Below are 54812 nucleotides of genomic sequence, written 5' to 3' on the forward strand. Positions count from 1 at the left end.
GCCGTTCAAACTGCGCGTCGCTTAACCAGAACTCCGAAGCCATGTCCGTCCTCCTGCTTCAAACCGCAGGGAATCACACTTCGGCCCAGCGGGGAATCCCGTTTATGGGTCCAGATCCTAGAGCAGGTTGCGCGCTTCCGTGGTCACGCTGATGGTGTCGGCATCGTATTCACTCAGGCAGCCTAATGGTTCTGCCTTGTTTCCTCGTGAAAATGCCGCGCCAGACGCGCCATGCTTCGAGACATGATCATCAACTGGTCGCCGCCCAGCGCCTTCGCGATAGTTCTACAAGCCTTCCACGTATACGTGGCCCATCCAGAGGCACTGTAGAGCCGCTTGAACTGAACTTGGCGAGCCGCAGCTTGCCCTTGATCTTTCCTGCAGCTTTTCCCGAACGAGGCGGCCATCCGCCGCCTGGTCGGCGCGATCCTGATGGAGCAGACCGAGGAGTGGGCAGTGCAACGCTCCTGATACATGACACTGGAAACGTTCGCGCCGGTCTGCGACGATCCCATCGTCAGCCTGCCTGCCGCGCAGACGGACTGATCAGCTCGGCCCGCCGACACCAGTCAGGCCAGCCAAGAGCTACACCACCTCATGGGACATGACCACGGCTGCGGTGTAGCGGTGACCCTTAACCCTGGTTTCGACCGGGAACGGAGCTATATGGCCCAAGCCAACAAGACACGGGTCACGCGGCTGTTTCAGAACTCTCTAAACCGAGCACTGAAGGAGATCGGCCAGACCGGGCTTGAATACGCCTTCCTGTTCGAGTTTTCTCCGCAAGGTCGTCTTCATCTGCACGGTGTTTTTCCAGGCACAGGGGTAGATAGCAGGTAAGCGTCCGGCCTGAGCGCCCTGCCGCGTGGTGAGAGAGGCGGGTAGTGTCCACCAACGATAGTGGACACTATGGTGATGGCGTGGCGCGTCGGACGAAGCGACTTTGGACGGATGAGGAGAAGCGGTCGATCTGTTTCCAGACGACGGCGCCGGGCGTTTCCGTGGTTCAGGTGGCGCGGCGCTACGCGGTGAACGCGAACCTGATCTTCAAGTGGCTGCGCGATCCCCGTTATGCGCCGGACCCCGCCTTGGTTGCGCCCCCAGCAGAGGAGGCGCGCTTTCTGCCGGTAGAGATTGTCGCGGAGACCAGGTCTGCCCCGGCGGCACCTGCCGCCGAGAACCACATCGAGATCGACCTGGCGGGCGGTCACCGGATGCGGATCAGCGGCAGCTATGATCCTGAGGCGCTGGCGCGACTGATCCGGGGCCTGACAGCGTGATTCCGGTTCCGGCCAACACGCGGGTCTGGCTGGCGGCCGGGGTCACCGACATGCGCAAGGGCTTTGCGGCGCTCGCGGCACAGGCCGAGGCGGTGCTGAAGCAGGACCCGTTCGCCGGGCATCTGTTCGTGTTCCGTGGCCGTCGGGGTGACCTGGTGAAGGTCATCTGGTGGGATGGCCAAGGGGCCTGCATGTTCATGAAGCGCCTGGAGAAGGGCCCCTTTGTCTGGCCCTCGGCCAAGGAGGGCAAGGTGGCTTTGTCGCCTGCGCAACTGTCGATGCTGCTGGAAGGCATCGACTGGCGGGCCCCAGAACGGACGTGGCGGCCTCTGGCTGCGGGATAATCGCCTGCCCCTCGCGAGAAGGATTCCCACAAGGAATACAGTGGAATAAACTTCCTTCATGCTCGACCAGACCCTGACCCTGCCGGAAGACCCCGAGGAGTTGCGCAGCTTCACAGCGCGGCTCCTGGCCGAGGTGAAGGCGCAGGCGATCCTGATCGAGAAGCTGCGCCACCAGCTGGCGGGGCACCGGGCGCACCGGTTCGGGGCGTCGTCCGAGACCGCCGAACAGCTGCAACTGGCCCTCGAGACCAGCGAGATCGCCGCCGCCGCGATGACCGCACGGATGAAGCTGCCCGACATCGAGGAGAAGGACAAACCCAAGCGCCGCCCGATCCCGGACCACATCCCCCGGATGGAGGTCGAACTGACGCCCGGCTCGGACGCCTGTGCCGACTGCGGCGGGCACCTGCGCCGGATCGGCGAAGACGTCACCGAGGAACTCGAGTATGTCCCCGGCCGCTTCATCGTGAACCGGATCGTCCGACCCCGGCTGACCTGCGCCTGCTGCGAACGCTTCGTCCAGGCGCCGCTGCCGACGCGCCCTATCGAGCGCGGCCGCCCAGGGCCGGGTATGCTGGCCCATGTCCTGGTCAGCAAATTTGCCGATCACCTGCCGCTCTACCGCCAGAGCCAGATCTTCGACCGCGAAGGTCTCAACCTCGACAGATCGACCCTGGCCGATTGGGTGGGCAAATCCACCGCCCTGCTGGAACCCCTCGCAGATGCCATCGGCCGCCATGTCCTGTCGGCCGAGGCGATCTTCGCCGACGACACGCCCGTGAGCATCCTTGCCCCCGGCACCGGCAAGACCCAGACGGCACGGCTCTGGACCTATGCCCGCGACGAACGACCGTGGGGCGGGATCGCACCACCGGCCGCCTGGTATAGGTTCTCCGGCGACCGCAAGGGCCAGCACCCCAAGGACCATCTGGCCCGCTACCGCGGATGGATGCACGCCGACGGCTATGCCGGGTTCGAGGATCTCTATCGGAGCGGAGCGATCCGCGAGGTCGCCTGCATGGCCCATGTCAGGCGCAAGTTCGTCGACATCCACCGAGCGCAGGGCTCCCCGATCGCCGAAGAGGCCATCGGCCGGATCGCGCAATTCTACGCCGTCGAGAAGGAAGCCCGAGGGTCGCCACCGGATGTCCGGGTCGAACTTCGCAAGGCACATGCGGCCCCGATCTTCGACGATCTGGCGCGATGGCTGGCCCTGCAACTCACCACGATCTCTGGCAAATCCCCGCTCGCGGCCGCCATCCGCTATGCCCTGACCCGCATGGAGCGCCTGCGTCCCTACCTCGACCACGGCATTCTTGAGCTGGATAACAACGCCGCCGAACGCGGCATGCGCGCCATCGCCCTTGGGCGCAAGAACTTCCTCTTCGTCGGCTCGGAGGCGGGCGGCAAGGCCGCTGCCATCGCCTACACCCTGATCGAGACAGGCAAGCTCAACGCCATCGATCCACACGCCTGGCTCGCCGACACACTCGCCCGCATACCAGACTACAAGATCACAAAGGTCGACGACCTGCTGCCCTGGCAATGGAAAGGGTAGCAGTCAGGCCGGACGCTTACACCTGCTGCCCTGGCAATGGAAAGGGTAGCAGTCAGGCCGGACGCTTACGATAGCAGCGCTCTTATGGCGATCAAGACTGCCCTTCGTGAATCCCAATGACATCGGTGCGCCGTTTGATTTCGCCGTTCAGACGCTCGATCGGATTCGTCGAGTGCAACTTCGCCCGGTGCTGCGGGGGAAAAGTCATGTAGGCGAGGACATCCTCCTCGGCCCCGTCCATGAGGGTGGCGAGCTTCGGCAGCTTGCTCCGCATCTGATCGGCCACGAGCCGCCAATGCGTCCGGGCCGCCCCATGGTCGGGCTGTGCGAAGGCGGTGGCAATGAAGGCCGACACGACCCTGCGGCTGCTCTTGCCGGCATGAGCCAGGGCATTCCTCTGAAAATGCACGCGGCAGCGCTGCTAGGTCGTGGACAGCACGCGGGCGGTGGCGGCCTTGATGCCCTCGTGCGCGTCGCTGATCACCAGCTTCACGCCGGCCAGGCCGCGGCGCACGAGGCCGCGCAGGAAGTCGGTCCAGAACGTCTCTGCTTCAGATGGGCCGATCGCCATGCCGAGCACCTCGCGGCGGCCATCGGTGTTCACGCCGACCGCGATGGTGACGGCAACGGACACGATACGGCCGCCCTGGCGGACCTTGAGGTAGGTGGCGTCGATCCAGAGATAGGGCCACTCGCCCTCGATGGGCCGGGTCAGGAACGCATCGACCCGCTCGTCGATCTCTTCGCACAACCGACTGACCTGGCTCTTGGAGATGCCGGTGCCATGGCCTGCACGAGATCGTCCATCGCGCGCGTCGAGACGCCGTGGACATAGGCTTCCTGGATGTCCGCCGTCAGCGCCTTTTCTACGGCCCGGCGGGGCTCCAAAAAGGACGGGAAGTAACTGGCCGTGCGCAGCTTGGGGATGCGCAGTTCCACGTTCCCGGCACGGGTCTGCCAGTCGCGGTCCCGGTAACCGTTGCGCTGCGCCCGGCGCTCTTCGTTGCGTAGTTCGCAACAGTGATCCGCCAAACGTTGCGTTACTCGGCTGTTCTGCTGCGTCCGGTTGCGCAAGATCCGTCAGTGTCGGTCTGCAAGGAAGCCGTTTCTAGAATCGCCTATACGCCATTGTGGAGGATGAAGGCTCCGGAATGCTCAGGGGTCCCGATGCACCCCCGTCGACCTGATTGATTTTATCTAGGACTTCGGCTCTTTCCGTTGATGTTCGCCGCTGGTCCCAAGCGCATTGCTGATCATGGCTAGGTAGATTTGTCTTATCAGCAACAAGAGAGACGATCATGCCATACCCCTATGCAAACAGCCCAGCTGCAATCTTCATTCGCCGCCAGACTGAACTTCTTGCTCACAAGAAAAGTCAGAGAGAAATCGCCCACGAGGCGGGATTCATGAATCCGAACCTGATCTCCATGTTCAAAACTGGAGCATCGAAGATACCGCTCGACCGCGTGCCGAGCTTGGCCCGTTCCCTGGAGGTCGATCCTGCCTTCTTGATGCAACTCGCCTTAGAACAGGCGGTGGGAAAAACGGCCTCTGTGGCGCTGCTGGAGGTTTTCGGGACGCCGACCACGGTGAATGAACGCGCATGGCTTTTGGAAATCCGTGACGCGTCAGACCACACGGATCCGAAGTTGACCGCCCGGTCGCGAACAGTGTTGCGATCCATCTTCAGTCGCTAAACGGAGAGAATTTCTTGAGAGCGCGTCCGCCTCGTTCCAAAAGGGGATCTCGACCGACGTAGGTCTGCCTGGGTTCCCCAAAATGGGGCAGGAACATGGATTTCCCCTTTCGTCAGTCACGTGTCCGTCGCGGGACCGATCGAAAGGCACTTATTCCCCATGCCGCGATCGGCCAGTTTCCTTACCAATCAAAGGTCATCGCGCCTCCGGAGCCGGGCCTGACGGTGCAGCAGTTGTCTCCGGCTGTCGTTATGCATCGTGAGAAAGCTGTCAGTAGTCCGGCTGCCGAAAAATCCTCCCCCGAGGGCGCTTCAGCTCTTCGGGATCTCGCGGAACGTTCGCAGCACAGGCGTGATCTTACATGTTTCACGGGATGATGGGCACTCAATCCAGCTGATCATGGGCGGCAATTCCACAGGATCGTGGCAGGTTTGGCCGACAGTGTGAAGCTACGGTTCCTCTGACAGCCGACAGACTCAGCGATCAGGCAGACAGCACGCCGAACAGCAGGGACGCGCATGGCGCTGGCATGGGTGACACTGACGCCCAACGCGACAGGCTGGACCCCGAACAGCCCAAAGGCTGCGGGGTCGGTCAGAGTGATAGACCTCTGTTCGACAGAGTGGCCTTTGCCGAAAGCACGGCTAAGGCGCGACAGGATGGACACAAGGATACTCGCAACAGATCAACCGTGTTTTTTGTATCACAGGCGTTGTTTAGATGCAACATTTTACGCGAGTTTGTAGTCGGGCAAAGCATCTATAACGGGGATGCGAGCCTTTACCGACACATCGCCGTAATCGTCCGATGCTGTCTTGCTGGCATGACCTTGGATTGCGTCAACGATGCGGTCAGACAGTCCAAGTTCGCGCGCCTGGGTCTTGAACCGATGCCGCCAGCCGTGCGACGGTTGGATCCCTGCCGGGACAAGCTCCGCCTCTTGCAACCATTGCGTCACCCGCCCGGCGGTCGCACGGGCAGCCGCGAGATAGCGCGCCTGAGTCTTGGCTACGTGGAACAACGGGCCAGGCTTCGCGGCCTTCACAAAGTCAATGAAGCCCAGGACAATCACCTGCTGATGCAGCGGCACGTCGCGATAGCCGCCCGCCTTCACGCTGCCAGCGTCGGGCGTGACGCGGATCACCCACCTATTGCCTTCCTGCCGCAAGTCCTCTTTCCGAAGTTGCGCCATCTCGGCCACGCGCGCCCCGGTGAAGGCGCAAAGGATCGGCAGCCAACGCTTCGCCGCCGTGATATGGGCGCTTTCTCGGTTAGCGGGATTGTCTGTCTGCTTGGGCTGATAGTTGGTCGAAGCCTTTAAAACCTCCACGGCCTCGCGCGTCGTGTAGCCGCGTTCACGGGTGCGCTGTTTCTTCGCGACCTCTTGCCTGACCGCCTCGGCTTCGTTCGTGGGCAGCCGGTCGTTTTCGAAGGCCCATCGCAGCATGGCACGGACGCTGGCGAGATATTTGTCGGCAATCGTCTTGGTTGATCGGCCCTCGGCCAACAGCTTGTCGCGCCAGTCCAGCAGGTTGCGCTTGGTGATCCGCCGGGCGTCAGCATGACCAAGAAACTTAATCAAATGCAGGATTGCGGTTTCCCAGGCCCCTGCCCCGTCCTTGTGCTTTCCCAAAGCCTGCCGGGCGGCAATGTAGTCCTTGAACAGAGTCTTGATCGGAACCGGATCGGCGGGCACGTCAGGGTGCGAGGCTGCCGGTGCCTTTACTATAGGGTCGGACGGTTGGCCGCCATAGTCGCCCCGGTCGCGCTCCAGGGTCCGCTCCAGGGCTTCAATTTCGGCCCGCATGATCTGACGGGCCAGCACCTTCCGTTCCGCCGATCCTGGCGGCGCGGTCCAGCTGTTCCGCGCCAGAAGGTCGTCTATCGCGTCTTCGACAAGGTGGGTTCGGTCGGCAGTCAGATCGCCGCGCAGAGCGTCCAGCTTCACCTGCCGAGCGTTCTGGTCGAAGTCACGGGCACCGCGTTTCAGAAGCCAGTCGAGAGACTGACTTAAAATTTCAATCGGATGGATGGGGATACCGTTCTGCTGGCACCGGCGGACAACCTCATCTTTCTCTGCCTCGATCTCGACATCCGTAGGGTAAGCCGCCCGTGTAGTGTCATCGCTCGCCAGCATAGACTGATAATGCGACCAGACCGCCCGGCCATAGTCCACGGTCGTGATCGGGCTGCGCAGATCGTCCAGCCGGGCCCCTGCGGCCTTGGCCCCTGCGGCGTCGATCTGGCGCTGTAGGGTCGCCACGGCAGCAGGAAGCGCTTTCATGGCTGCCCGGCGTTCACCACCAAGCGGCACTACTAGTTCGGTCTTGCCGATGACCGCGCGCAAGTGCGCCGGAACCGCGACTCGGGCATAGAACCGCCCGCCCTTGACCTTCAAATTCTTGACCTGACCAGCCATCCGCAGACCTTATTCTGGCACCAACTCAGGCACCAAAAGAGGCACTAACCCCAGAAAAGCAAGGGTTTTCTTTCGTTTCAATGGGATGATATGGTGCTGCGAGAGAGGATTGAACTCTCGACCTCACCCTTACCAAGGGTGTGCTCTACCACTGAGCTACCGCAGCATCGTGAGGGGGCGTTTAGACAAAGCGGCAGGTTCGCGCAAGGGGGAACGAGGGAAAAATCCCGGCCCCCGCCTCCGGCGTCGCTGCGTTTGCTGGACTGTCGCCGCGCCGGACGATAACAGGTGGCGGATGAGCGAGCGCCCGGACGATACACAGAAACGGACCACCCGCGAAGACCGGCTGCGCGCGGCCCTGCGCGCTAACCTGCAGCGCCGCAAGGCGCAGGTGCGCGCGCGGGCAGCCGACGCAAAGGACGGGCCAGAGGACGGCGACACAGGCAAGGACGACAGCTAGATGGACCAGATCATCGTGCGCGGGAACGGCCCGCTGAGCGGCGAAATCCCCATTGCGGGGGCCAAGAACGCCTGCCTGACGCTGATGCCCGCGACGCTGCTGACCGACCAGCCGCTGACGCTCACCAATGCGCCGCGTCTGTCCGACATCCGCACCATGACCGCCCTGCTGCAATCCCTGGGGGCCGAGGTCGCCAGCCTGCAGGACGGCCAGGTTCTGGCCCTGTCCAGCCATGCGCTGACCAGCCACCGCGCCGACTACGACATCGTGCGCAAGATGCGGGCCTCCATCCTGGTGCTGGGACCGATGCTGGCGCGCGATGGCCGGGCCGAGGTATCGCTGCCCGGCGGCTGCGCGATCGGTGCCCGCCCGGTGGATTTGCATCTCAGGGCGCTGGAGGCGATGGGGGCGGAACTGGACCTGCGCGACGGCTATGTGCACGCCAGGGCACCGTCGGGCGGATTGAAGGGGGCGGTGGTCGATTTCCCGCTGGTCTCGGTCGGCGCCACGGAAAACGCGCTGATGGCCGCGACCCTGGCACGCGGCACCACCGTCTTGCAGAACGCAGCCCGCGAACCCGAGATCGTCGATCTGGCCCGCTGCCTGCGCGCCATGGGCGCCCGGATCGAGGGCGAGGGCACCAGCACCATCACCATCGAGGGTACCGACAGCCTTCACGGCGCCACCCACCCCGTCGTGACCGACCGGATCGAGCTTGGCACCTATATGCTGGCGCCTGCCATCTGCGGCGGCGAGGTGGAATGCCTGGGCGGCCGGATCGACCTTCTGTCGGCCTTTTGCGAAAAACTGGACGAGGCGGGGATCAGTGTCAGCGAAACCCCGCGCGGTCTCAAGGTCGGCCGGCGGAACGGCATCCGCGCGGTCAATGTCACGACCAAGCCTTTTCCCGGCTTTCCGACCGACCTCCAGGCACAGTTCATGGCGCTGATGTGCGTGGCCGAGGGCACCAGCGTGCTGGAGGAAACGATCTTCGAGAACCGCTTCATGCACGCCCCCGAACTGACCCGCATGGGCGCGCGGATCGAGGTTCATGGCGGCCATGCGACCGTCACCGGCGTGGACGGACTGCGCGGCGCCCCGGTGATGGCGACCGACCTGCGCGCATCCGTCAGCCTGATCCTGGCCGGTCTGGCCGCCGAGGGACAGACAACCGTCAGCCGTGTCTATCACCTTGACCGGGGCTACGAACACGTGGTGCGCAAGCTGCGCGGCGTGGGCGCCCATATCGAACGCGTCAAAGAGGAGTAAGCGATGTCCCCCGACGCCCGTTTTGCCGATGCCGATCCCTTGCCCTTGGCCCTGATGGCCGAGGACGAGCAGGACCTGCGCGTCCTGTCGTCCCTGTTGCAGGATGCCGTGCTGCCCGCCTCGGAAATGTCATACGATCCCCGCGGCCGGTCGCTGGCCCTGCTGGTGAACCGGTTTCGCTGGGAGGATGCGGAACAGGCAGCGGCCGAAGGACGGGATTACGAGCGGGTCCGGTCAGTCCTGCTGATCCGGGACGTGATGCGCGTCCTGTCCGACGGCATCAGCCGCGAGGCGGACACGGTTCTGGAATTGCTGGCGATCCGGTGGCAGGCCGGGACGGACGGCACCGGGCGGCTGCTGCTGGAATTCGCCGGTGACGGCACGCTGGCAGCTGAGGTCGAATGCATCAACATCGACCTGCGTGACGTGACCCGTCCTTATCGCGCGGTTTCCGGCAAGGCCCCGTCCCATCCCGACTAGGCGCGGACCGTCATGCGTGGCTTGAGGCCGCGCAGAGCAGTCGCTAACAAGAGGTGCCGGGGGATTGGTCCCGGCCGCAGGAACCCAGAATGCCGGTCACGCTGAACACCTCCGACCCCGATTTCGAGGCCCGCTTTGTCAGGATGCTGGCCGGCAAGCGCGAGGACGCGACCGAGGTGAACGATGCCGTCGCCATGATCATCGCCGATGTGCGGGCGCGGGGCGATGCGGCACTGTGCGAGATGACCCGCCGCTTCGACCGGCTGGACCTGACACCGGACCGCCTGCGCTTTTCCCCCGACGAGATCGCGGCTCAGGTCGCCAAGGTCGGCCACGAGGATCGTGCCGCCTTGGAACTGGCGGCCGAACGCATTCGCGCCTATCACGCCCATCAGATGCCCGAGGATGCCGAATGGACCGACCGGCAGGGCGCGACACTGGGCTGGCGATGGACGCCCGTGTCGGCGGCGGGGCTCTATGTCCCGGGGGGACAGGCGTCCTATCCCTCGTCGGTCCTGATGAATGCCATCCCCGCGCGCGTGGCGGGGGTCGAACGGCTGGTGATCTGCGTGCCGACCCCCGGTGGCGTGGCGAACCCGATGGTGCTTCTGGCCGCACAGCTTTCGGGCGTGGACGAAATCTATCGCATCGGCGGGGCACAGGCGATTGCGGCCATGGCCTATGGGACCGAAACCATCGTCGCGGTGGACAAGATCACCGGGCCGGGCAATGCCTATGTAGCGGCGGCCAAGCGTCAGGTCTTTGGCCGCGTGGGCATCGACATGATCGCCGGCCCGTCCGAAGTCCTGATCATCGCCGCGGGCGACCAGCATCCTGACTGGCTGGCGCTGGATCTGCTGGCACAGGCCGAACACGACGCCGACGCGCAGTCGATCCTGATCACCACCGATCCGGGCCTTGGCCATGCGGTCGCCGGCGTGGTGGACCGCATCCTGCCCACGCTGTCCCGGGCACGGATCGCTGGCGCAAGCTGGCGCGACCACGGCACCATCATCATCGTCCGCGACCTGGACGAGGCTGCCGCCCTCTCCAACCGCATCGCCCCCGAACATCTGGAACTGTGCGTGGACGATCCCGAATCCCTGGCCGCGCAATGCGTCCATGCAGGGGCGATCTTTCTGGGCCCCTATACGCCCGAAGCGGTGGGCGATTATGCCAGCGGTCCGAACCACGTGCTGCCGACGGCGCGGTCGGCGCGGTTTTCATCGGGTCTGTCGGTGATGGATTTCCTCAAGCGGACAACCATCGCGCGTCTGTCTCCCGGCGCGCTGGCGGCCATCGGGCCGGCCGCAATGCGTCTGGCCGCCGCCGAGGGCCTTCAGGCCCATGGCGAATCGATCCGCCAGCGCCTGATCCGCCTGAACGAAAGACCCGCGCCATGAGCCGGATCATCCAGATCGAGATCGACGATTCCCACGCCCCGCCGGCCACCCCCGAGATGGAGCAGGAACGCCGCATCGCGATCTTCGATCTGATCGAGGACAACAGCTTTGTCATCCCCGGTCGCGATGGCCAGGCGGGACCGCAAGGCCCGTTCCGACTGGTGTTGTGCATCCGCGAACGCCGGCTGGTGTTCGACCTGTCGGCGCCGCAGGGCGGGCGGCTGGCGGAATTTCATCTGTCGATGGGACCGTTCCGGCAGGTTACAAAGGATTACTTCCAGATCTGCCAAAGCTATTTCGACGCGGTCAAGCGTCTTCCCCCGGCCCAGATCGAGGCGATCGACATGGCCCGACGGGGCATCCACAACGAAGGCGCGCGAACCTTGCAGGAACGGCTGGAGGGCAAGGCCGACCTGGACATCGACACCGCCCGGCGCCTGTTTACCCTGATCTGCACCCTGATACCCCAGGGGTGACGATGGCCCGGAACGCGATCCCGACATCGGTCCTGTTCTGTTGCGATCACAACTCTATCCGTTCGCCCATCGCCGAAGGCATGATGAAAAAATTCTATGGCCGCGCCGCTTATGTGCAGTCCGCCGGCGTCAGGAACGACATGGAGATCGACGGCTTTGCCATCGCCGTCTGCAACGAGATCGGAATCGAGATCGCCAACCACCGCAGCCGCAGCTTTGACGAGATGAAGAACTGGGGCGACGACCTGGGCGCTTTCGACCTGATCGTCGCCTTGTCACCGGCCAGCCAGCGCCAGGCCCTGGAACTGACGCGGGTGTTTCATCTGGACGTGGAATATTGGCCCATCATGGACCCGGCGGGCCTGGCCGAGGGACGCGATGCCAAACTGGCCGCCTATCGCCAGACCCGCGACCAGATCAGAACCCGCATGATCGAACGCTTTGGCCCGCCAAAAGGCGACGGCTAGAAAGCAATGCCGCCCCGCAAAGGGTGTTCTGGAAAGACGCAAGAAAAAACCGCGCCGCCCTTCAGGGGTGGCGCGGCAGTTTGACGATGCCGACGGGGTAGGTTCAGCAGCGCCAGTGCGATGGCACGTCCCACACGGGGCGGGCGATTTCCTGACTTACCTGTTCGGAGGACAACCCCACGTCGCGCAGGTGATGCGGCTGCAAGGCCGCCAATGCCCTGCGGGAACGCCAGACAGCGTGCATGGCAACGATCCGTCCCCATACAGGGGGACGGAACGTCCGGAACTGCCGAAACGTCACGGCGGCTGAAACATCCTTTCTGGCCACGGATCATCCTCGCTGATGATAAAGATCGTTTAATTTGATACTTTAGGCAGGCTTCATTTTTCTTGTTGATGGATACCCGAATATGCATCATTCGAGAAACGAATGTTTTTGATCCGATCCATCAGGGGGATTGAGCCATGCGAAATCTTGACGTTGCGACGCTGAGGTCGCTTCAGGGCATTGCGGAATACGGGGCCGTCACCCGCGCGGCCGAGGCGCTGAACATGACGCAAAGTGCCCTGTCCATGCAGATGAAACGGCTTGAGGATCTGTTCGGCGAGCCCATGCTGCGCAAGCAGGGGCGCGGGGTGGTGCTCAGCGACTTTGCCGTGGAACTGCTGCTCGAGGCGCGCAAGCTGGTGGCGATGAACGACGCGATCGTGTCGCGGTTCACCGGAGAGCGGCCCGAGGGCCGTCTGCGGGTGGGCCTGACCAGCGACTGGCTGTTCAACCGCGTGGCCCAGGCGGTGCGGGCTTTCAGCCAGGCCAATCCCCGGATCGAACTGATCATCAACGACGGCCGCAGCAAGGATCTGCGCCAGCAGATGAAACGCGGCGAACACGACGTCATCCTGACCACCGAATTCGAGGCGCCGCCGGGGGCGATCCACCTGTCCAAGATCGATCTGGCCTGGTTCGGCGCCATCAATGGCCAGGCGTGGCGGCAACGTCCGCTGCCCTTGGCCAACTCGCTCCATTGCGCCTATCACCCGGTGGGGCTTGCGGCGCTGGACCGGGCGGGGATCGAATGGTTCCAGGCGGTCGCCGATGGCGGCAGCGACACCTGGCGGGTGACGGCGGCCGCGGATTTGGGGGTCACCATCCTGCCGCGGGGAATCGCCCAGGCGGGATTGGAGCCCGTGGATCACGGAGGCGCCCTGCCGCCCCTGCCGCCGACATGGCTGAACGTCTATGTCGCGGACGGCCCCGCACGGCGCGAGGCTGCGGATTTCGCGGGCTATCTGCGCCGGGCGGTGGACGACGTCGCCATGGCCGCGTGACCATGCCCGGCAGGTCGGACGGGATCGGACATGCACCCATCCTTTGGCGACAAAAGGCGGGGCTTCCGGTCGGAACCCCTCTCCTGTCCATGGCCCTGTCGGCTTGATCCCACCGCCGAACTGCGCCACACAGACCCGGTTCGCAGGAGAGTGCCATGACCCGGATCGACGACACCTTTCAGCGCCTTCAGGCCCAGGGGCGCAAGGCCTTCGTGACCTATATCATGGCGTCCGACCCCGACGAGGATACGACCCTGCAAATCATGCTGGGCCTGCCCGATGCCGGGGTGGACATCATCGAACTGGGAATGCCTTTCACCGATCCCATGGCCGACGGGCCGACGATTCAGTCGGCCGGACAGCGCGCCCTTGCCGCGGGGGGCAGCGTCACCCGCACGCTGGCGATCCTGCGCGAGTTTCGCAGGGCCGATAACACCACGCCCGTCGTGCTGATGGGCTATTACAACCCGATCTATGCCCGTCCGGGCGGCGTCGAGGGGTTTCTGGCCGAGGCGAAGGACGCCGGCGTGGACGGCCTGATCGTCGTGGACCTGCCGCCCGAGGAGGATGACGAATTGTGCATCCCGGCCAATCGCGCAGGGCTGAACTTCATCCGTCTGGCCACGCCGACGACCGATGACCGCCGCCTGCCGGTCGTTGTAAAGAACACCTCGGGCTTCGTTTACTATGTCAGTGTCACCGGCATCACCGGCGGTCCCGCCGCGAACGCGGCCGAGGTCGCGCCCGAGGTCGCGCGCATCCGCGCTGCCTCGGGCCTGCCGGTGGTGGTTGGCTTCGGCATCTCCACCCCCGATGCCGCCCACCAGATCGCCAGCGTGGCCGATGGCTGCGTGGTGGGCAGCGCCATCGTCAAGAAGATCGGCGAAGGACGGCCCGTCCCCGAGGTGCTGGACTTCGTGCGGGACCTGGCGGCCGGGGCGCATCGCGGTTGATGCGGATACCGGGCTTTGACCACATCGCAATCGGCGCCCGGTCGCTGGACGAAGGCGCGGAATGGCTGGCCGACCGGCTGGGCGTCGGCCCCGAGCCGGGCGGCAGGCATCCGCTGATGGGAACGCACAACATGCTGCTGTCGCTGGGGCCGGCCGAGTATCTGGAACTGATCGCCATCGACCCCGCCGCCCCCGCCCCCGACCGCCCGCGCTGGTTCGGGCTGGACCGTTTGGACGGGCCGCCCCGGCTTGCGGGTTGGGTGATGCGGCAGTCGCCGCTGATGGCACCGGCCGGCAGCGGGATCAGCGCGGCCAGCCGGGGGGATCTGTCCTGGCGCATCACCATTCCGGACAGCGGCCAGATGCCAGACGACGGTGCCCGACCCATGCGCATCGACTGGGGGGAGGGCACCCATCCGGCCGACCGCCTGCCCGATCGCGGCCTGCGTCTGGCAAGGTTGATGCTGCCGCTGGACCGGATGCCGCTTGCAGACCCGCGCATCCAGTCGGGCGGGGCATTTTCGGCCGTCATCGCAACCCCGCAGGGCGAGGTCGTCCTGTGATCCGCGACGCCGTGCCCGGCGACGCTGCCGCCATCGCCGCGATCTGGAACCCGCTTATTCGCGACACGGCGATCACCTTCTGGCCCACCGAACGCAGCGAGGCCGAGATCGGCGCCCTGATCGCCGACCGGCAGGCCCAGGGCCACCCCTTTGTCGTCATCGAGGACCAGGGCGGTGTGGCAGGCTTTGCGACTTATGCCCAGTTCCGGTCCGGCGGCGGCTATGCGCGCAGCATGGAACATACCATCTACCTTGCGCCCCTGGCGCAAGGCAGGGGCATGGGACGGACGCTTCTTGCCTGGCTGGAGGATCATGCCCGACAGCGCGGGCACCGGCTGATGATCGGCGGGATCACGGCATCCAACGAAGGATCGCTGCGCTTTCATGTCCGCGCCGGCTATGCCGAATGGGGACGCATCCCCTGTGCAGGCTGGAAATTCGGACGATTTCATGACCTTGTGCTGATGGGCAAGGACCTGGGCAACTGATCGCCCCGGTCTGCGACAGCCTGCCCCTACACTTTGTCCCGGTCAGCGGCTAGACTGACGGCATGGACATGCGCGTGACCGATGCCCCCTGCCCCTGCCTGCCGAAGCCCCGCAGCTTCTGGCAGCGGATCGGGGACAGGCTGGCGGTCTTTCTGGGGCATCCGCGCGCGTCGGTGCCGCCCGAACGCTCGGTCGCGTTCACCATCGCCGTGATTGCCCTAGGCGCCAAGCTGGCCAAGGCCGACGGGGCCGTTGCCCGGTCCGAGGTTGCGGCCTTCCGCCGGGTCTTCATCATCCCCCGGTCCGAGGAGCGCAATGCCGCCCGGGTCTTTGACCTGGCCCGTCAGGACGTGGCGGGCTTCGACGCCTGGGCGCGGCGGATCGCGGCGATGTTCGCCCCCGGCGATCCGGTGCTGGCCGATGTGATCGAAGGGCTGTGCATCATTGCGGTGGCCGACGGCGGAATGCACGAAAACGAAATTCTGTTCATCGACGAGGTCGGCCGGATCTTCGGGCTGCCGGCCAAACAGGTCGCGTCGATCCGGCTGCGCCACGACCGCCAGACCGGATGCCCGCCCTGCGACGTACTGGGCATTCCCATCGATACCCCCCTGCCCGAGGCGCGCAAGCGGTTCCGCGCCCTGATCCTGGAGGCCCATCCCGACCGCGCCATCGCCCGTGGCCTGCCCCCCGAGGCCGTGCGCCTGGCCGAGGCGCGCACCCGCCGCCTGAACGAGGCATGGGAGGCGTTCAAGGGCATGCGCCGGGGAACCCTTGCGACCCCCGCCGAATAGGGCGCGGCCCTTGTGGCGCAGGGTGGCTGCGACTAGGTTCGGCCTGACCCAGAAACGGACACCGTGATGCCCCCTGACGCCGCGCCCGCCTATCAGGTGCTTGCCCGCAAATACCGGCCCGAGACTTTCGCCGATCTGGTCGGGCAGGACGCAATGGTGCGCACGCTGAAGAACGCCTTTGCCGCCGACCGCATCGCACAGGCCTTCGTCATGACGGGCATCCGCGGCACAGGCAAGACGACCACCGCACGCATCATCGCCAAGGGCATGAACTGCATCGGACCCGACGGACAGGGCGGGCCCACCACCGAACCCTGCGGCACCTGCGAACATTGCGTGGCAATCAGCGAAGGGCGCCATGTCGATGTGATGGAGATGGACGCGGCATCGCGGACCGGCGTGAACGACATCCGCGAAATCATCGATTCCGTCCACTATCGCGCGGCCTCGGCCCGCTACAAGATCTATATCATCGACGAAGTCCACATGCTGTCGATCAACGCCTTCAACGCGCTGCTCAAGACGCTCGAGGAACCGCCCCCGCATGTGAAGTTCATCTTTGCCACCACCGAAATCCGCAAGGTGCCGGTCACCGTCCTGTCGCGCTGCCAGCGGTTCGACCTGCGCCGGATCGAGCCCGAGGTGATGATCGCCCTGCTGCGCCGCATCGCCGCCGCCGAAAGCGCGCAGATCACGGACGACGCCCTGGCGCTGATCACGCGTGCCGCCGAGGGATCGGCCCGCGATGCGACCAGCCTGCTGGACCAGGCGATCAGCCATGGCGCGGGTGAAACCACTGCCGAACAGGTCCGCGCCATGCTGGGCCTGGCCGACCGGGGCCGCGTCATCGACCTGTTCGAGATGATCCTGCGGGGCGATGCCGCCAGCGCGCTGGTCGAATTGCAGGCCCAGTACGCCGATGGCGCCGATCCGGTGGCCGTGCTGCGCGATCTGGCCGAGATCACGCACTGGATCTCGGTTGTGAAGATCACGCCCGACGCGGGCGAGGATCCCACCATCGCGCCCGACGAACGGGTGCGCGGCAAGGAACTGGCCGACCGCATCGCCATGCGGGTTCTGACGCGTCTGTGGCAGATGCTTTTGAAGGCCCTGGACGAGGTTTCGACGGCACCCAATGCCATGATGGCGGCGGAAATGGCGATCATCCGCCTGACTCATGTGGCCGACCTGCCCGACCCCGAGGCACTGATCCGCAAGATCCAGCAGGCCCAGGCGGCGGGTGATTTCGCGCGCTCGGCCGCGCCCGCCGCCCCGGCGCAGGCCCCGCGCGCGGCCCGGCCCGCCCCGGTGATGGCACAGCGTTCGGGCGCCGCGACCGCGCTGGCGGTCAGCCCCGATGCCTTCACGGCCTGGCCCGATTTCGCCTCGGTTCTGGACCTGATCCGGCGCATGGGCGACATGCTGCTGCTGATGCAGGTGGAAAAGCATGTGGGCCTGGTCCGCTACGGCCCCGGCCGGATCGAATTCCAGCCGCGCGGCGATGCGCCGGCCGACCTTGCGCAGCATCTGGCCGAACGGCTGCGCGGCTGGACCGGCGGGCAACGCTGGACGGTCACGGTCACGAACGAGGGCGGCGCGCCCTCGATCGCCGAACAGAACGCCGCCGAGGAGCTCGGCCGCCGCGAACGAGCGCTGCAACTGCCCATTGTGCGCGAGGTGATGGCAGCCTTTCCCGGCGCCACCCTGCGCGCCGTGCGTGACGCCCCTCCGGAACCCGCGGCCGAGGAGGAAACAGTGGCCGATGGCGCAGCAAACCCCCATGACCTGACGCAGGGTCCGGTGGCCGAGGTCGAGGAATGGAACCCCTTTGAGGACGAGGATTAGGCGATGATCAAGGGTTTGGGCAGCTTTGGCGACATGGCCAAGATGATGAAGGTGGCAAAGGACATGCAGGACCGGATGCAGCAGATGCAGGCCGATCTGGACACGATCACCGTGACGGGCGAATCCGGCGCGGGTCTGGTCAAGGCCACCTGCACCGCCAAGGGTGAGTTGACCGCGCTCGAGATCGACCCCTCGATCTTCGTGCCGTCGGAAAAGGAGGTGGTCGAGGATCTGATCCTGGCCGCCATCAAGGACGCGCAGCGCAAGGCGCAGGACCGGATGCAGTCCGAAATGGCGCGCATCACCGAAAGCATGGGCCTGCCCGCCGACATGAAGCTGCCGTTCTAGGCCATGGCCGACGGCAGCGACGACATCCAGGCGCTTGTCGGGCTGATGGCGCGGCTGCCGGGGCTGGGGCCACGGTCCGCCCGGCGCATCGTGCTGCACCTGATCCGCAAGCGCACGGGGCAGATGTCGCAACTGGCCGGACTGCTGGACCGGGTGGCTGTCAATTCCCGCGAATGCGTGACCTGCGGCAATGTCACCGACCGTGACGAATGCGCGATCTGCACCGATCCCGCCCGCGCCACGGGGGAAATCTGCGTGGTCCAGGACGTGGCCGACCTGTGGGCCCTTGAACGCGGCCGTGCCTTTGGGGGGCGCTATCACGTCCTGGGCGGAACGCTGTCGGCATTGGACGAGGTCGGACCCGACGATCTGGGCATCCCCGCCCTGATCGACCGGGTGGATCGGGAAAAGATCCGCGAGGTCATCCTGGCGCTGAACGCCACTGTGGATGGCCAGACCACCGCGCATTACATCGCCGACGCCTTGGCCGATTCCGGTATCACCGTTACGGGGCTTGCGCAGGGGGTGCCGATCGGCGGGGAACTGGATTACCTCGATGACGGCACGATCAGCGCCGCACTGAGGGCGCGGCGGCGGCTCTAGGCAGCCACAAGATCCCCGGCCAGCGCCTTTTCGATCAGCGCGCGGGTTTCATTGATCCCGTAAAGCGCGATGAACCCGCCGAAACGCGGCCCCTGATCGGCGCCCAGCAGCACCTGATACAGTGCCGCGAACCAGTCGCGCAGCGGTTCGAACCCGTGGTCCTTGCCGACCGAGAAGACCATCGACTGCAACGCCTCGGGGTCCGCGGGCTGGTCCCAGGCGGCCAGACGACCGGCCAGATCCTCCATCGCACGGCGCTCTCTCTCGGAAGGCGGGCGGAACTGGCGGGCGGGCGCCACGAAGTCGGTGAAATACCGCACCGCAAACCCTGCCGCCTGATCCAGCCCCGGATGGGTTTCGGGCGACGCCTCGGGGGCATATCGACGGATGAAGCCCCACAGCCCGTTCTTGTCCTTGGCCCCGGCGACGGATGCCAGGTTCAGCAGCATCTGGAACGGCACCACCATGTCGCTGGCCGGCACGTCGCCGCCATGGATGTGCCAGACGGGGTTGGCAAGTCGCTGGTCAGGGGTCTGGTCGGGAAAAGCGCGCAACTGCTGGTGATATTCGTCCACCGCCTTGGGGATCACGTCGAAATGCATCCGCTTGGCGGTCTTGGGCTTCTGATACATGAAATAGGACAGGCTTTCGGTCGCCGCATAGGTCAGCCATTCGTCGATGGACAGCCCGTTGCCCTTGGATTTGCTGATCTTCTGTCCGTGCTGGTCCAAAAACAGCTCATAGGTGAAATGCTCGGGCTTGCGGCCGCCCAGGATCTCGCAGATGGCGTCATAGATCGGGGTATTGGTGCTGTGATCCTTGCCGTACATCTCGAAATCGACATCCAGTGCCGCCCAGCGGGCACCGAAGTCGGGCTTCCATTGCAGCTTGACCTGCCCGCCCGTGACCGGCAGCGTGGTTTCCACCCCCTCCTCGTCGTCGAAGGTGACGGTGCCGTTCCTGGCGTCGACATGCTTGATGGGCACATACAGCACCTTGCCGGTCTTGGGGCTGATCGGCAGAAAGCAGCTATAGGTCTGCTGGCGCTCCTCGCGCAGGGATGCCAGCATCACCTCCATGATCGCCTCATAGCGTTCGGCGGCCAGCCGCAGCGTGTCGTCGAACTGCCCGGACCTGTAGAACTCGGTCGCGCTGATGAATTCGTATTCGAAGCCGAAGGTATCCAGGAAACGCCGCAGCATGGCGTTGTTGTGATGCCCGAAACTGTCGTATTCGCCGAACGGATCGGGGACCGTGGTCAGCGGTTCCTGCAAATGCTGGCGCAGCATGTCCTGCTGGGGGACATTGTCCGGCACCTTGCGCATCCCGTCCATGTCGTCGGAAAAGCAGAACAGCCGGGTGGGAATGTCGCTGATGATCTCGAAGGCGCGGCGGACCATCGTCGTGCGGGCCACCTCTCCGAAGGTGCCGATATGGGGCAGCCCCGATGGGCCATAGCCCGTCTGGAACAGGACATAGCCCTTGTCCGGGTCCTTCTTTTCATATCGTTTCAGCACCCGGCGCGCCTCCTCGAACGGCCAGGCCTTCGACTGCATCGCGGCGTCGCGCAGGGGGGTCATCGCACACTTCTCCTGTTCCAAGACCACGACGCCTTATTGAAAGCAGCCTCTATCGTCAATAATTTGCGCCCGGACCGACCGCCAAAGGATGCGCCATGACCCTGGATTTACCCTCGTTCTCGCCCTGCGATGCCCTGGTGGCGGTGATGGTGGCCGTCACGGCCTCGGACCAGACCTACCGGACCTCCGAACTGGTGGCGATCCAGCGCAGCGTGGACCATTATCCCGTCTTTGCCGATTATGATGCCGACCGCATCCGCGCCGTCAGCCAGACCGTCATCACCCTGTTCGAGGAAGAAGAAGGGCTGGACGCCCTGTTCGGCCTGATCCGCGACGCACTGCCCGCAAAACTGTTCGAGACCGCCTATGCCCTGGCCTGCGACGTGGGCGCGGCGGACGGGCGCCTGTACGATGGCGAAATCGCCATGCTTGCCGAAATCCGCCACCAGTTGAACATTCCCCGCCTGCACGCCGCCGCCATCGAACTGTCGGCGCAGGTGCGCCACCGGGTCCTGTAGTCAGGACCAGACGGTCAGGATGTCGTCCTGAAGCTGCTTGGCATCGCGCGTCCAGGACAGAACGCCTGCCGGCAATTCCTGGCCCGCGGTGGCGGCCTGCCGCGGCATGTCGCTGCACAGGACCGCAAAGGCCGATTGCGTGCCGTCGGGGCGTTGCAGATAGCCCGCCAGGTTCGACACGAAGTTCAGCGTTCCGGTCTTGGCGCGGACTGTTGCCGTCCGCAAGGGATCGCCGCCCGGCAGATCATCGCCCAGCGGATCGGTTTTCAGCAGATCCGGCAGCCCCGCCTCCAGGCCCGGTCCCGCCAGCAGCCGCGCCATGCCCTGCGCCGTCACCCGGCTGTCGGAGGACAGACCGGAATGGTCGGCCAGCGTGAAATCCTGGCCCTGCCCCTGTGCCGCCAGCCATGCCTGCATCGCGCGGGCCGAGGCCGCCGGGCCGGGCGCGCCGCTGGCGTGCAGGCCCACCACCTCGGCCGTGAGATTGGTCGAGAAATTCAGCATCCCGCGCAGGATCTCGACCAGCGGCGGGCTGGCATGGCTGGCCACCACCTCGCCCTGCGGCAGGTTCTGGATCACTTCGGGCGCCGGCAGGACCAGTCCCCTGGCGCGGCACAGGGTCTGGAACACGTCGCCCGCATAAAGCTCGGGCTTGCGGACGGGCAGCCAGCGGCTGCCGGGGCGGCTCAGGGCGCTGCGGGCGATTGTCCAGCGTTCGCCGGGGTGCTGGTCCTGCCAGGCGAACAGATCGGGCGGATCGCCCGGCGCCGCCGTGACCGTGTATGCGCGCGGCGAATGTTCGGCCGCCCGCGCCTCCAGCGTCATCTCGACCGCGCCGTTCTGGGACCGCCAGCCCAGATGCACGCGATTGAAGTTCAGGATCATCCCGGACAGCGCCGGATTATAGGCCAGATGATCGGCCTGCGGAGGCGCGATTTCCGGGATCTGCGGCAGGGCACCGCCCCAGACGGCAAAGCGCGCGGGCGCGGATTGACCGGTTGCCGCCAGATCGGCCGCCAGCCGCGCGAGATCGTCGGTGGACAGCAACGGATCGCCGCCCCCGGCCAGGATCAGGGTGCCGCCGGACCGGACAATCCTGGTGGCAAAGGTGCGGGTCGGCCCCAGACGCGCCAGGGCATATAAAGCCGTCACAGCCTTCAGGATGCTTGCGGGCATCATCGGGGCCGCGGCCAGCGCGGCATCGGCCAACCCGTCTTCGGGCCGGTCCACCTGCGCATAGGCGACGATTCCCGGCAGGCCGCTGGTGGCGACGACGGAACCGGCGCTGAACGCGGGTTTCGGGGGCGGACGGCCCCAGACAGGCGCCACGGGCAATGCCGCCAGCCCTGCCAGAAGGCTGCGGCGGAGCATCAGCGCGGGCCCGTCGCATGTCGCAGCACGGTCGAGGACTGGCGCGACATCCGCAGATTGACCAGAACCCAGGCGGGCGGCGCGCGCAGGGCAAGCGTTTCCGCCTGTGCCAGCGACAGCCGCGCCCGCGCCATGACCTGTGCCGCAGGTGACCGGCGCGCGGCAGTCCGGGAACCAGGCCGGGCCAGAACCCCGATGGGCACCATGGCGGCAATGTCCTGCCAGCGATCCCAGCGATGGAACTGCACCAGATTGTCCGACCCCATCAGCCAGACGAATCGCACGCCGGGATAGATCCGCTTCAAAGCGGCCACCGTGTCCGCCGTCATCCGGGTCCCCAGGTCCTGTTCGATTCCGGTAACGACCACGCGCGGGTCGGTCAGCATCCGACGTGCATGGGCAACCCGTTCGGCCACCGGCGCGGGTCCGTGTTCCTTCAGCGGATTGCCGGGGGACACGAGCCACCAGACACGGTCCAGATGGAACACCCGCATCGCGGCCTCGGTGATATTCACATGCCCCTGATGGGCGGGGTCGAAGGAGCCGCCCAGCAGACCGATGCGCATTCCCGGCCGCGCGACGGGCAGACCCGCCCGGATCACAGCGTGATGGCCGAGATAAGCCTGCCGTAATCGGCCTGGCTCTCATGCGTGGCGCGGCGATAGCTGAAGAAGCGATGGAGGTCGGAATAGGTGCAATGGCCCGACCATTCGGCCTCGACCCCCGCGTCCCGCAGGCGCGCCAGACCGAAAGACGGCAGGTCGAACATCGGACGCCCGTTCGGCCCGCCGCTGAAAAAGCGGCCGTAGCCGGGATCTTCGGCCAGAAACCTGTCCATGAAATCGGGACCGACCTCATAAGCGCGCTGGCTGATGGTGGGTCCGATCACGGCGCGCACGCGGTCGGCGCCCAAACCGCGCATGGCCTCGACCGTGGCGCCGATGATCCCTTCCAGCGCCCCGCGCCAGCCTGCGTGGCAGGCCCCGATGACGCCGGCCCGGGCGTCAGCCAGCAGGATGGGCTGGCAATCGGCGGTCAGCACGGCAAGCGCCACCCCGCGCCGGGCGGTGACGATGCCGTCCGCCTCGGTCGCGGCGACGACGGGCAGGCGGTGATCGTCGGTCAGCGTCACCACATCGGCCGAATGGACCTGCTTGACGGTCGCCAATGCATCGGCGGACACGCCCATCGCCGTGGCAACGCGGGCGCGGTTCACGACCACCATCTCGGCCTGATCGGTGGACCTGCGGCCACAGTTCAATCCCGAAAACAGCCCGGACGACGCACCGCCCTTTCGGGTGAAAAAGCCGTGTTTCACGTCGCGCAGCAGGGGATGGGTCAGAATCTCAAGCGTGGTCTGCATGAAGCCTCAGCGCATCAAAACCGGGCACCGGGGTCGCCCCCCGCGGCCATACGGCCATTGCCTTGAACAGGTGGCCCATTTCATCGGGGTGGGTCAAGCGGCGAAGCGCGGCCCCGGCCCCCGCATCCCCCCCGGCGGCCAACCGCTCTGCCCGCTGCGCCGCGCCCAGCGATAACAGCCAGTCCCCCTGCGGGACGGGACGCGAAGCGACGGCGCCCGCCCGGATCGCTGCGGCAGCCAAGGGCGCAAAATCGACATGGGCGGTCAGGTCGGCCTCGCCCGGATGGACCAGGGGATCTTCGGGCCGGTGGCCGCGCAGGGCCTGGAATGTATCGCCGTAACCGTTCCAGCCGCCGTAATCGACGATGATCGCGGCACCGCCATGGGCGGCGATCCGGCGGGCAATTGCCTCGACGATGGCGGGGGCCGCAGGGCATTCCTCGACCACGTCGCCGGGCCGGCCGTCGCGCGGCAGCGGCACCACGGGACCAAGCCCGAGACACAGTCCGGCATCCGACAGCCCCACCATACGTTCAGCCCAGCCCTTGTCGATCCGCTGATACTGCCGGATCGGCAGGGCATCGAAGAATTCGTTGGCGATCAGGAACAAAGGCCGTTCCGGCAGGTCATCGACCCCCGACAGATGAGCAACCGGCCCCAACCTGTCGCGCTGAACCTGACGCAGCACGGGCGAGACCTCGATCAGCGTCACCTGTGCGGCATCCGTCATGCCCGGCACCTTGCCCATCGCCCGCAGCATGTCGGCCATCAGCGTGCCCCGGCCCGGTCCCGGCTCGGCCAGGGTAAAGGGCGCGGGGCGGTTCTGGTCGATCCAGGCCTGCGCCAACGCAAGGCCGCAAAGCTCGCCGAACATTTGATGGATTTCCGGGGCCGTGGTGAAATCGCCCCGCAGTCCGAACGGATCGCGCGCGGTGTAATATCCATGCTGCGGATGCAGAAGGCATAGTTCCATGTAATCGGCCAGCGTCATCGGCCCTGTCGCGCGGATCCGGGCTGCAATGATCGCGGCCAGCGCCGTCATGCAGGCGCCGGTGCCGCCGGCCGGTGCTGGGCGCGCAGGATCAGAGCCAGGCCCACCACCACCATGGGCAGCGACAGAAGCTGGCCCATGGTCAATCCGATTACCGGGCCGCCAAGGACATGGCCCAGCGGGTTGTCGGGCGTGATGAACTGGGCATCGGCCTCTCGGAACAGTTCAACGAACATGCGGGCAAGACCATAGCCCGCCAGAAACACGCCAAAGGCAAGGCCGGGCCGCCGCAGCCCCCCCGCCCGGACCAGCAGCAGCAGGACCAGGCCCAGCAAAATCCCCTCAAGCCCGGCCTCGTAAAGCTGGCTGGGATGGCGGGCGCAGGGTCCGACGACGCCGGGGCAGGCCTGCGCGGCCTCGCCGGGGAAGACGACGCCCCAGGGCAGGTTCGTAGGGCGGCCCCACAACTCGGCGTTGATGAAATTGGCGATGCGTCCGAAAAACAGTCCGATGGGCGCCACCACCGCCAGAGCATCGGCCAGCCGCAGCGGCGGGATGTCGTTGGCACGGCAAAAGCCCCAGACCGCAACGATGACCCCTGCAAAGCCGCCGTGAAAGCTCATGCCGCCCTGCCAGACCTTTATGATCTCGGCCGGGTTGGCAAGGTAGAAGCCGGGCTCGTAAAACAGCACGAAGCCCAGCCGCCCGCCCAGGATCACCCCCAGGATCACCCAGGTCAGCAGGTCGTCCACGCGATCGGCGGCCATCGGCGCCCGGTCGCCCCACAGCCGGTCGCGCCGCATCATCGCGGCAACGATCCGCCAGCCGATCAGCAGTCCTGCCAGATAAGCCAGGGCATACCAGCGCAGCGACAAGGAAAACCCGCCCAGATCAATGGTGAAAATCTCGGGGGCGATGTCGGGAAAAGGGATCATGGGGCCTCGGGCTTTTGTGCGGCGCAAGCTAGCGGTCGGTGACGCCGTGTCAACATCGCGCCCGGATCGCCCCCTCGCGGGGCCAAGACGGGTCCGCACATTGAACCAGGACGCCGCCCCGCCCATATAGGGCCAAAGCAACCATCCTGGGGCAAACGGAAATGACGACGCAAAACAAGTTCTTCGATGACATCTCGAAGCTGATGACCAATGCGATGGGCGTGGCCCAAGGCGCCAAGTCCGAAGCCGAGAATGCCATGAAGGGCTGGGTCGATCGCTGGCTGGCGGATCGCGATTTCGTGACCCGAGAGGAGTTCGAGGCCGTGCGTGAAATGGCCATCAAGGCCCGCACCGAGAATGCCGAACTCAAGGCCCGGTTGGACGCGATCGAGGCGGGGCGCCAGAACTGAGCGTCAGGGCCGCACCCGATCGCGCAGCGCGCCCGCCCGGTCATACAGCAGAACCTCGCCCGCCTCGGTGACGACCACGATCCAGTCGCGCGCAAAGGTCACGGCGGCCGGCTGGGCGCCAGCGGGCAGGGCGATGCCCTCGGGCAGGTCGGGCAGCATCGGCTGGCTCAGCCGCATCCACAGCAACGCCACGATGGCAATCATGCCAAGGCCCATGACGGCTGCCAGCCCCATGACCAGCCAACGCAGCATCCGCAGTTCCGGCACCGCTTTCGCCGCCGATTTCCAGTTGGTATCGTCCTTGTCCATGCCGACCCTTGTTGTGACCATTCCCGACGATGCGCCCCAGCGGCTTGATAAGGCGCTTGCCCTTGCCGTGCCAGAGGATGCGGCCCTGTCGCGGTCGCACCTGGCGCGGCTGATCGCGGATGGCGCGGTCAGCGGCCCCGACGGGGTGGTGCGGGACGGCAGGGCACGGGTTCTGGCCGGACAGGACTATACCATTGCGGTCCCCCAGCCCGAAACCGTCGAGGCACGCCCGGAAGCCATTCCCCTGGTCATCGCCCACGAGGACGACGACCTGATCGTCATCGACAAGCCCGCCGGGATGGTCGTCCATCCCGCGCCCGGATCGCCCCGTGGCACCTTGGTCAACGCGCTGCTGGCCCATTGCGGCGACAGTCTGTCGGGGATCGGCGGCGAACGGCGGCCCGGCATCGTCCACCGGATCGACAAGGACACCTCGGGCCTGTTGGTCGTGGCCAAGTCGGACCGCGCCCATCACGGCCTTGCCCGTCAGTTCGAGGCGCATACGGCCCAGCGCCGCTATCTGGCCCTGGCCCACGGCGTGATCGACGGGGCTGACCCCCGCCTGCGCGGCACCCCGGGCGTCAGCCTCGAGGATGGCGCCGTTCTGAAGATTGCATCGGGCCTGGCCCGCCACGCCACCGACCGGCAGCGGCAAGCAGTCTATTTCGACAAGGGACGCCATGCGGTGACTCGGGCCCGAATGCTGGAACAGTTTGGCCGTCCGCCGGCCGTCATGCTGGTCGAATGCCGGCTGGAAACGGGTCGGACCCACCAGATCCGCGTCCACATGGCCCATGCGGGACTGGGCCTGATCGGCGATCCGGTCTATGGAGGCGCCCGGCGCGCCTCGGTCCGCGCCTTGGGAGCGGCGGCGGAGGCCGTTGCAGCCTTTCCCCGGCAGGCGCTTCACGCCGCGCATCTGGGCTTTGACCATCCCGTTACCGGCAGGCCGCTGGCCTTTGACAGCCCTCTGCCCCCGGACATGCAGGCCCTGCTGGACCGGCTGAGAGCCGTGCCATGACGGGAACGTGATCCGGCAGGCTTTTCCTGCCCGGCGTTTCCCGTCAGGATAAGATACGATCCCCGCAACGGGACTGTTTGCCGCAGGGGTTCTGCGGAACCTTGCAAAGGCAGCGACGTTTTCCGACCATTTGCGAAAGGCCACGATCATGGCAAGCTATGGAAACCTTCCCGCGCCCAGTCCCGAACAGGGCCTGAACCGCTATTTGCAAGAAATCCGCAAGTTCCCCCTGCTGGAACCGGAAGAAGAATACATGCTGGCCAAGGCATGGGCCGATCACCAAGACAGCGAGGCTGCGCACCGGCTGGTGACCAGCCACCTGCGCCTGGCGGCCAAGATCGCCATGGGCTATCGCGGCTATGGCCTGCCGCAGGCCGAAGTGATCTCCGAGGCGAATGTGGGGCTGATGCAGGCCGTCAAGCGGTTCGACCCGGAAAGGGGATTCCGGCTGGCGACCTATGCCATGTGGTGGATCCGCGCCTCGATCCAGGAATACATCCTGCGGTCATGGTCTTTGGTCAAGATGGGCACCACTAGCGCCCAGAAAAAGCTGTTCTTCAATCTGCGCAAGGCTAAATCCAAGATCGGTGCCCTAGAAGAAGGCGACCTTCGCCCTGAAAACGTCGCCCAGATCGCCAATGACCTGAACGTGACCCAGCAAGAAGTGATCGAAATGAACCGCCGCTTGTCGGGGGGCGATGCATCGCTGAATGCCACGGTGGGTTCGGGCGAGGGCGAGTCGAGTTCGCAGTGGCAGGACTGGCTGGAGGACGAGGATGCCAACCAGGCCGAAGCCTTTGCCGAGTCGGAGGAGCTGGACACTCGGCGCCGGATGCTGATGCAGGCCATGGACGTGCTGAACGACCGCGAACGGGACATCCTGATGGAACGGCGCCTGCGCGACGATCCCCTCACGCTCGAGGATCTGTCGGCGCGTTATGACGTGTCGCGCGAACGCATCCGCCAGATCGAGGTTCGGGCCTTTGAAAAACTTCAGGACCGGATGCGAGTCCTGGCCCGCGACAAGGGAATGCGCGTTCCCGAAGGCGTCGCCTGAGCCTGCAAGACGGCTGCGATACGGCTGCGATTGACCTGCACCTGCCGCGCGTTATGGTCGGCTCAAGCATGGCGGACCAGACCCGATGACGGCGCTTAAGCAATTTCAACGGCTCGAGGCGCAGGGATCATGGCGCGCCGCGCCCGACGGTCCGGCGCGCGACGTGATCGTGTCGCTGGGCGACGCCACGTTGGTTCTGTCGGATCCCGCCACCGACCAGCCTCTGTCGCACTGGTCGCTGCCCGCTGTGGTGCAGATCAACGACGCCAGAATTCCGGCAATCTATGCGCCAGGGCCCGAAAGCACGGACGAAACGGTTACCATCGACGATCCGCTGATGATCCAGGCGATCGCCCGCGTCCGGGGCGCCGTGGCAAGCCACCGGTCCCACACGGGCCGTTTGCGCAACAGCCTTGCCGTGCTGGGCATCCTGGGGGTTCTGGGAATCCTGACCCTGTGGCTGCCCGACGCGCTTGTCGCCCATGCTGCCCGCATCGCCCCCCCCGCGCAGGCGCGGGACATGGGCATTGCGATCCTGGCTGACCTGGAACGCGATGCGGGGGCGGTCTGCACCCGTGCATCCGGACAGGCGGTGCTGGATCACCTGGCCCCGATCCTGCTGACCCCAGAGGCCGTCATTCGCGTGCTGCCCGAACCGCTGGGTGGCGCGCGGCGATTGCCTGGCGACATCTATGTGATCGGGAACGACCTCTTGCGCGCATCCCCCGGACCCGAGGTCGCCGCGGCCCATCTGGTTGCCGCACGCCTGGCAGTCGAGGAGGCCGGCCTTCGTGCGGCTGCCATGGAACACGCCGGTCTGCTCGCATCGCTCCGACTGATGACGCTCGGCCATCTGCCGCAGTCGGCGATGTCCGGATTTGGAACGGCGCTGCTGTCCCGGCCTGCCCCCAGGCCCCAGGACACCGCGCTGCTGGCGGCCCTGGCGGAACGCCAGATCCCGGCGGAACCTTACGCCCGGTCCCTCGACCCGACGGGACAGTCGGTCCGGGCGCTGATCGACGGGGATCCCTTGGCCAACACCTCCACCGCGCGCCCCCTTCTGAACGATGAGCAATGGCTTGCCCTTCAGCAGATCTGCGCGGGCTGACCACGCACCCGGCGTTTTCGCCGTTGCACGCAGGCCGGGCTGGCGCTATGCACGGCCCCAGGCACCCGTAGCTCAGCTGGATAGAGCGCTGCCCTCCGAAGGCAGAGGCCAGGGGTTCGAATCCCTTCGGGTGCGCCAATTTTCGCAAGCATTCCTGATTGGGCGATGACAGGCCCTCCCTTATCCGGGCGGCAGTCGCTTTACCATGTCAGGACTCAGACCGGGGCCAAGGCGCAGGCCCGACCGCCGGGGGCAATCGGCGTGCAAGATCGGGCTGCCCGCCCGTCCACAAAGATTCAGGCCGATATTGCGGCGGGATGAGGCCCGAGGGCCATCACAGGCATCTTGATAGGTCCCAGATTCCTGCTTTGGCTGGAAAACTGCAGTTCTCCGGGAAATCTGTCAGCGCAGCCATTTTCGGAAATCGGCCAGCACCTGCTTATAAACCTCGCGTTTGAAGGGCACGATGTTTTCCAGCAAAGCGGCCGATGGCATCCAGCACCATTCCTCGAACTCCGGGTGATCCGTATCAATCCGAATGTCGGCGTCCTGCCCCAGAAACCGCATCAGCACCCATTTCTGGCGCTGGCCGCCATAGCGACCCTTCCAGACCTTGCCCAAGAGTTCGGGGGGCAGGTCGTAATAGACCCAGCCAGGGGTTTCCCCCAGCACCTCGACCTTGTCAGAAGAAACGCCGGTTTCCTCGGCCAGTTCGCGCAGGGCGGCCCCACGGGGATCCTCGCCCTCGTCGATTCCGCCCTGGGGCATTTGCCAGGCGCCGGGCATGTCGATGCGCTGGCCTGCAAAGACCAGCCCCTCTGCATTGATCAGCACCACCCCCGCGCAAGGCCGGTAGGGCAGACCCCCCGGCCCTGTCCGTTCCCCGTCAGCCATTCGTATTAGCGGCCCCAGACCCTTCGGTGCCCGATCCCTCGCCGGTCACGGCAGGGGTGGCACTGGGGGGCACCTGATCGGCCTGGAAATCGACGGCTGCCAAGCCCTTCAGAATATCGACCGCATAGGCCATTTGATAGTCTTCCTCGCGCAGCTTGGCGGTCGCCTCGACTTCGGCGGCTTCGTCCTCGATCTGTTGCTTTTCGTCGTCGCTCACGGAATCGTTGTTCAGCGCGCCCCTCAGGTCGGCCTCGGAGCGGCCGAAATTCGACTGGCTGCGCGGGCCTTCCTCCTCTTCCCCCGATTCGGGAGGGGGGGCGGGCTGGGCCACCAGGATGTCGGGCTGGATGCCCAGCGACTGGATCGACCGGCCCGAGGGCGTGTAGTAACGCGCCGTGGTCAGCCGGATCGCGCTGTCGGCCGTCACTGGCATGACCGTCTGGACAGAACCCTTGCCAAAGGTCTTTTCGCCCACGACGATCGCGCGGCGATGGTCCTGCAGGGCACCCGCGACGATTTCGGATGCACTGGCAGATCCGCCGTTGGTCAGCACCACCATCGGCTTGCCCTGCGCCAGATCGCCCGGCTCGGCGTTCCAGCGTTCGCTTTCCTCGGGGTTGCGGCCCCGGGTGCTGACGATTTCCCCGGCGTCCAGAAAGGCATCCGACACGCTGATCGCCTGGTTCAAGAGCCCGCCCGGATTGTTGCGCAGATCCAGCACAAAGCCCGTCACCTTGTCGATGCCGCCGGCATCCTTGACGGCCGTTTCCAGTTCCGATTTCAGCGTGTCATAGGTTTCGTCGTTGAAGGTGGACACCCGCAACACGACCGAACTGCCCTCGACCCTTGTTTTGACCACGGTCAGCTTGATCGTATCGCGCATCATGGTCAGGTCGAACGGCTCGGTCTCGCCTTCGCGCAGGATCGTCACGGTGATCTCGGACCCCACGGGGCCGCGCATCATGTCCACCGCATCGTCCAGGGTCAGGCCCATCAGCGATTCGCCGTTCACATGGGTGATGAAATCGCCCGTCTTGACCCCCGCCTGTGCCGCGGGCGTGTCGTCGATGGGGGATACGACCTTGACCAGACCGTCTTCCTGGCTGACCTCGATCCCCAGGCCGCCGAAACTGCCGCGGGTCTGGGTCTGCATGTCCTGGTAATCACTGGCCGACAGGAAGCTGGAATGAGGGTCCAGCGACGTCAGCATCCCGTTGATCGCGGCCTCGATCAGTTCCTTGTCGTCGGGCGCCTCGACATAATCGGCACGCACCCGTTCAAAGACGTTTCCGAACAGTTCAAGCTGCTCGTAGATCGTCGCATTGCTGCCACTTTCCTGGGCCACCAGAGGCCCGGCGATCTGGGTGGTCAGCAAAGCCCCGGCCAGAACGCCGCCTGCGCCCGCGATCAGATAATGTTTCATGTCGGCCTTTCCTGCCTTCAGTCCTGTTGGGGCTCCACGACGGGATTCAGCACGAACCAATCCGCCGGGTCCAGTGTTTCCTGTCCCTTCCGCAGTTCCAGATACAGGGACTCGGTCTGCCCTGCATAGCCGCCAAGGGCGGCGTCGGCCACGAACTGCGCGCCGAATTCCTGTGCCGGTGCCTCGGACCCGCCCATCAGGCCCAGGGGATCGCCCGCTCGCAGCACGTCGCCCACCTCTCCGAAAACCTGCGCCATGCCTGCAAAGACCAGAAGATAACCGCGCGCGGGCTCGATGATCATCACATTGCCGTAATCCAGCAAGGGCCCGCGATAGCGGATTGTCGCAGGCCAGGGCGTCGTTACCAGGGCGGAGGGGGGTGTTGCAATCACCCAGCCCGGCCGTTCGACGCCTGCCGCGTCAGGCTGGCCGTAAAGGCGCAGGACCGTTCCCGCCACCGGCAGGGGCAGGCTGCCTTGGGCGCCCTCGAAATCCTCCATGGGCGGGCCGACATCCAGTTGCAGCCGGGAAACGCCCGCCGCGAATTCGTCCAGCGATTGCGCGGCATCGTGCAGCTTCTGCATCTCGGCAGGCGCGTCGGCATAGCGCACAGGCAGGCTGGACCGGTCGGTGACGGCACTGGCCAGCAGGCGCCGCGCCTCCTGCACCGAGGCAAGGCCCGCATCAAGCATCTGCGCCGCCCCCGCCTGCAAGTCGCGCACCTTGGCTATTTCGGCCAGATCCGCGCCCAGCCGTTCGGCCTCGGCGCGCAGGCCGGGGGTGATGTCGGCCAGGATCATGCCCGACCGGGCATTGGCAAGCCCCCCTGCGGGATGCAGCAGCAGGGTGGTTTCGGGCGACTGCCGCATTGCCGTCATCGCCCCCAGGACCGAGGCCATTCGCCCCCGCTGCATCTCGAACCCTGCGCGCAGTTGCGCCTCGCGGGCGCTGGCTTGGCGCAGCCCGTCGCGCAGGGCGGCAAGGCCCCCTTCGTATCCCCGGATCACCTCGGTCAGGGCGACGACCTGATCGTCGGCGGTCAGCGCCTCGGTCAGCTTGGCGACCGCGGCCCGCAACTGTGCGGCAGCGTCCTGGGCCTCGGACACGGCGATATCGACAGAAGGATCGTCCTGGGCCGACAGGGGGCCCCCGGCGACCAGGGCGGCAAGGATCAGGGGAACAAACAGTCTCATGCGGCCACGATCAGGCTTTCGCCGGTCATCTCGGCCGGCTTCGCCAGTCCCATCAGGTGCAGCACGGTCGGCGCAAGGTCGGCCAGCCGCCCGTCGCGCAGCCGCGCCCCCGCCGGGCCGCCGTACACGATCACCGGCACGGGATTGGTGGTGTGTGCGGTATGGGGGCCGCCGCTTTCGGGGTCGATCATCGTTTCGCAATTGCCATGGTCGGCGCAGATCACCGCCGCGCCGCCGGCCCGATCCAGGGTGGCCAGCATCCGGCCCAGGCCGCGATCCACCGCCTCGCACGCCAGGGCGGCGGCGGGCAGGCTGCCGGTATGGCCCACCATGTCGGGATTGGCGAAATTGACCACGATCAGGTCGTAGCCGGCGCCGATCACCTCGACCAGCTTTTCGGCGACCTCGTCCGCGGCCATTTCGGGGGCCAGGTCATAGGTCGCGACCTTGGGGCTGGCGGGCATGAAGCGGTCCTCGCCGGGTTCGGGGGCCTCGGCCCCGCCGTTCAGGAAAAAGGTGACGTGGGGGTATTTCTCGGTTTCGGCCAGGCGGAACTGGCGCAGCCCGTGTCGGGCCACCCAGGCGCCCAGCGTATTGACCACCTGCCGCTTGGGATAGGCGGCGGCCATGTATTCGTTGTGGCGGCTGCTGTAATCGACCATCCCCAGAAGCGCCGCCCATTCGGGCCGGTCGCCGGTGTCGAATTGCGCGAAGGCCGGATCGGCCAGCGCTGCCAGGATTTCCCGCGCCCGGTCGGCACGGAAATTCAGGCAGAAGAACCCGTCCCCGTCCAGGGCCCCGTTATAGCCGTCGATGACGAAGGGCTGGATGAATTCGTCGGTTTCGCCCTGCCCATAGGCAGCGGTGACGGCCATATCGGCGGACGGCGCAGGCCTTCCCTGTCCTGCAACGATAGCGCGGTAGGCCCGTTCCACCCGTTCCCAGCGGTTGTCGCGGTCCATGGCGTAATATCGCCCGATCACCGTGCCGATCCGTGCGCCTTCGGGCAGGTTGCCCTGCAACTCGGTCACAAAGCCCATGGCCGATTTCGGCGGCACGTCGCGCCCGTCGGTAATGGCATGGACCACGACAGGCACGCCCGCCCCGGCCACGGCACGGACGGCGGTCTGCATATGGACGACATGGCCATGGACGCCTCCGTCGGACACGATGCCCATCAGATGCGCCGTCCCCCCCGTGGCCCGCAGCCGTTCGACGAAACGGACCAGGCCCTCGTTGCCCACGAAGCTGCCGTCCTCGATCGCCAGATCGATCTGGCCCAGATCCATCGCCACCACGCGGCCCGCGCCGATATTGGTGTGGCCGACCTCGGAATTGCCCATCTGGCCGCGCGGCAGGCCAACGTCGGGGCCGAAGGTGGTCAGCGTCGCGTGCGGGCAGTCGCGCAGCAGGCGGTCGAAATTCGGCGTTGCCGCCTGATCCGGCGCGCTTTGTTCGGGGCGGTCCGAGATGCCCCAGCCATCGAGAATGCACAGGACCACGGGTTTCGTCATGTCTGCCTCGGGTTGAACTTGCGCCTTGTTACGCATGTGCGAAGCCTGCGGCAACCGCAGAAGCCGGGGCCGCTTCGCTCCCGCCCTCCCCATTCATTCCCGATGATAAGGAGAGCCGGCAAGGATCGTTGCCGCGCGATACAGTTGTTCGGCCAGCATCACGCGCACCAGCATGTGCGGCCAGACCATGCGGCCCAGGCTGACCTGCCAGTCGGCGCGGGCGCGCAACGGCGGGTCCAGCCCGTCGGCACCGCCGATCACGAAGCAGACATCGCGCGCCCCGTCGCGCCAGTCCGCCAGCCGATGCGCGAACTGCGGCGAGGTCGGCTGATCGCCCCGCTCGTCCAGCGCCACGAGGACGGAACCCTGGGGGATCGCCCGTGTCAGAACTTCGGCCTCGGCTGCCATGCCGCCACCGCGCCTGTCCTCGACTTCCGTAAGGGTGGCGGGCGGCAGGCCCGTACTGCGTCCGGCGCGGGCGAAACGGTCCAGGTAATCCATGACCATAGACGCCTCGGGGCCCTTGCGCAGCCGACCGACCGCGACAATGTCGATTCGCAATAAATACGGTCCCGCTCAGACGGCCGGACGGGAATGGTCGCGAACGCGGCCAAGCGCCTCGACCGGCATCCACATCTTTTCAAGCTGATAGAACTCACGCACCTCAGGCCGAAAGACATGGACGATGACATCGTCGGTGTCGATCAGCACCCAGTCGCCGGTGTCCTTGCCCTCGATCCGGGGGGTGCGGCCGGTGATCTGCTTCATGCGTTCGGCCAGCTTTTCCGCGATGGCGCCCACCTGACGCGCACTGCGGCCCGAGGCGATCACCATGTGATCGGCCATGGCCGACCGCCCGCGCAGGTCGATGGTGACGACATCCTCGGCCTTGTCATCATCAAGCGAGGACAGGATGCGGGCAAGGATCTGGTCGCTGGTCAGATCATGCCCGGCGGCGGTCGCTGCCGGCCCCGTGGCCGGCGAGACGTCTTGTGACAGGGTTATATCCTCCGGTCAGCGCGCCGATCGCCCCCGGCGCAGGGGTTGCACCAAAGATAGCAACTTTTCCGACCTTCTCAATGTTCCCTGCCTGATTCCGTGTTTTCGGATTGGACAACCCCGGTGCGCACCAGCAGTGACGGGTTCATCACGCGCACCTCGCGCTGCGGGAAGGGGATGGTGACGCCATTTTCCTTGAAGGCGTCCCACAGCGCCAGATAGACCTGCCCGCGCACATTGGTCAGCCCGCCCGCCGCGTCGTCGATCCAGAAGCGCAGGACGTAATCGACGGAACTGTCGCCGAATCCCGTGATCCAGCAGACCGGCGGCTTGTGCGACAGAACCCGGCGGACCTTTTGCACCGCCTCGATGGCGATGGCGCTGACCTTGTGGGGATCGTCGTCATAAGACGTGCCGAAATTCAAATCCAGTCGCACGAAGTCGTTGGTATGCGACCAGTTGACGACTTGGCCCGTCACCAGATCCTCGTTGGGAATCAGGTATTCCTTGCCGTCGCGCGTGACCACGCTGACATAGCGGGCCCCCAGTTCCTCGATCCAGCCGAAGGTGTCGCCCAGGCTGATGACGTCGCCGGGCTTGACGGACTTGTCCAGCAGGATGATCACCCCCGACACCAGATTCGAGACGACCTTTTGCAGGCCGAATCCCAGCCCCAGGCCGATGGCGCCGGAAAAGACGGCAAGCCCCGTCAGGTCGAAGCCCGCGGCCCGCAGCCCGACGACGATGGCCAGTCCGAACAGCACGATCTGCAACAGCTTCGCCGTCAGCACCCGCGTGGTGGGAGAGATGTCCTGATTCTGCGCCAGCCTGCCAGAGATGACACGCGACAGGACGCGCGCGCCCGCGATCATCAGCCCCAGCACCACCAGCGCCTTCAGCACCGTCAGCGCGGACAGCCGCAACTCGCCAAAGGTGATGGCCATGCTGTCCAGGAAATCGCCGGCGGGCGCCGTCAGGTCCAGCAGGAACAGCGTGACCCAGATCCAGGCACCCCAACTGGCGATTCGGCGCAACAGGCGATTGCCGATCAGGCGCATCAGGAAAAAGATCGCCAGCCACGCCGTCGCGATCGAGGCCGCCAGCGCGATCAGGTTGCTGCGCGAGGGCCAGGTGACTTCCCGCATCACCAGCACCACGGCCCAGGCCAGCAGGACAAAGATCATCAGCCCCAGCCTGCGCCCGATCAGCACCCCCAGGCGCAGCCGCCATTTCGGCCAGGTTTCGCGCGACCGCAGCCAGCGGTCCCAGAACCGCGCAGCGATTCGGCCCAGCAGCCAAGATGTCAACGCCAGCCCGACGATGGCTGCCAGTTGGTAGAGCCGGGCGGGAAGCACCATGATCCTGACGAAAAGAACGATGCGCGACCACAATCCCTGTGCGGCATCCATGATGTCGGGTCCGACCGGCTCCATCCGTTCTTCCTTCACTGTCGCGAATCTTGCAACAACGCGGAAAGGCGCCTAAAAGATCGGCCATGTCCGGGTTCATCTATTTCGACATCCACGACCGCGCCCGCCTGCCCTCGCGGTTCTTTGGCGAAACGCGCGGCGTGACGGCGCGACTGTGACGGGCTGCGGTCCTGCCGCAGCCGAATGCCGTCCGTAACGCATCACAGCCGAAAGCCCACAGCCATGACAACCGAATCCAAGCCCGTGTCCGCGCGGACGCTTTACGACAAGATCTGGGACGCCCATGTGGTGGACCGTCAGCCCGACGGCACCTGCCTTTTGTATATCGACCGGCATCTGGTCCACGAGGTGACCAGCCCGCAGGCCTTCGAGGGGCTGCGCATGACCGGACGCCAGGTCCGGGCGCCCGAACGCACCATCGCCGTGCCGGATCACAACGTGCCCACCACCTGGGACCGCGAACAGGGTATCGAGAACGAGGAATCGCGCATCCAGGTCGAGGCGCTTGACAGGAACGCCCGCGAATTCGGCGTGGTCTATTACCCGGTCAACGACATCCGCCAGGGGATCGTGCACATCGTCGGTCCCGAACAGGGCTGGACCCTGCCGGGCATGACGGTCGTTTGCGGCGACAGCCACACCGCCACGCATGGGGCCTTTGGGGCCCTGGCCCACGGCATCGGCACCTCCGAGGTCGAGCATGTGCTGGCGACCCAGACCCTGATCCAGAAGAAATCCAGGAACATGAAGGTCGAAGTGACGGGACGCCTGGCCCCCGGCGTCACCGCCAAGGATGTGGTGCTGGCCATCATCGGCAAGACCGGCACGGCCGGCGGCACCGGCCATGTCATCGAATACTGCGGCGAGGTGATCCGCAACCTGTCGATGGAAGGCCGCATGACCATCTGCAACATGGCGATCGAAGGCGGCGCCCGCGCGGGCCTGATCGCGCCCGACCAGACGACCTTTGACTACGTCAAGGGCCGCCCCCATGCGCCGAAAGGCGCCCAGTGGGAAGCCGCCGTTGCCTGGTGGAAAACGCTGTTCAGCGACGAAGGCGCCCCCTGGGACAAGATCGTCACCCTGCGGGGCGAGGATATCGCGCCCACCGTCACCTGGGGCACCTCGCCCGAGGATGCGCTGCCGATCACCGCAACCGTTCCCGCCCCCGAAGATTTCACCGGGGGCAAGGTCGAGGCCGCGCGACGCTCGCTGGAATACATGGGCCTGACTGCCGGGACGCCCCTGACCGGCATCGCCATCGACGCGGTGTTCATCGGCAGTTGCACCAACGGCCGGATCGAGGATCTGCGCGCCGCCGCCCAAATCCTGCGCGGACGCAGACTGGCCCCCGGCGTGCGCGGCATGGTCGTGCCGGGATCGGGCCTGGTGCGCGCCCAGGCCGAGGAAGAAGGGCTTGATGCCATCTTCAAGGATGCGGGTTTCGAATGGCGCCTTGCGGGCTGTTCGATGTGTCTGGGCATGAACCCCGACCAACTGGCCCCCGGCGAACGCTGCGCCGCGACCTCGAATCGCAATTTCGAGGGCCGCCAGGGATATAAAGGCCGCACCCACCTGATGTCGCCCGCCATGGCGGCGGCGGCGGGGGTGGCCGGGCATCTGGTGGATGTGAGGGAACTTGCGACCGAGCCTGTCTGAGGGGGGGCCGTGCAGGTTCCTGGCATAGACGGCTGCAAGGGGGGATGGATTGGCATCCTGACCGATCCTTCCTTTTCTGCGCCCCGGGCAATCGGCACCTGCCTGGCGGGCATGATCGCCGGCAGCATGGCCGAGGTGGTGGTGACCGACATGCCCGTCGGGCTGAGTGCGACGGAATCGCCGCGCCGCTGCGATGTCGCGGCGCGCGGCGTGCTGCGGTGCAAGGTATCCCCGGTGTTCAACACTCCGATCCGCCCCGTGCTGGAAGCGGTCAGCTATGACGATACCTCGGACATCAGCCGTCGGGTGACGGGAAAGGGACTTTCGCGGCAGGCTTGGGGCATCCTTCCCAGGATACGCGAAGGCCATCCCGAATTGTCCTTTGCCCTGGCCGATCACGGGCAGCCCGTTCCGGCATCCAAAAAGTCCCGCAAGGGCCAGCCTCTCCGACTTCAAATCCTGTCCGGGGCGGGATTTCGGATCGAGAATCTCGACCTGGCCAATCTTCCGCCCCGGACTGCTCTGGACCACCTGATCGACGCTGCCATCATGGCTTGGAGCGCGATCCGCCTGGCCGAGGATCGTGCCTGCCTCTTTCCCGACACGCTTCTTTGCGACGACCATGGCCTGCCCATGCAGATGGTCGCCTGAACCCATCCACAAAGGACACCGAAATGGACAAGTTCACCACCCTGACCGGGATCGCGGCGCCCATGCCGCTGGTCAATATCGACACCGACATGATCATCCCCAAGCAATTCCTCAAGACCATCAAGCGGTCGGGCCTGGGGGTCAATCTGTTCGACGAGATGCGCTATGACCGCGACGGGGCCGAGATCCCCGATTTCGTGCTGAACCAGCCCGCCTATCGCGATGCGCAGATCCTGGTGGCGGGCGACAACTTCGGCTGCGGGTCGTCGCGCGAACATGCGCCCTGGGCGCTGATGGATTTTGGCATCCGCTGCGTGATCTCGACCGGCTTTGCCGACATCTTCTTCAACAACTGCTTCAAGAACGGCATCCTGCCGGTGGTCCTGCCGCCAGAGGCCGTGGAGGTTCTGATGGCGGACGCGCGAAAAGGCGCGAATGCCCGCATGACGGTCGATCTGGAAAGCCAGACGGTGACGACATCTGACGGGGTATCGTTCCCGTTCGACGTCGATCCGTTCCGCAAGCACTGCCTGCTGAACGGTCTGGACGACATCGGCCTGACCATGGAAAGGTCGCCGTCCATCGAACGGTTCGAAACCCGGATGGCGCAGGCCCGTCCCTGGGTCTGACCGATCCGTGTGACCTTGAAAGGCCGGGCCATGGGTCCGGCTTCTGCATGTCCCGCACCGGGCAGCGGCGCATAGTCTTTCTAACGCGCCAGTCCTGAATAGTATCGTTTGCCCCCCAAGGCCGGCCCCGCACCGCCTGATCTGGGCCGGATCGACGGGCGAAAAGTGGGCCGGTCTTGGCAGCGTCGCGTGCAGGCATTTCCAAGTGGCTGAAAACACACCGACAACGCAGGGCTTTCCCGAAATTTCCGGGTTTCCGGGAGGATGTCGGACGCGTTGACCGGATGGGAAAAGGGTGTCACGTTCGCGTCATGAAAATGTTGCGTTCGCGTCATCATGGGCCTTTACGCCCGTCGGAACCGCAACTCCATAAGGGGGGACCATCATGAACCGACTTCTTTCCGTATCCGCAGTGGCGCTGATTGCGTCGCTGTCGGCAGCCCAGGCGCAGACCGAAATCCAGTGGTGGCACGCCATGGGCGGCGAACTGGGCGCCAAGCTGGAAGAAATCACCAAGGGCTTCAACGACAGCCAAGATGAATACACGGTCGTACCGTCCTACAAGGGCACCTATCCCGAAACCATGACCGCCGCGATCGCCGCATTTCGTGCGCAGGAGCAGCCTGCCATCGTCCAGGTATTCGAGGTCGGAACGGGCACGATGATGGCCGCCGAAGGGGCCATCGTCCCGGTCCATCAGATGATGGAGGAACAGGGGGCGGCCTTCGATCCCGCAGGCTTCCTGCCCGCCGTGGTCGGATATTATACCGACACCGAGGGCAACATGCTGTCGATGCCCTTCAACAGTTCGACGCCGATCCTGTATTACAACAAGACCGTGTTCGAAAAGGCCGGCCTTGATCCGGAAACCCCGCCCAAGACCTGGGCCGAGATGGAAGAATTTTCCAACAAGATCATCGAATCGGGCGCGGCTTCCTGCGGCTTCACGACCGGCTGGATCAGTTGGATTCATACCGAGAACCTGTCGGCCTGGCACAACCAGCCGATCGGCACCGAACAGAACGGGTTCGGCGGCACCGCGGCCCGTCTGACGCTGAACGGGCCGGTGCAGGTCAAGCATTGGGAAAACCTGAAACGCCTGTCCGACGAGGGCATCTTCAAATACGGCGGCCCGGTCGGCGGCGACAACGCGCCGCCCATGTTCTATTCCCAGGAATGCGCAATGATCATGAACAGCTCGGCCAGCCGGGCGGGCGTGATCGCCAATGCCACCGACTTCGAGGTGGGCTACGGGATGCTGCCCTATTACGACGATGTCGAGGGCGCGCCGCAGAATTCCATCATCGGCGGGGCGACGCTGTGGGTGCTGTCGGGCCGTCCGGATCAGGAATACGCGGGCGTCGCCAAGTTCTTCGAATACCTGTCCTCGCCCGAGGTTCAGGCCGACTGGGCGTCCTTCTCGGGCTATCTGCCGATCACGCAGGCGGCCGCCGACGAGATGGCCGGGTTCTATGCCGAAAATCCCGGCGCCGATACCGGGATCAAGCAGATCACCCTGAACGAGCCCACCGAAAATTCGAAGGGCCTGCGGTTCGGCAATTATGTCCAGATCCGCGGCATCATCGACGAGGAGTTCGAGCAGCTTCTGTCCGGGTCGAAGGACGCGCAGGGCGCACTTGACGCCGTGGTCGAACGCGGCAATGCGCTGCTTGAAGAGTTCGAGGCCCAGAGCCAGTAATCGACACATCGGGGCCGCGTATCGCCGCGGCCCCGTTCACCCGTTAGGCCCGTCCAGGAAAATCACGGCATGAAGCGCACCCTGTTCCGCAACCAGTTGCTGCCCTGGCTGCTGCTGGCGCCGCAACTGGCGATCACCTTTGTCTTTTTCCTGTGGCCCGCGGCCCAGGCCGTCCGGCAAAGCTTTCTGCGCGAGGATGCATTCGGCATCAACACGAGCTTCGTCGGCCTTGCGAACTTCAAGGCGCTGTGGAGCAGCCCGGAATACCTGAATTCCTTGCAGGTGACGGTGGTCTTTGCCGTTTCGGTGACGGTCCTGTCGATGGGCCTGTCGCTGCTGCTGGCGGTGGCCGTGGACCGGATGATCCGATCGACCAGCCTCTATACCACGCTGCTGGTCTGGCCCTATGCGGTTGCACCTGCGGTCGCGGGCATCCTGTGGTGGTTCATCTTCAATCCGACCATCGGCGTCATGCCCTATTTCCTGGACACCATCGGCTATGACTGGAACCACATCAGTTCCAAGAGCGACGCCATGACCCTGGTGGTGATCGCAAGCGCCTGGAAACAGATCAGCTACAACTTCCTGTTCTTCGTGGCGGGGCTGCAATCCATCCCCGCCTCCCTGCGCGAGGCCGCAGCCATCGACGGCGCGGGGCCGGTCAGGCGGTTCTTCGACATCACCCTGCCGCTGCTGTCGCCCACCACCTTTTTCCTGCTGGTCGTGAACATCGTCTATGCCATGTTCGACACGTTCGGGGTGATCGACGCCACTACCGAAGGCGGCCCGGCCCAGGCCACGAACATCCTGGTCTACAAGGTCTATTTCGATGGCTTCGTGGGCCAGAACCTGGGATCGTCGGCCGCGCAGTCGGTGATCCTGATGCTGATCGTGATCGCGCTGACGGTGGTCCAGTTCCGCTATGTCGAAAAGAAGGTGGCCTACTGATGATCGAGAACCGGCCCGGCCTGAACCTTCTGGCGCATCTGGTGCTGATGCTGGGGGTGGTGATCGTCGCCCTGCCCGTCTGGGTGGCCTTTGTCGCGTCCACCCACACCGCCACCGACTTCATGTCGGGCACGATCCCGCTGTGGCCCGGACCCTATCTGCTGGAAAACTATTCCCGGATGCTGGACGCGGGCGTATCGACCAGCGGCACCCCCCCGGTGGGCACGATGATGCTGAATTCGCTGATCATGGCGCTGCTGATCGCCTGCGGCAAGATCGCCATTTCCATCACCTCGGCCTTTGCCATCGTCTATTTCCGCTTTCCCTTCCGCAACCTGGCCTTCTGGTGCATCTTCATCACCCTGATGCTGCCGGTCGAGGTGCGGATCGTCCCGACCTTTCAGGTCGTGGCCGACCTGGGGATGCTGAACAGCTATGCCGGCCTGTCGGTGCCGCTGATCGCCTCGGCCACCGCGACGTTCCTGTTCCGGCAGGTGTTCCTGACCATCCCGGACGAACTGACCGAGGCCGCCCGCATCGACGGCGCCGGTCCCATGAAATTCTTTCGCGACATCCTGATTCCGCTGTCGCGCACCAACATCGCGGCGCTGTTCGTGATCCTGTTCATCTATGGCTGGAACCAGTACCTGTGGCCGCTGCTGATCACCACCAGCAGCGATTACTATACCATCGTCGCGGGCATCAAGCGGATGGCCGATGCGGTGGACGGGCTGCCGCAATGGCATCTGGTGATGGCCACCGCGATGCTGGCGATGATCCCGCCGGTCGCGGTCGTGATCGGGATGCAGCGCCTGTTCGTCAAAGGTCTTGTCGAGACGGAGAAGTAAGACAATGGCATCCATCATCCTCGACAAGGTCGGCAAGATCTATGCCGGCGGCACCCGCGCCGTGGGCGATGTCAGCATCGACATCGCGGACGGCGAATTCATCGTGCTGGTCGGCCCGTCGGGCTGCGGCAAGTCCACCCTGCTGCGCATGGTCGCCGGGCTGGAATCGATCAGCGAAGGCACCGTGCGCATCGGCGACCGGGTGGTCAACGAGGTGGAACCCGCCGACCGCGACATCGCCATGGTGTTCCAGAACTATGCGCTCTATCCGCATATGTCAGTGCGCCAGAACCTGGCCTATGGCCTGAAGAACCGCGGCACCCCCAGGGCCGATATCGACCGCCGCGTGGCCCAGGCCGCCGAGATCCTGCAGATCGGCCCCTATCTGGACCGCAAGCCCCGCGCCCTGTCGGGCGGTCAGCGCCAGCGGGTCGCCATGGGCCGCGCCATCGTGCGCGAGCCGGCGGCCTTTCTGTTCGACGAACCCCTGTCGAACCTGGACGCGAAACTGCGCGTGACCATGCGGCTCGAGATCAAGGAGTTGCAGCGCCGCCTGCGCACGACCTCGATCTATGTCACCCACGACCAGCTCGAGGCGATGACGCTGGCCGACCGGCTGGTGGTGCTGAACGGGGGCCGGATCGAACAGATCGGCACCCCGCTCGAGGTGTATCGCAAGCCCGCCTCCGTCTTTGTCGCAGGCTTCATCGGCAGCCCGGCCATGAACCTGATCCCGTCCCGCGCCGTGCCGCATCTGCCCGGTTCGGCCCATGCCGGCATCGTCGGCATCCGCCCCGAGGATCTGAGCGTGGCCCCCGACGGTCCGATCCTGATGCAGGTCGGCGCGGTCGAAGAACTGGGCGCGCAGCGTCTGGTCCACGGCCATGTCGAAGGCGAGGCGCTGACCCTGGCCATGCCCTCGGATGCGCTGCTGTCCGACAGCCTGCGCCTGACCTGCCGCCCTGGATCGCTGCATCTGTTCGACGCGAACAGCGGCCAGAGGATCGGCTGAGCCCTTTGCCAAGGCGGGGAACAAAGCCCCAGGGCTGGTGGTTGAAATGGTCCACGGTCAACGATGCAGCGGCGGGCTGCAATCGGTCTGATAAAGGAGATTTCGATGGCTGACAAAACTCTGGACACGCTTTTCCACGAAACGCTCAAGGACATCTATTATGCCGAGCGCAAGATCACGTCCGCGCTTCGCAAGATGGCGCGCGCAGCCCAGAACCCCGATCTGAAGGCCGCCTTCGAAACCCATGAGGAAGAAACCCAGGGCCAGGTCGAACGCCTGTCGCAGGTATTCGAACTGATGGGCAAGCGTCCGCGCGGCAAGACCTGCGACGCGATCGAAGGGATCATTTCCGAAGGGCAGGAGATCATGGAGGAGTTCAAGGGCAGCCCTGCCCTGGACGCGGGGCTGCTGGCGGCGGCCCAGGCGGTCGAGCATTACGAGATCAGCCGCTATGGCACCCTGAAAAGCTGGGCCCAGCAGCTTGGCATGGATGAGGCCGCATCGCTTCTGGACCAGACCCTGCAAGAGGAAACGGCCACCGACGAAAAGCTGACCGCCCTGGCCGAGACCGTCGTCAACGCCGCGGCCCAAAAGGCTGCCTGACCCGTCAGACCCGGCCAGTTGATCCGCCCGGATGATCCGTCACCCGGGCGGACGGCATTCCGTCCGTTTCTCCACAGGGTTGATCCGGACCGAATCTGCGGTTCCGCAACGCGGGCTCGACCCTTGGCCGCATGAATCCGGGATTCCCCCTGCCGGGCCCTGCATGGACAGGCAGGGTGAAACCCGCGGCGATCCGCCTGTCGGATGCGGCCTTGCATCGGGGCGGCGAACCGCCGATCCTGTCCGCAGTCCAGTCCAGTCCAGCCCTGACCCAGCCAGCCAGCCGAAGGTTCGATTGTCCGCACGTTCTGTTCATCCCGCCTTGGCGGACCCTTGGGACTCGGCCCTGGCGATGGGGCCGGGCACGGTCATGGCCGTGCTGACGGCCACGCACGGGCCTGCCTATCGCAACCCCGGTGCCGCCATGGCCATCGGCCCCGACAGCAGCCTGGCGGGCGCGTTGAGTTCCGGCTGCATCGAGGCCGACCTGGCCCTTCAAGCGCAGCAGGTCCGGGCCGAAGGCCGCCCCCTGCACCTGCGCTATGGACAGGGATCGCCCTTCATCGACCTGCGCCTGCCCTGCGGCGGCGCGATCGAGGTGATGCTGTTCGCGTTGCGCGATTTCGATGTCCTGACGGCCCTGTCCCGCGCCCGCGCCGCCCGGCGACAGGCCTCGTTGCACATGTTTCCCTCGGGACGCCTGGCGCTGGACGGCAGCGGCGGTTTTGCTTTGACTTTCAAGGCCCCGCTGCGTTTCGCCATCTTCGGCGCGGGGGCCGAGGCGACGGTGTTCGCCGATCTGGCACGGTCGCTGGGCTATGACCACGTTCTGATCTCGCACGAGGATCAGAGCCTTGAGGTGGCCCGCGCCATGGGGTGTACCGTATCCCGGCTGGGCGACCTGTCCGATGTGGCAAAGCTTGTGCCGGACGACCGCTGCGCGGCGCTGCTGTTTTATCACGACCACGACCACGAGCCGCGAATCCTGCAACGACTGCTGGATCGTCCGGCCTTCTACATCGGCGCGCAGGGCAGCCGGGCAACCCATACGGCCCGTCTGGCGCGGCTGGCCGAACTGGGTGTCCCGCCCGAGGCCCGCGACCGGGTGCGCGGCCCCATCGGCCTGATCCCCTCGTCGCGCGACCCCCGGCTGCTGGCAGTCTCGGTCCTGGCCGAGGTGGTGATGGCAGCGGGCGATCAGGTTGTCGTGCCGGTCCTTGCATGAGGCGGGCGGGCGCGCTGCTGGCGGCGGGCAGTTCGACCCGGTTCGGGCCAGACGACAAGCTGCTGGCCCCCTGGCGGGATCGGCCGCTGGTGACCTGGGCCGCCGATGCGCTGCGCGCGGCGGGATGCGACGGCCTGCTGGCGGTGGTGTCGTCGCCGGCAGTGGCGGCGATGCTGCCTGCGGATTTCGGCGTGCATGTGCTGCCGCCCGGCGGAACCATGTCAGCGTCCTTCAAGCACGCGGTCCGATGGGCACAGGCGGGCGGCGCTGACGGGCTGCTGCTGTGCCTGGGCGACATGCCGAACGTTTCCCCCGCCCTGCTGCGCCGTCTGCTGGCGCTGCCGGGCAGCGGTGCCTGCGTGCAGGGACACCGGCGCCTGCCCCCGGTCCGGATCGCCGCCGGGGATTTCGCGCGCGTCCTGAGCGCGCCCGAGGGGGACCACGGCGCGCGCGCTCTTGTTGCCGCCCTGCCCGACGACCGCCTGATCCCTGTCAGCCCCATGACGGCCCATGACATCGACCGGCCCGCCGATCTGGACGATGGGGTCTGATGACGGACAGCATCAGCGTCCGGTGATACCCGGAAAGGCGATCAACAGCGCGATGGCAATGATCTGCAAGCCGATGAAGGGCAAAAGCGACCGGAAGATGATGCCCAGCGAAATGCCGGGGCGCCACGGATTTCAGATAAAAGGCGGCCGGACCGAAGGGCGGCGACAGAAAGCTGACCTGCATGGTCAGCAGCGCGATCCCCCCAGTCCAGGAATGCACCCAGAAAGAACAGGATCGCCATCATGAAGATCACCGCCATCGAGACGCTGCGGACCGAGGAATTTTCCAACGTGTTGTGGGTCAGGCTGCATACCGATCACGGCAGCATCGGTCTGGGCGAAACCTTTTACGGCGCGGCGGCGGTCGAGGCCGCGTTCCAGGATTTGGACGCGGCGGGCATCGCCATCGACATCCTGGTGAACAACGCCGGCATCCAGCACCGCCAGCCGATGTGGTGGACCTGTCGCTTGCCGACTGGCAGCGGGTGATCGACACAAACCTGACCAGCGCCTTCCTGCTGGGACGCGAGGCCGCCAGACGGATGATCCCGCGCGGGCGGGGCAAGATCATCAACATCGGCTCGCTGACCAGCGAACTGGCCCGTGCCACGGTGGTTCCCTATACCGTTGCCAAGGGCGGCATCCGCCTGCTGACCAAGGGCATGGCCGCCGAATGGACCCCGCTGGGCATCCAGGCCAATGCCATCGGGCCGGGCTACATGCTGACCGAGATGAATGCGGCGCTGACCGCGAACCCGCAGTTCGACGCCTGGGTCAAGGGGCGAACCCCGGCCGGACGCTGGGGCCGCCCGGACGAACTGGTGGGAACGGCGGTCTATCTGGCATCGGACGCGTCGAACTATGTCAGCGGCCAGATGATCTTTGTCGATGGGGGCATGATCTCGGTTCTGTGACGCGCCGTCAGGAAGACCCGCCGGCCTTCCTGCCCTGCCACGGCTGACCCGGCGCGCTTTCGTTCGCTGCTCGTGTCGCCTGCGGGGCCAGGGTTTCGACGGCATGATAATGGGACAGATGCACCTGCCCCGTCAGGTGATCGAGGAAATGGCTGCGCTGCAGGCGGTCCATGACAGGCCCCTTGACCTCGGACAGGTGCAGGGCGATGCCTGCGTCGGACAGCCGGTGCATGACCAGTTCCAGGCTTTCCAGCGCGCTTGCGTCGATGCTGTTGACGGCGGCGCAGTTCAGGACCACGTGGCGCAACTGCGGACGGGCCGCAACCTCCTGCTGGATGACGGTCTCGATGGCGCGGGCATTGGCAAAGAACAGGCTTTCGTCGATGCGCAGGCCCAGCACCTCGGGGGTGCAGACAACCTTGTGCCGCAGCACGTTGCGGAAATGCTGGGTGCCGGGCACCTGCCCGATCACGGCGACATGGGGCCGCGAACTGGCCCACAGATGCAGCAGCACCGACACCGCGACCCCCGCCATGATGCCCGCCTCGACCCCCGCCAAAAGCGTCACCGCCAGCGTCGCGGCAAGGGCCGAGAAGTCCGAACGGGAATAGCGCCAGGTCCGCGCCAACGCCCCGAAATCCGCAAGACTGAGGACCGCGACGATGATGGTGGCGGCCAGCACGGCGACGGGCAGGTGGAACAGCAGCGGCGTCAGGAACACCGATGCCAGGGCGATGCCGATGGCGGTCAGGGCCCCTGCCGCGGGGGTCTGCGCGCCCGCGTCGAAATTCACGACCGACCGGGCAAAGCCCCCGGTGACGGGGTAGCCCGATGAAAACCCCGCGGCGAGGTTTGCCATGCCAAGGCCGATCAGTTCCTGGTCCGGGCTGATCGACTGGCGGCGCTTGGCGGCCAGGGTCTGCGCCACCGACACCGATTCCACGAACCCGATCAGCGCGATCAGCAGGGCCGAGGGCAACAGCGCCATCCACAGCGCGGGGTCGGCATCGGGCAGCGACAGGGGCGGCAGGCCCTGCGGCACGTCGCCCACCACCGCCACCCCTGCGGCGCCCAGGTCCAGCACAACGACCGCCCCGATGGCGGCAGCCACCGCCAGAACCGGCCCCGTGCGCGCCAGCAGGGCGGCGACGGCCGGGGACAGGCCAAGCCCGGTCAGCGCGGGCTTCAGGCGGCTGCGCGACCAGAACAGAAAGGCCGTCGCCAGAACCCCGATCGCCAGTGTCGGCCAATGGGTGTCGGACAGATTCTGCATCAGCGAGACGGCCATCTCGGGCAGCGTGCCGCCCTGCGCCTCGACCCCCAGGATGTGCCTGATCTGCCCCAGGGCGATCAGCAGGCTGGAGGCGGTCATGAAGCCCGAGATGACCGGATGCGACAAGAGGTTCGCCAAAAAGCCCAGCCGAAAGACCCCCATGGCCACCAGGATCAGTCCCGAAAGCAGCGCCAGCGTCAGGGCGGCGGCGACATATTCGGGACTGCCGGGCACCGCGACACCCGACGCGGCCGTGGCCGTCAGCAGCGACACCACCGCGACCGGCCCTACCGACAGGGTGCGGCTGCTGCCGAACAGCGCATAGACGACCAGCGGCAGGATCGAGGCATACAACCCGACCACCGGCGGCAGCCCGGCCAGCATCGCATAGGCCAGCGACTGCGGGATCAGCATGATCGTCACGATTGCCGCCGCCACGCCGTCGCTGACCAGGGCGTGCCGGTCATAGGCACGCCCCCAGTGCAGGATCGGCAGGATGCGCGCCAGTCGCGTCACGGCTCAGGTCTCGACCGGAAGGCCCCTCGCCTTCCATGCCTGGAACCCGCCCTCGATCACGGCGGCTTTGTAGCCCATGGATTTCAGGGTATCGGCCGCCAGTGCGGCGCGCGCGCCCGACGCGCACAGGACATGCACCGGCCCCTTGCCCCGCATCCGGGTCAATTGCGGCTCGGCCGTGCCAGCCGTTGCGTCCGCCCGGCTTTCCAGAAGGCCGCGCGGTATATGCAGCGCACCGGATACGCGGCCGTCGTGATCCAGCTCCCCCGGCTCGCGCACGTCCAGGATCAGACTGTTGTCCGATTTGGCCTTTGCCGCCTGCTCGGGTGCGATGGTCCCGACACGGTCGCGTGCCGTCTCGACCATCTCCTTCATCGTCTTCCCTTTTTCCTGCGGCGCCGGGAACCGGTTGACGGGAATTTTCAGGTAAGTGTGCCCGTCCCCCTCGGGCGCAGGCAGGCGTCCGCCGCGCAGGTTGATCTGCAAGGCCGCCAGAATCCGGTCGGGCAGCGGCAGGGTGGCGTCGCGGTCATCGCGCAGCCTGATCCAGTCCTCGCGCCGGGTGCCGTCCTTGACGTGGCGGTTCTCGGCGCGGTGCTGGGCGACGGTTGCCTCCCATCGCGGTTCCTTCCGGTCATCGGTGCCATAGTCGTGTCCGACGAACAGGCGGGTCTGCGGTGGCAGCGCCAGGATCGCCTGGATCGAGTCCCAAAGCTGTTCCGTGTTGCCACCGGGAAAATCGGCGCGCGAGGTGCCGACGTCGGGCTGCATCAGCGTGTCGTGCACGAAGGCCGCATCCCCGCAGACATAGGTGATCGAACCCAGCGTATGGCCGGGCGACAGCATCACCCGCGCCTCGAGATCGCCGATGCGGAAGGTTTCTCCGGGGGCCAGCAGCCGGTCGAAGTCGCGCGCCGGGTCGAAGGCGTCCGGCAGGTTGTAGAGGTCCGCCCAGATGCGGGCGATGTCATGGACCTTGTTGCCGATGGCGGCCGGCGCGCCTGTGCGGTCCCTCAGATGGGCCGAGGCCATGACGTGATCGGCATGGGGGTGGGTGTCCAGCACCCATTCCACCGTCAGCCCGTGGTCGCGCACCAGATCCAGCACCTGGTCCATGCTGCCGGTCGAAAAGCGACAGTTCTTGGGGTCGAGGTTCCAGACCACGTCGATCAGCGCGGCTTTCTTTGTGGTGGGATCGGCGCAGATGTATTGGATCGAGCCGGTATCGGGCTCGTAGATGCCCCAGACGTCGGGACTGCCCGCCCCGGTCGAGGGCGAATGGCGCACCACCCGGTCCTTGAGTGTCGATTCGCTCATGATGTCGCTCCTTTGCCTTGAAGATGTCCGCCCGCCTTGATCCGTGCGCCCAGCCACAGACCCGCCAGCATCGCAGGCAGGAATACCAGCGTGCCCGGCGCCAAGAGCGGCAGCGCGGTCCAGGCCGGGCCGGGGCAGAAGCCGCCGATGCCCCAGCCGATCCCGAACAGCGCCGCCCCGGTCAGAAGGGGCCGGTCGATGGCGGTCGTCTTGGGAATGTCGAAGGATTGTTCCAGCACCGGCGCCTTGCGGCGCCAGACCAGCCGATAGCCGACAAAGGCGGTCAGCGTGGCCCCGCCCATCACGAAGGCGAGGCTTGGATCCCAGGTTCCGGCCAGATCGAGGAAATTCAGCACCTTGGCCGGGTTAGCCATGCCCGAGATGACCAGCCCCAGCCCAAAGACCAGCCCCGACAGAAATCCCCACACAATTCGCATCACAAGCCCCCCAGGACATGGCGCAGGACGAAAACGGTTGCAAAGCCCGCCGCCATGAATGTCGCAACCGCCGCCAGGGACCGGCCCGACAGCCGCGCCAGCCCGCAGACCCCGTGTCCCGAGGTGCAGCCAGAGCCGAGGGCCGTGCCCACCCCCACCAACAGCCCTGCAACCGCCATGCCGCCCAAGCCGTCGGGCACCGTCTGCGACACCGTCCCGCCCAGGGCCATCACCACCAGCGGCGCGGCAATCAGCCCCGCCAGAAAGGCCCAGCGCCAGTCACGGTCCCGCGCCGTGCCGGGCAGGCCGGCTGCGCCCTGCGTGATTCCGGCAATGCCTGCGATGCGCCCGAACAGCCCCATCACCATCACCGCGCTGAGCCCGATCAGCACGCCGCCCAGCAGCGAGGCCCAGGGCGTGAAAGCCGTCTCGATCCCGATTTCCATGCGAACCCTCCATGCTTGCGGCGGCGCTTGCCCGGACCGCCTGCCGGGTGTATATATTACTCATGTCTAAATCAGTCAACGCTAATATAATAGCTCAGGACGACCGGGCTGCCCGGGCCTTGCAGGACCGTGCCGATCACGTGGCCGAGCGGCTGGCGCTTGTGGCCAATGCCAAGCGCCTGCTGATCCTGTGCGAACTGGCCAAGGGTGAGCGGTCGGTGGGGATGCTGCAGCAGGCCGTGGGCCTGGGTCAGTCGGCGCTGAGCCAGCACCTGGCGAAACTGCGCGAGGCGGGCATGGTGGATACCCGCCGCCAGGGTCAGACCATCTTCTATCGCATCACCGATTCCGACCTGACCCTGCTCATGACCGCCCTTTACGACGTCTTTTGCAAGGACGTGTGACGGGGGCCAATGGACCCCGGCGACCTTCAGATGATCCTGACCTGCGTTCCCACGGGACACAGGCCGAACAGCTCCTCGATCTTTTCGTTGTACAGCCCGATGCAGCCGTCCGAGGACAGGCGCCCGATCTTGCGCGTGTCATGGGTGCCGTGGATCAGGTAGGCGGGCCAGGACAGATACATCGCATGGGTGCCCAGCGGATTGTCCGGGCCCGGCCCGACCGGCTTCCAGTCGGGATAGCGTTCCATCTGCGACGCCGTGGGGGTCCAGCTTGGCCCGACCTTCTTGCGCACGATCTCGGTATGGCCGCGCTTGGTCAGCTCCTCGGAAATCGGGACCGAGGTCGGATAGGTTCTGTATGTCTGCCCGTCCCCGGACCAGAAATGCAGCGCCCGCGACCGGGTATCGGCCACAATCGCGCCCAGTCCCAGGTCGTCGAAATGGTCCTGCCAGTTCTGCATTGTAAAGCTGCTCAGGTTGCGCTGCGGGTCAGCCTGCGCCCGGGCCACCGCAGGGGCGGCCAGGCCCGCAAGGGCGATCAGGCCAAGCGTGCGTCGGCGTGAAAGGATTGTCATGATCTGCTCTTTCCTGGTGGGTGACGAAAGGTGGGTCAGGCGGTGCCGCGGGCCTCGGCGATCGCCCGGCGCAGGCGATCGCGGTCCAGGGCGCCTGCATAAAGGCTGCGGCCGATGATGAACGCAGGCGTGCCTTGCAGCCCGAGGGCAGCGGCCTGCCGGCTGTTGCGGCCCATCAGCCCGTCCCATGTCTGGCGGTTCTGCCGATAGGCGTCCAGCATCGCGGCGGGATCAAGCCCCGCCCCTGTCAGAACGGCGCGGACATCGTCTTCGGACAGCCGGGCGGGCGTGGCCATCAGGGCCGACTGTGCCGCAAGATAGGTGCCGTCCGCCACGCCGCCCAGCACCAGTTGCGCGGCCAGCACCGACGCATCGCCAAAGATCGGCCAGTCCTTCATCAGCAGGCGGAGGTTGCCGTCGGCCTCGACCTCGGCCATCAGGTCGGGGTGCCCGCGCTTGCAGTAAGGGCATTGGTAATCGAAGAATTCCACCACGGTAACGTCGCCCTGCGGATTGCCCAGCACCGGCTGGTCGGGGTCGTTCAGGATATCCTCGACAGCCAGATCGTCGCTGTCGGCCGGCTGGCGCAGCACGGCCCATGCCACGGCGCCGCCCACTGCCGTCAGCCCGGCACCCAGGCCGGCGGCCAGAAGGGTTCTGCGGTCAAGGGTCATGCCGGTTCTCCGGGGATTGTTGCAATCGGGGCCGGTTCGGGCGGGGTGGTGCCCTGGCCGGATTGTTCCTGCGTCAGGACCACCACCCTGGTCATGCTGTCGGTGTTCTCGGCCAGATGGATGATGTCCTGATTGAACAGACGGATGCATCCGGCGGAACTGGCGGTGCCGATCGACTGCGGGTCGGGTGTGCCGTGGATGCGGTAAAAGGTATCCCCGCCGCTGTTGTGGATATACAGCGCCCGCGCGCCCAACGGGTTTTCCAGTCCGCCGTCCACGCCGCCGGCCGAAGGGCCGTATCGTTCGGGATTGGTCGCCAGCATGTTGTCGGTGGGCGTCCAGCGGGGCCAGTCACGCTGATAGGGGATATAGGCCTCGCCGGAGAAACCATAGCCTGCGGCCCCGACGCCGACGGTATAGCGCATGGCCTTGTTGCCGGGGCGCACCTGGTAAAGGCGCTTGGCATAGGGGTCCACAATGATCGTGCCAACAGGTTCATCGGTCCAGTAATCGACCACCTGCCGGGCCTTGTCCTCGGTCAGCAGGCTGGCCGGGATGGCGGGAACGGTCAGGTCGCCGTCCGGCCGGGCGGCATACAGGGCGGCGGTTTCGGCGCTGATCGGGGGCGGGGTGGGCGCCGCGGCGGGCGCCGCAGCGGGCGCAACAGGGGCCGCAGCAGGCGGCACGGTTTCGCAGGCGGCCAGCCCCAGCAGGGCGGTCCCTGCCAGAAAGGCCTTCAGCAGAGGGTTCATCGTCATTTCCTTGCAGTTTCGATCATGGTTCGCAGCGCGGGGGCGGAAATCTCGCCTGTCTGCGCCGCAACCAGCGTCCCGGTCCTGTCGAAGACCAGGGTCGAGGGCAGGCCCACGGCCCGCAGGCGGCCCATCAGATACCCGCGCGGATCGCGCAGCATCCCGGTCAGGGGCAGGTTCTCGGCCGCCAGAAAGGCAAAGACGCGGTCCGCGCTTTCGCCCTGGTTGGCAAACACGAAATCGACATCGGGCATTCCGGCGGCCATGTTCGTCATCATCGGCATTTCGCGGCGGCAGGGGGGGCACCAGGTCGCCCACAGGTTCACCACCGTCACCTTGTCGCGTCCTGCCAATTGGACAGGGCTGCCGTCCAGGGCCAGCAGTTCCATCGCCGGCAACTGCATCTGCGGACGCGGCAGGGCAGCGGTGACGGCCTGATGGGCCACCGCCGTGACGGCGGCCGCGATCAGCAAGGGACGCAGCACCGCGCCGCGCCCGGTCAGCAGCGCCGCAGCCAGCGTGGCCCCCGCTGCCGCCCAGCCGGCCCGCGCGGAAAAGCCCCCCTGCCACAGCTTGAGCGCATCAAGGGGCGCGCCCGCGAAATCGTCCGCATTGGTCAGGACAAAGCCCAGGCGGGCCCCCAGAATCCAGGCCAGAACGGCCCATCCCGCCCAGGCCTCGACGGTGCGGCCCTGGCCCCGCTGGCGGCCAAGGCGCACGGCAATCGCCGAGACGGCCAGAAACAGCCCGATCGCCGCGACCGCCGCCAGACGGGACGCATCAAAGA

General features: G+C 66.0%; 60 protein-coding genes, 2 tRNA genes and 4 pseudogenes (1 of these 66 running past the window's edge). 38 read left to right on the forward strand and 28 right to left on the reverse strand.

The window, feature by feature from the left end; all coding sequences use genetic code 11:
* Positions 1 to 384: 384 nt before the first annotated feature.
* The 4 genes and pseudogenes from EYE42_RS14095 to tnpC form a co-directional block, all read left to right on the forward strand.
* Positions 385 to 546, forward strand: a pseudogene (locus tag EYE42_RS14095) (IS256 family transposase); the annotation flags it as partial.
* A gap of 338 nt (positions 547 to 884) precedes the next feature.
* On the forward strand, positions 885 to 1280 hold the full coding sequence (gene tnpA, locus EYE42_RS14100) for an IS66-like element accessory protein TnpA (protein WP_130991965.1): 396 nt from the start codon (positions 885 to 887) through the stop codon (positions 1278 to 1280).
* Positions 1277 to 1624, forward strand: a complete 348-nt coding sequence (tnpB, locus tag EYE42_RS14105; protein ID WP_130991966.1) for an IS66 family insertion sequence element accessory protein TnpB — start codon at positions 1277 to 1279, stop codon at positions 1622 to 1624. The genes tnpA and tnpB overlap by 4 nt, the downstream gene beginning before the upstream one ends.
* A gap of 58 nt (positions 1625 to 1682) precedes the next feature.
* Positions 1683 to 3182, forward strand: a complete 1500-nt coding sequence (tnpC, locus tag EYE42_RS14110) for an IS66 family transposase (protein ID WP_130991967.1) — start codon at positions 1683 to 1685, stop codon at positions 3180 to 3182.
* Between the two features lie 94 nt (positions 3183 to 3276).
* On the opposite strand, the pseudogene EYE42_RS14115 reads toward tnpC, so the two are convergent.
* Positions 3277 to 4190 (reverse strand): annotated as a pseudogene (locus EYE42_RS14115) (IS256 family transposase); the annotation flags it as partial.
* Between the two features lie 290 nt (positions 4191 to 4480).
* Between EYE42_RS14115 and EYE42_RS14120 the strand changes: the two are divergent.
* Positions 4481 to 4879: a helix-turn-helix domain-containing protein gene (locus EYE42_RS14120; protein WP_246020825.1), complete on the forward strand. Its 399-nt coding sequence runs from the start codon at positions 4481 to 4483 to the stop codon at positions 4877 to 4879.
* Between the two features lie 730 nt (positions 4880 to 5609).
* On the opposite strand, the gene EYE42_RS14125 is transcribed toward EYE42_RS14120, so the two are convergent.
* Positions 5610 to 7298: a tyrosine-type recombinase/integrase gene (locus EYE42_RS14125; protein ID WP_130991969.1), complete on the reverse strand. Its 1689-nt coding sequence runs from the start codon at positions 7296 to 7298 to the stop codon at positions 5610 to 5612.
* A 91-nt stretch (positions 7299 to 7389) separates the two neighbouring features.
* Positions 7390 to 7464: transfer RNA gene (locus EYE42_RS14130), tRNA-Thr, on the reverse strand.
* A gap of 129 nt (positions 7465 to 7593) precedes the next feature.
* On the opposite strand from EYE42_RS14130, the gene EYE42_RS16045 reads away from it, so the two are divergent.
* The 6 genes from EYE42_RS16045 to EYE42_RS14155 all read left to right on the forward strand — a co-directional run bounded on the left by EYE42_RS16045 (position 7594) and on the right by EYE42_RS14155 (position 11853).
* The gene (locus EYE42_RS16045) at positions 7594 to 7758 is read left to right on the forward strand and encodes a hypothetical protein (protein WP_165455804.1); all 165 of its coding nucleotides are present in this window, start codon (positions 7594 to 7596) and stop codon (positions 7756 to 7758) included.
* Positions 7759 to 9027, forward strand: a complete 1269-nt coding sequence (gene murA, locus EYE42_RS14135; protein ID WP_130991970.1) for a UDP-N-acetylglucosamine 1-carboxyvinyltransferase — start codon at positions 7759 to 7761, stop codon at positions 9025 to 9027.
* Between the two features lie 3 nt (positions 9028 to 9030).
* Positions 9031 to 9507 carry a DUF2948 family protein gene (locus tag EYE42_RS14140; protein WP_130991971.1) on the forward strand — a complete coding sequence of 159 codons (477 nt, stop codon included), beginning with the start codon at positions 9031 to 9033 and terminating at the stop codon, positions 9505 to 9507.
* An 89-nt stretch (positions 9508 to 9596) separates the two neighbouring features.
* Positions 9597 to 10910, forward strand: coding sequence for a histidinol dehydrogenase (hisD, locus tag EYE42_RS14145; protein ID WP_130991972.1), 1314 nt, complete (start codon positions 9597 to 9599; stop codon positions 10908 to 10910).
* On the forward strand, positions 10907 to 11386 hold the full coding sequence (locus EYE42_RS14150) for a UPF0262 family protein (protein WP_130991973.1): 480 nt from the start codon (positions 10907 to 10909) through the stop codon (positions 11384 to 11386). The genes hisD and EYE42_RS14150 overlap by 4 nt, the downstream gene beginning before the upstream one ends.
* Positions 11387 to 11388: 2 nt before the next feature.
* Positions 11389 to 11853 carry an arsenate-mycothiol transferase ArsC gene (locus tag EYE42_RS14155; RefSeq protein ID WP_130991974.1) on the forward strand — a complete coding sequence of 155 codons (465 nt, stop codon included), beginning with the start codon at positions 11389 to 11391 and terminating at the stop codon, positions 11851 to 11853.
* Positions 11854 to 11956: 103 nt separating this feature from the next.
* Here EYE42_RS14155 and EYE42_RS14160 read toward each other — a convergent pair whose 3' ends face one another.
* Positions 11957 to 12181: a DUF1127 domain-containing protein gene (locus EYE42_RS14160; RefSeq protein ID WP_342772718.1), complete on the reverse strand. Its 225-nt coding sequence runs from the start codon at positions 12179 to 12181 to the stop codon at positions 11957 to 11959.
* Positions 12182 to 12318: 137 nt separating this feature from the next.
* On the opposite strand from EYE42_RS14160, the gene EYE42_RS14165 reads away from it, so the two are divergent.
* From EYE42_RS14165 to recR, 8 genes are all read left to right on the forward strand, one after another.
* Positions 12319 to 13182, forward strand: coding sequence for a LysR family transcriptional regulator (locus EYE42_RS14165; protein ID WP_130991976.1), 864 nt, complete (start codon positions 12319 to 12321; stop codon positions 13180 to 13182).
* Between the two features lie 155 nt (positions 13183 to 13337).
* Positions 13338 to 14135 carry a tryptophan synthase subunit alpha gene (trpA, locus tag EYE42_RS14170; RefSeq protein WP_130991977.1) on the forward strand — a complete coding sequence of 266 codons (798 nt, stop codon included), beginning with the start codon at positions 13338 to 13340 and terminating at the stop codon, positions 14133 to 14135.
* Complete coding sequence (locus tag EYE42_RS14175) at positions 14135 to 14698, forward strand: VOC family protein (RefSeq protein ID WP_130991978.1); 564 nt, start codon at positions 14135 to 14137, stop codon at positions 14696 to 14698. The genes trpA and EYE42_RS14175 overlap by 1 nt, the downstream gene beginning before the upstream one ends.
* Entirely contained in the window at positions 14695 to 15186 is a 492-nt protein-coding gene (locus tag EYE42_RS14180; RefSeq protein WP_130991979.1) for a GNAT family N-acetyltransferase, read from the forward strand. Before EYE42_RS14175 ends, EYE42_RS14180 begins: the two co-directional genes overlap by 4 nt.
* Positions 15187 to 15260: 74 nt before the next feature.
* Positions 15261 to 15980, forward strand: a complete 720-nt coding sequence (locus EYE42_RS14185) for a TerB family tellurite resistance protein (protein WP_425466571.1) — start codon at positions 15261 to 15263, stop codon at positions 15978 to 15980.
* Between the two features lie 66 nt (positions 15981 to 16046).
* Positions 16047 to 17825 (forward strand): DNA polymerase III subunit gamma/tau, encoded by a 1779-nt coding sequence (locus tag EYE42_RS14190; RefSeq protein WP_130991981.1) that lies wholly within the window; start codon positions 16047 to 16049, stop codon positions 17823 to 17825.
* 3 nt (positions 17826 to 17828) lie between these two features.
* Positions 17829 to 18173 (forward strand): YbaB/EbfC family nucleoid-associated protein, encoded by a 345-nt coding sequence (locus EYE42_RS14195; RefSeq protein WP_130991982.1) that lies wholly within the window; start codon positions 17829 to 17831, stop codon positions 18171 to 18173.
* 3 nt (positions 18174 to 18176) lie between these two features.
* Positions 18177 to 18776 (forward strand): recombination mediator RecR, encoded by a 600-nt coding sequence (gene recR / locus EYE42_RS14200; protein WP_130991983.1) that lies wholly within the window; start codon positions 18177 to 18179, stop codon positions 18774 to 18776.
* On the opposite strand, the gene EYE42_RS14205 is transcribed toward recR, so the two are convergent.
* Entirely contained in the window at positions 18773 to 20356 is a 1584-nt protein-coding gene (locus EYE42_RS14205; protein WP_130991984.1) for a lysine--tRNA ligase, read from the reverse strand. The genes recR and EYE42_RS14205 overlap by 4 nt on opposite strands.
* A 95-nt stretch (positions 20357 to 20451) precedes the next feature.
* On the opposite strand from EYE42_RS14205, the gene EYE42_RS14210 reads away from it, so the two are divergent.
* Positions 20452 to 20874, forward strand: coding sequence for a tellurite resistance TerB family protein (locus EYE42_RS14210; protein ID WP_130991985.1), 423 nt, complete (start codon positions 20452 to 20454; stop codon positions 20872 to 20874).
* Here EYE42_RS14210 and dacB read toward each other — a convergent pair whose 3' ends face one another.
* From dacB to lgt, 5 genes are read right to left on the reverse strand one after another with little or no spacing between them, the layout of a single operon-like run.
* A complete protein-coding gene (gene dacB / locus EYE42_RS14215; protein ID WP_130991986.1) occupies positions 20875 to 22245 on the reverse strand; it encodes a D-alanyl-D-alanine carboxypeptidase/D-alanyl-D-alanine endopeptidase in 1371 nt (456 codons plus the stop codon).
* Positions 22245 to 22844 (reverse strand): nicotinate-nucleotide adenylyltransferase, encoded by a 600-nt coding sequence (locus EYE42_RS14220; protein WP_130992030.1) that lies wholly within the window; start codon positions 22842 to 22844, stop codon positions 22245 to 22247. Before EYE42_RS14220 ends, dacB begins: the two co-directional genes overlap by 1 nt.
* A complete protein-coding gene (gene pgeF, locus EYE42_RS14225) occupies positions 22844 to 23608 on the reverse strand; it encodes a peptidoglycan editing factor PgeF (protein ID WP_130991987.1) in 765 nt (254 codons plus the stop codon). Before pgeF ends, EYE42_RS14220 begins: the two co-directional genes overlap by 1 nt.
* Positions 23592 to 24650, reverse strand: a complete 1059-nt coding sequence (locus EYE42_RS14230) for a class I SAM-dependent methyltransferase (RefSeq protein WP_130991988.1) — start codon at positions 24648 to 24650, stop codon at positions 23592 to 23594. Before EYE42_RS14230 ends, pgeF begins: the two co-directional genes overlap by 17 nt.
* On the reverse strand, positions 24647 to 25534 hold the full coding sequence (gene lgt, locus EYE42_RS14235) for a prolipoprotein diacylglyceryl transferase (RefSeq protein WP_130991989.1): 888 nt from the start codon (positions 25532 to 25534) through the stop codon (positions 24647 to 24649). The genes EYE42_RS14230 and lgt overlap by 4 nt, the downstream gene beginning before the upstream one ends.
* 161 nt (positions 25535 to 25695) lie before the next feature.
* Between lgt and EYE42_RS14240 the strand changes: the two genes are divergently transcribed.
* Complete coding sequence (locus EYE42_RS14240) at positions 25696 to 25944, forward strand: accessory factor UbiK family protein (protein WP_130991990.1); 249 nt, start codon at positions 25696 to 25698, stop codon at positions 25942 to 25944.
* Positions 25945 to 25947: 3 nt separating this feature from the next.
* On the opposite strand, the gene EYE42_RS14245 is transcribed toward EYE42_RS14240, so the two are convergent.
* Entirely contained in the window at positions 25948 to 26196 is a 249-nt protein-coding gene (locus tag EYE42_RS14245) for a DUF6476 family protein (protein WP_246020826.1), read from the reverse strand.
* A 55-nt stretch (positions 26197 to 26251) separates the two neighbouring features.
* Between EYE42_RS14245 and EYE42_RS14250 the strand changes: the two genes are divergently transcribed.
* The 4 genes from EYE42_RS14250 (at position 26252) to EYE42_RS14265 (ending at position 29577) form a co-directional block, all read left to right on the forward strand.
* Positions 26252 to 27274: an RluA family pseudouridine synthase gene (locus tag EYE42_RS14250; protein WP_130991992.1), complete on the forward strand. Its 1023-nt coding sequence runs from the start codon at positions 26252 to 26254 to the stop codon at positions 27272 to 27274.
* Between the two features lie 148 nt (positions 27275 to 27422).
* Positions 27423 to 28331, forward strand: a complete 909-nt coding sequence (gene rpoH / locus EYE42_RS14255) for an RNA polymerase sigma factor RpoH (protein ID WP_130991993.1) — start codon at positions 27423 to 27425, stop codon at positions 28329 to 28331.
* Between the two features lie 85 nt (positions 28332 to 28416).
* Positions 28417 to 29439 carry a hypothetical protein gene (locus EYE42_RS14260; protein ID WP_130991994.1) on the forward strand — a complete coding sequence of 341 codons (1023 nt, stop codon included), beginning with the start codon at positions 28417 to 28419 and terminating at the stop codon, positions 29437 to 29439.
* Between the two features lie 61 nt (positions 29440 to 29500).
* Positions 29501 to 29577: transfer RNA gene (locus tag EYE42_RS14265), tRNA-Arg, on the forward strand.
* A 264-nt stretch (positions 29578 to 29841) separates the two neighbouring features.
* Here the strand turns inward: EYE42_RS14265 and EYE42_RS14270 are convergent.
* The 7 genes from EYE42_RS14270 to EYE42_RS14300 all read right to left on the reverse strand — a co-directional run bounded on the left by EYE42_RS14270 (position 29842) and on the right by EYE42_RS14300 (position 36895).
* The gene (locus tag EYE42_RS14270) at positions 29842 to 30333 is read right to left on the reverse strand and encodes an RNA pyrophosphohydrolase (protein WP_130991995.1); all 492 of its coding nucleotides are present in this window, start codon (positions 30331 to 30333) and stop codon (positions 29842 to 29844) included.
* A complete protein-coding gene (locus EYE42_RS14275) occupies positions 30326 to 31756 on the reverse strand; it encodes a S41 family peptidase (protein WP_130991996.1) in 1431 nt (476 codons plus the stop codon). Before EYE42_RS14275 ends, EYE42_RS14270 begins: the two co-directional genes overlap by 8 nt.
* Before the next feature lie 17 nt (positions 31757 to 31773).
* Positions 31774 to 32949, reverse strand: a complete 1176-nt coding sequence (locus EYE42_RS14280; protein ID WP_130991997.1) for a murein hydrolase activator EnvC family protein — start codon at positions 32947 to 32949, stop codon at positions 31774 to 31776.
* Positions 32946 to 34463, reverse strand: a complete 1518-nt coding sequence (gene gpmI, locus EYE42_RS14285) for a 2,3-bisphosphoglycerate-independent phosphoglycerate mutase (protein ID WP_130991998.1) — start codon at positions 34461 to 34463, stop codon at positions 32946 to 32948. The genes EYE42_RS14280 and gpmI overlap by 4 nt, the downstream gene beginning before the upstream one ends.
* Positions 34464 to 34556: 93 nt before the next feature.
* Positions 34557 to 35024: a 23S rRNA (pseudouridine(1915)-N(3))-methyltransferase RlmH gene (gene rlmH / locus EYE42_RS14290; protein WP_130991999.1), complete on the reverse strand. Its 468-nt coding sequence runs from the start codon at positions 35022 to 35024 to the stop codon at positions 34557 to 34559.
* A 15-nt stretch (positions 35025 to 35039) separates the two neighbouring features.
* Positions 35040 to 35462, reverse strand: a complete 423-nt coding sequence (gene rsfS, locus EYE42_RS14295) for a ribosome silencing factor (RefSeq protein ID WP_170309514.1) — start codon at positions 35460 to 35462, stop codon at positions 35040 to 35042.
* Between the two features lie 77 nt (positions 35463 to 35539).
* Positions 35540 to 36895: a mechanosensitive ion channel family protein gene (locus EYE42_RS14300; protein ID WP_130992001.1), complete on the reverse strand. Its 1356-nt coding sequence runs from the start codon at positions 36893 to 36895 to the stop codon at positions 35540 to 35542.
* Positions 36896 to 37114: 219 nt separating this feature from the next.
* On the opposite strand from EYE42_RS14300, the gene leuC reads away from it, so the two are divergent.
* From leuC to EYE42_RS14350, 10 genes are all read left to right on the forward strand, one after another.
* Positions 37115 to 38551, forward strand: a complete 1437-nt coding sequence (gene leuC / locus EYE42_RS14305; protein ID WP_130992002.1) for a 3-isopropylmalate dehydratase large subunit — start codon at positions 37115 to 37117, stop codon at positions 38549 to 38551.
* Positions 38552 to 38560: 9 nt separating this feature from the next.
* Positions 38561 to 39202, forward strand: coding sequence for a DUF429 domain-containing protein (locus EYE42_RS14310; RefSeq protein ID WP_130992003.1), 642 nt, complete (start codon positions 38561 to 38563; stop codon positions 39200 to 39202).
* A gap of 23 nt (positions 39203 to 39225) precedes the next feature.
* Positions 39226 to 39831, forward strand: a complete 606-nt coding sequence (leuD, locus tag EYE42_RS14315; protein ID WP_130992004.1) for a 3-isopropylmalate dehydratase small subunit — start codon at positions 39226 to 39228, stop codon at positions 39829 to 39831.
* Between the two features lie 385 nt (positions 39832 to 40216).
* Positions 40217 to 41530 carry a sn-glycerol-3-phosphate ABC transporter substrate-binding protein UgpB gene (gene ugpB / locus EYE42_RS14320; RefSeq protein ID WP_130992005.1) on the forward strand — a complete coding sequence of 438 codons (1314 nt, stop codon included), beginning with the start codon at positions 40217 to 40219 and terminating at the stop codon, positions 41528 to 41530.
* Positions 41531 to 41599: 69 nt separating this feature from the next.
* Positions 41600 to 42478: a sn-glycerol-3-phosphate ABC transporter permease UgpA gene (gene ugpA, locus EYE42_RS14325; RefSeq protein ID WP_130992006.1), complete on the forward strand. Its 879-nt coding sequence runs from the start codon at positions 41600 to 41602 to the stop codon at positions 42476 to 42478.
* Complete coding sequence (gene ugpE / locus EYE42_RS14330) at positions 42478 to 43326, forward strand: sn-glycerol-3-phosphate ABC transporter permease UgpE (RefSeq protein WP_130992007.1); 849 nt, start codon at positions 42478 to 42480, stop codon at positions 43324 to 43326. Before ugpA ends, ugpE begins: the two co-directional genes overlap by 1 nt.
* Positions 43327 to 43330: 4 nt before the next feature.
* The gene (locus EYE42_RS14335) at positions 43331 to 44338 is read left to right on the forward strand and encodes a sn-glycerol-3-phosphate import ATP-binding protein UgpC (RefSeq protein ID WP_130992008.1); all 1008 of its coding nucleotides are present in this window, start codon (positions 43331 to 43333) and stop codon (positions 44336 to 44338) included.
* A 105-nt stretch (positions 44339 to 44443) separates the two neighbouring features.
* Positions 44444 to 44941 carry a YciE/YciF ferroxidase family protein gene (locus EYE42_RS14340; RefSeq protein WP_130992009.1) on the forward strand — a complete coding sequence of 166 codons (498 nt, stop codon included), beginning with the start codon at positions 44444 to 44446 and terminating at the stop codon, positions 44939 to 44941.
* A 295-nt stretch (positions 44942 to 45236) separates the two neighbouring features.
* The gene (locus tag EYE42_RS14345; RefSeq protein ID WP_246020827.1) at positions 45237 to 46166 is read left to right on the forward strand and encodes an XdhC family protein; all 930 of its coding nucleotides are present in this window, start codon (positions 45237 to 45239) and stop codon (positions 46164 to 46166) included.
* A complete protein-coding gene (locus tag EYE42_RS14350) occupies positions 46163 to 46717 on the forward strand; it encodes a nucleotidyltransferase family protein (protein WP_130992011.1) in 555 nt (184 codons plus the stop codon). Before EYE42_RS14345 ends, EYE42_RS14350 begins: the two co-directional genes overlap by 4 nt.
* Before the next feature lie 12 nt (positions 46718 to 46729).
* On the opposite strand, the pseudogene EYE42_RS16410 reads toward EYE42_RS14350, so the two are convergent.
* Positions 46730 to 46980, reverse strand: a pseudogene (locus tag EYE42_RS16410) (TRAP transporter large permease subunit); the annotation flags it as partial.
* Between EYE42_RS16410 and EYE42_RS16415 the strand changes: the two are divergent.
* Positions 46961 to 47206: a hypothetical protein gene (locus EYE42_RS16415; protein ID WP_246020828.1), complete on the forward strand. Its 246-nt coding sequence runs from the start codon at positions 46961 to 46963 to the stop codon at positions 47204 to 47206. The pseudogene EYE42_RS16410 and the gene EYE42_RS16415 overlap by 20 nt on opposite strands.
* The gene (locus EYE42_RS14365; protein WP_165455803.1) at positions 47173 to 47631 is read left to right on the forward strand and encodes an SDR family oxidoreductase; all 459 of its coding nucleotides are present in this window, start codon (positions 47173 to 47175) and stop codon (positions 47629 to 47631) included. The genes EYE42_RS16415 and EYE42_RS14365 overlap by 34 nt, the downstream gene beginning before the upstream one ends.
* Positions 47632 to 47638: 7 nt before the next feature.
* Here EYE42_RS14365 and EYE42_RS14370 read toward each other — a convergent pair whose 3' ends face one another.
* The 5 genes and pseudogenes from EYE42_RS14370 to EYE42_RS14385 form a co-directional block, all read right to left on the reverse strand.
* A complete protein-coding gene (locus tag EYE42_RS14370; RefSeq protein ID WP_130992012.1) occupies positions 47639 to 49420 on the reverse strand; it encodes a SulP family inorganic anion transporter in 1782 nt (593 codons plus the stop codon).
* Between the two features lie 3 nt (positions 49421 to 49423).
* Positions 49424 to 49795, reverse strand: coding sequence for a rhodanese-like domain-containing protein (locus EYE42_RS16420; RefSeq protein WP_342772719.1), 372 nt, complete (start codon positions 49793 to 49795; stop codon positions 49424 to 49426).
* Between the two features lie 27 nt (positions 49796 to 49822).
* Positions 49823 to 50737 (reverse strand): annotated as a pseudogene (locus EYE42_RS14375) (MBL fold metallo-hydrolase); the annotation flags it as partial.
* Positions 50734 to 51174: a DUF6691 family protein gene (locus EYE42_RS14380; protein ID WP_130992014.1), complete on the reverse strand. Its 441-nt coding sequence runs from the start codon at positions 51172 to 51174 to the stop codon at positions 50734 to 50736. The gene EYE42_RS14380 and the pseudogene EYE42_RS14375, both read right to left, overlap by 4 nt.
* A complete protein-coding gene (locus EYE42_RS14385) occupies positions 51174 to 51620 on the reverse strand; it encodes a YeeE/YedE family protein (RefSeq protein WP_130992015.1) in 447 nt (148 codons plus the stop codon). The genes EYE42_RS14380 and EYE42_RS14385 overlap by 1 nt, the downstream gene beginning before the upstream one ends.
* Positions 51621 to 51682: 62 nt before the next feature.
* On the opposite strand from EYE42_RS14385, the gene EYE42_RS14390 reads away from it, so the two are divergent.
* Positions 51683 to 52024 (forward strand): ArsR/SmtB family transcription factor, encoded by a 342-nt coding sequence (locus EYE42_RS14390; RefSeq protein WP_130992016.1) that lies wholly within the window; start codon positions 51683 to 51685, stop codon positions 52022 to 52024.
* A gap of 26 nt (positions 52025 to 52050) precedes the next feature.
* Here the strand turns inward: EYE42_RS14390 and EYE42_RS14395 are convergent, their stop codons facing one another.
* The 4 genes in view from EYE42_RS14395 to EYE42_RS14410 are tightly spaced (at most 35 nt apart) and all read right to left on the reverse strand, a layout consistent with a single transcriptional unit that may run on beyond the window.
* Positions 52051 to 52599, reverse strand: coding sequence for a L,D-transpeptidase (locus EYE42_RS14395; RefSeq protein ID WP_130992017.1), 549 nt, complete (start codon positions 52597 to 52599; stop codon positions 52051 to 52053).
* Between the two features lie 35 nt (positions 52600 to 52634).
* Positions 52635 to 53273 (reverse strand): DsbA family protein, encoded by a 639-nt coding sequence (locus EYE42_RS14400; RefSeq protein WP_130992018.1) that lies wholly within the window; start codon positions 53271 to 53273, stop codon positions 52635 to 52637.
* A complete protein-coding gene (locus tag EYE42_RS14405; RefSeq protein ID WP_246020829.1) occupies positions 53270 to 54025 on the reverse strand; it encodes a L,D-transpeptidase in 756 nt (251 codons plus the stop codon). The genes EYE42_RS14400 and EYE42_RS14405 overlap by 4 nt, the downstream gene beginning before the upstream one ends.
* 2 nt (positions 54026 to 54027) lie before the next feature.
* On the reverse strand, positions 54028 to 54812 hold the 3' portion of the coding sequence (locus EYE42_RS14410) for a TlpA disulfide reductase family protein (protein WP_130992020.1). The gene runs 28 nt beyond the window's last position; the window shows 785 of its 813 coding nt (coding positions 29-813); the start codon falls outside the window, past its right edge — the gene reads right to left on this strand; its stop codon occupies positions 54028 to 54030.

Origin of the sequence: Paracoccus subflavus (assembly GCF_004310345.1) — a bacterium.
In the GTDB taxonomy this organism is placed as follows: Bacteria; Pseudomonadota; Alphaproteobacteria; order Rhodobacterales; family Rhodobacteraceae; genus Paracoccus; species Paracoccus subflavus.

Coding starts and splice junctions, on each gene's coding strand:
- EYE42_RS14405 (WP_246020829.1), bottom strand. CDS start 54,025: ATGAACCCTCTGCTGAAGGCCTTTCTGGCAGGGACCGCCCTGCTGGGG.
- EYE42_RS14350 (WP_130992011.1), top strand. CDS start 46,163: ATGAGGCGGGCGGGCGCGCTGCTGGCGGCGGGCAGTTCGACCCGGTTC.
- EYE42_RS14240 (WP_130991990.1), top strand. CDS start 25,696: ATGACGACGCAAAACAAGTTCTTCGATGACATCTCGAAGCTGATGACC.
- EYE42_RS14380 (WP_130992014.1), bottom strand. CDS start 51,174: ATGCGAATTGTGTGGGGATTTCTGTCGGGGCTGGTCTTTGGGCTGGGG.
- EYE42_RS14340 (WP_130992009.1), top strand. CDS start 44,444: ATGGCTGACAAAACTCTGGACACGCTTTTCCACGAAACGCTCAAGGAC.
- recR (WP_130991983.1), top strand. CDS start 18,177: ATGGCCGACGGCAGCGACGACATCCAGGCGCTTGTCGGGCTGATGGCG.
- EYE42_RS14120 (WP_246020825.1), top strand. CDS start 4,481: ATGCCATACCCCTATGCAAACAGCCCAGCTGCAATCTTCATTCGCCGC.
- EYE42_RS14245 (WP_246020826.1), bottom strand. CDS start 26,196: ATGCTGCGTTGGCTGGTCATGGGGCTGGCAGCCGTCATGGGCCTTGGC.
- EYE42_RS14125 (WP_130991969.1), bottom strand. CDS start 7,298: ATGGCTGGTCAGGTCAAGAATTTGAAGGTCAAGGGCGGGCGGTTCTAT.
- dacB (WP_130991986.1), bottom strand. CDS start 22,245: ATGCTCCGCCGCAGCCTTCTGGCAGGGCTGGCGGCATTGCCCGTGGCG.
- EYE42_RS14205 (WP_130991984.1), bottom strand. CDS start 20,356: ATGACCCCCCTGCGCGACGCCGCGATGCAGTCGAAGGCCTGGCCGTTC.
- EYE42_RS14230 (WP_130991988.1), bottom strand. CDS start 24,650: ATGACGGCGCTGGCCGCGATCATTGCAGCCCGGATCCGCGCGACAGGG.
- EYE42_RS14395 (WP_130992017.1), bottom strand. CDS start 52,599: ATGACAATCCTTTCACGCCGACGCACGCTTGGCCTGATCGCCCTTGCG.
- EYE42_RS14150 (WP_130991973.1), top strand. CDS start 10,907: ATGAGCCGGATCATCCAGATCGAGATCGACGATTCCCACGCCCCGCCG.
- EYE42_RS14390 (WP_130992016.1), top strand. CDS start 51,683: ATGTCTAAATCAGTCAACGCTAATATAATAGCTCAGGACGACCGGGCT.
- gpmI (WP_130991998.1), bottom strand. CDS start 34,463: ATGACGAAACCCGTGGTCCTGTGCATTCTCGATGGCTGGGGCATCTCG.
- ugpA (WP_130992006.1), top strand. CDS start 41,600: ATGAAGCGCACCCTGTTCCGCAACCAGTTGCTGCCCTGGCTGCTGCTG.
- EYE42_RS16415 (WP_246020828.1), top strand. CDS start 46,961: ATGAAGATCACCGCCATCGAGACGCTGCGGACCGAGGAATTTTCCAAC.
- lgt (WP_130991989.1), bottom strand. CDS start 25,534: ATGATCCCTTTTCCCGACATCGCCCCCGAGATTTTCACCATTGATCTG.
- leuC (WP_130992002.1), top strand. CDS start 37,115: ATGACAACCGAATCCAAGCCCGTGTCCGCGCGGACGCTTTACGACAAG.
- EYE42_RS14155 (WP_130991974.1), top strand. CDS start 11,389: ATGGCCCGGAACGCGATCCCGACATCGGTCCTGTTCTGTTGCGATCAC.
- leuD (WP_130992004.1), top strand. CDS start 39,226: ATGGACAAGTTCACCACCCTGACCGGGATCGCGGCGCCCATGCCGCTG.
- EYE42_RS14175 (WP_130991978.1), top strand. CDS start 14,135: ATGCGGATACCGGGCTTTGACCACATCGCAATCGGCGCCCGGTCGCTG.
- trpA (WP_130991977.1), top strand. CDS start 13,338: ATGACCCGGATCGACGACACCTTTCAGCGCCTTCAGGCCCAGGGGCGC.
- EYE42_RS14260 (WP_130991994.1), top strand. CDS start 28,417: ATGACGGCGCTTAAGCAATTTCAACGGCTCGAGGCGCAGGGATCATGG.
- EYE42_RS16045 (WP_165455804.1), top strand. CDS start 7,594: ATGAGCGAGCGCCCGGACGATACACAGAAACGGACCACCCGCGAAGAC.
- ugpB (WP_130992005.1), top strand. CDS start 40,217: ATGAACCGACTTCTTTCCGTATCCGCAGTGGCGCTGATTGCGTCGCTG.
- EYE42_RS14335 (WP_130992008.1), top strand. CDS start 43,331: ATGGCATCCATCATCCTCGACAAGGTCGGCAAGATCTATGCCGGCGGC.
- EYE42_RS14280 (WP_130991997.1), bottom strand. CDS start 32,949: ATGAGACTGTTTGTTCCCCTGATCCTTGCCGCCCTGGTCGCCGGGGGC.
- pgeF (WP_130991987.1), bottom strand. CDS start 23,608: ATGCAGACCACGCTTGAGATTCTGACCCATCCCCTGCTGCGCGACGTG.
- EYE42_RS16420 (WP_342772719.1), bottom strand. CDS start 49,795: ATGAAGGAGATGGTCGAGACGGCACGCGACCGTGTCGGGACCATCGCA.
- EYE42_RS14140 (WP_130991971.1), top strand. CDS start 9,031: ATGTCCCCCGACGCCCGTTTTGCCGATGCCGATCCCTTGCCCTTGGCC.
- rpoH (WP_130991993.1), top strand. CDS start 27,423: ATGGCAAGCTATGGAAACCTTCCCGCGCCCAGTCCCGAACAGGGCCTG.
- EYE42_RS14270 (WP_130991995.1), bottom strand. CDS start 30,333: ATGGCTGACGGGGAACGGACAGGGCCGGGGGGTCTGCCCTACCGGCCT.
- ugpE (WP_130992007.1), top strand. CDS start 42,478: ATGATCGAGAACCGGCCCGGCCTGAACCTTCTGGCGCATCTGGTGCTG.
- EYE42_RS14210 (WP_130991985.1), top strand. CDS start 20,452: ATGACCCTGGATTTACCCTCGTTCTCGCCCTGCGATGCCCTGGTGGCG.
- EYE42_RS14190 (WP_130991981.1), top strand. CDS start 16,047: ATGCCCCCTGACGCCGCGCCCGCCTATCAGGTGCTTGCCCGCAAATAC.
- EYE42_RS14195 (WP_130991982.1), top strand. CDS start 17,829: ATGATCAAGGGTTTGGGCAGCTTTGGCGACATGGCCAAGATGATGAAG.
- tnpC (WP_130991967.1), top strand. CDS start 1,683: ATGCTCGACCAGACCCTGACCCTGCCGGAAGACCCCGAGGAGTTGCGC.
- murA (WP_130991970.1), top strand. CDS start 7,759: ATGGACCAGATCATCGTGCGCGGGAACGGCCCGCTGAGCGGCGAAATC.
- EYE42_RS14275 (WP_130991996.1), bottom strand. CDS start 31,756: ATGAAACATTATCTGATCGCGGGCGCAGGCGGCGTTCTGGCCGGGGCT.
- EYE42_RS14165 (WP_130991976.1), top strand. CDS start 12,319: ATGCGAAATCTTGACGTTGCGACGCTGAGGTCGCTTCAGGGCATTGCG.
- hisD (WP_130991972.1), top strand. CDS start 9,597: ATGCCGGTCACGCTGAACACCTCCGACCCCGATTTCGAGGCCCGCTTT.
- EYE42_RS14385 (WP_130992015.1), bottom strand. CDS start 51,620: ATGGAAATCGGGATCGAGACGGCTTTCACGCCCTGGGCCTCGCTGCTG.
- EYE42_RS14400 (WP_130992018.1), bottom strand. CDS start 53,273: ATGACCCTTGACCGCAGAACCCTTCTGGCCGCCGGCCTGGGTGCCGGG.
- EYE42_RS14250 (WP_130991992.1), top strand. CDS start 26,252: ATGCCGACCCTTGTTGTGACCATTCCCGACGATGCGCCCCAGCGGCTT.
- EYE42_RS14300 (WP_130992001.1), bottom strand. CDS start 36,895: ATGGAGCCGGTCGGACCCGACATCATGGATGCCGCACAGGGATTGTGG.